This is a genomic window from Microcystis viridis FACHB-1342, from assembly GCF_014698335.1.
GTDB classification, from domain to species: Bacteria; Cyanobacteriota; Cyanobacteriia; order Cyanobacteriales; family Microcystaceae; genus Microcystis; species Microcystis ichthyoblabe_A.
Genome location: NZ_JACJSV010000016.1, coordinates 1 through 57671, shown reverse-complemented (window position 1 = coordinate 57671; position 57671 = coordinate 1). Strand labels below are relative to the sequence as shown.

Here is a 57671-nt window from a genome sequence, read left to right as displayed (position 1 = left end):
TTAAAGGAGAAATTGATTATGGACAAGTTGAGCAAGCTTCATTAGCTAGTTTTATGTTTGCATCGGCCCTGGGAGAATTAATTACAGAATTTGGTACTTCAGGACGTTTTTCTAGTTATGTAGAACGTTTAAATGAATTTTCTAATGCCTTAGAAACTGTGACTAAACAAGCCGAGAATGTCAGCACAATTACAACCATAGAAGAAAATCATTTTGCCTTTGAACACGTCACCCTAGAAACCCCTGACTATGAAAAGGTGATTGTTGAGGATTTATCTCTTACTGTTCAAAAAGGTGAAGGATTATTGATTGTCGGGCCCAGTGGTCGAGGTAAAAGTTCTTTATTAAGGGCGATCGCCGGTTTATGGAATGCTGGCACTGGGCGTTTAGTGCGTCCTCCCCTAGAAGAAATTCTCTTTTTGCCCCAACGTCCCTACATTATTTTGGGAACCTTACGCGAACAATTGCTATATCCTCTAACCAATAGTGAGATGAGCAATACCGAACTTCAAGCAGTATTACAACAAGTCAATTTGCAAAATGTGCTAAATCGGGTGGATGACTTTGACTCCGAAAAACCCTGGGAAAACATTCTCTCCCTCGGTGAACAACAACGCCTAGCCTTTGCTCGATTGTTAGTGAATTCTCCGAGTTTTACCATTTTAGATGAGGCGACCAGTGCCTTAGATTTAACAAATGAGGGGATTTTATACGAGCAATTACAAACTCGCAAGACAACCTTTATTAGTGTGGGTCATCGAGAAAGTTTGTTTAATTACCATCAATGGGTTTTAGAACTTTCTGCTGACTCTAGTTGGGAACTCTTAAGCGTTCAAGATTATCGCCTTAAAAAAGCGGGAGAAATGTTTACTAATGCTTCGAGTAACAATTCCATAACACCCGATATTACTATCGATAATGGATCAGAACCAGAAATAGTCTATTCTCTTGAAGGATTTTCCCATCAGGAAATGAAACTATTAACAGACCTATCACTCTCTAGCATTCGGAGTAAAGCCAGTCGAGGGAAGGTGATTACAGCCAAGGATGGTTTTACCTACCTTTATGACAAAAATCCTCAGATATTAAAGTGGCTCAGAACTTAACTTTAAATGACTCTAAAAAAGGGGCGATCGCGCCTCTTTGAACTGAATTTAGTTTTTCTTGTGTTAAGTAGCTGATTATAAATAGGGTTGGCTGAATAAATGTGAAATGTAGGCAAGGTAAGGTTTTTGTGGCTTTTCTCGCTCCCACAGGTGCAAGATTTTGAGAGAATTGTGCTTCCAAACCTTGCGTCTTCATCGGCCCGCGTCCTGTAGGGGCGAAGCATTCGGGCAATAACCTATCGGTGAAACCGTAGATTTTCTATCCGAATGCTTCGCCCGTACTTTTTCAGTAAACCCTAATTAGGGTTTGGTTAATTTTTTAGTATTTTTGCTTAGGGTAAGTCCAGATATTCTTGTTCTGTTAGGGCAAATTCTGGATCAATGATTTTTACTTCATTATAGGTGAGTTGATAGAGTTTGTAAACTAATTTGTCTATGGCATCTGTGATTTTGGAAATATCAGCTTTTTCGTCTGCATTTCTTATTGAAATAATCTCTTTGACAAGTCGGTTAAGTTCTTTGTTGTTGGTGTCACAAAGGGGCGAGTTTCGTAAATAGATTGGTTTTATTTCATAATCGAAATATCTCTTTGAATAAAGCCAATTAAAAAGCTTAGAATTTAATATACCCAAAAGACCTTCAAGTGAATTATTGCCTTTTAAAATTATGTTTGAAATTCTATTGAGGTTATATTTTTTGTTATAATCAATCGAAGCAATTATTCTTTCCTTTAGAGAAATATTTCTTGTCCGCACAATTAATATTTTTGGTTCTGTAAAAAACTTTTCATCTGGCAAAGTTCTACCCAACTTGCCTTTGCTTTTTACAAACTCTTTGTCATACATTATGTAGCCTTCTGTCTTGATATTACCATATTTTGATACTCCCGTTCCTGGAACCATTGGATGGTATCTTTTATCAAGTTTTGTTTCTGATGTTAACTCGTCTTTTATATAACCTGTATTTATACCGACCCCAAAGTCATAACCCGTTTCAATTTTTGGAAAATTTGAGAGTAGTTTATTTACAATATTATATTCTTCGTCATTTAGTAAATAGTCAAATACTAAAAACTCATTTGACAAAAATCTATCCTGTTTCAGAGTATATGCTGGAGTTGTAGCCACATCAATTGGTTTTTGCGGATTAATTACGCTTGTTTTTTCACCATTGTATTTTAACTTCTGAAGAATATATATCGCAGAGTCTACTGTAGCTTCTTCAAACACTGAACCACCAAGCGGAACAATATTTTTAAGTGTGGAATTTTCTAAAAGAAACTTTCTTGTTTTGTCGAATGATGTTTGAAGAAGGAAAGATGAGTTAGTAATTAAAGAATTAAAGCCATTCTGTTTAGTGATTTTAAGTGATTGCTCAATGAAGAACTTATACAATTCATAATTACCTGATGTATTATAAAAATTACTGTTAAAATATTCCTTAACATTCTCAATGTCAGCATTTCTATAAACATAAGGAGGATTCCCAATTACAACATCAAACCCGATAAAATCACCATCATCATTCAACACTTCGGGAAACTCAAACCGCCATTCTAAAGCATTATCATACAGCCTACCGCTTTCAATATCTGCAATTTCAGCAGTTAGCTTGTCAATCTCATTATTTAACTTAGTTACTTTTTTCTCCCGCGCTTTTTGCTCCGTCTTAGTCTCCTCAAACAATAAACCCTGATTTTCCAGATTATAAAGTTCCCCTTGTAATTGACGTAACTTCACCTTCTTAGGATTACCGATTAATAAATTGGAACTAAAACCAGCCTTAATCTTAGCAATCAACGTTTCCATCTGCCGCTTTTGTTCCTTATTTTCCGCATTGCGATAAGTCTGTACCGCATTGCGATATTGCTCAATACTAAACTTCTGCTTCTGTAAAACCTGTTTAACATCCACATCCAAAGCAAAGCGACTAATCAAAGAATTACCACACTTGATATTAATATCAATATTTGGCAAAGTTTCTAAATTGCCATCCTCTCGATAATAAGCATTTTTTAAAAGCTCAATCCATAACCGCAAGCGACAAATCGTCACGGAATTAGGATTAATATCCACCCCAAATAAACACCCCTCGATAATCGTCTGTTTCTCATGAAATAAGGCTTGCTGTACCCGTTGCTTTTCTTTATTATTCGGATGATAAGCAAATAAATTCCCCTCATCATCATAAACCAATAACTTATCGTTTCGCACCTCTACCCGATAATCTTTTAGCGACTTACCCGAAGTATCTAATAAAACCCGTAACTCACTCTTAATCGCGATTATCTCATTCAAAGCTGAAACTAAAAAATGTCCCGAACCCACCGCCGGATCGCAAATCTTCAGGCTATTAATAATAGTATTCGCCTCTCTTTTATCCTCAATTCGTTCATATAAATCATCTAAACTTTGACAATTCCAGCCTTTTACTTCATTAAACTTCTGCACGATCGCTCGTCGTATCGTTTCCCGACACATATACATGGTAATAAAACTCGGCGTATAAAAAGAACCATCCTTATAACCATTAATCTTTTCAAAAATTAACCCCAACACCGAAGCATTAATTAACTTTTCGCTATCTTCTTGAGGATTTTCTAACTCATCTCGATCGAATTTATAAGCATCCAAAAACTCAAACAAATAAGCCAACGCATTTAACTCACCTACTCGCTTATTACCCTGATTATCTTTTAGCACCGTCGCTGTAAAAATGGGTAAAGTTCGCTCCCGCAAATTGCCAATAAAAATCGTTTGCTGTTCCGTCTCCGTTGGCTCAAATAACGAACTATTTAAATAAGGTACATGAGCAAAAGTCGTTTTAACCTTAGCCTCGCGCTTATTTGTCTCCCTGGCTAACACATCAAAAAACAAACTATCGAGATCATCATAACTGGGAACTTTCGCCAAATTGAGAAAGGCAAAATCTCGATCGCCTTGATGATATTTAATTAACTGCGCTTCCAATAGTTTGAGAAACAAAACCCGATTAATCCAATTAATTGATAACCGCAACGCCACATTATAAAGCCGATCCTCATCCGTAGTTCCAAACTCTTCTGGATTTTTTAATTGTGCAATTTTATCTAAACTATCCAACCGACTAATCGCATTTTCAATCAGGGAACCATCACAGCGATCGCCTGCTTTCATTGGTTTGATTAATTTCTTCCCTTTTTCCTTAATTTCCGTCAAACCGATAATATACAAAAGCTCATTATAAAAAGGCTTATTTAAAGTATTGCTATCATTAACAAAAGGTAACTTAAGTAAATGTTCTGGCGAAAGAATCTTGTAAATATCAAGCAAATCTAAATTTTCCAGTTCTCGCAGATCAAAATGAGTAAATTTAATTTGCTCAATAACTTTAGTGATTGCTGGTTCGGCAATTTGTTGATAGAAAAAATCCGTTTTCGTACTACTCAGTCTCCCAGCTTCAAAATCGCAAAACTGGTTAACTAGAGCCTTATTAGCAAAAAACAACTCCTCAAAAATCTTCGCATCGAAAATAAACCACTCATAAATATTTGTTACGATCAAGTGTTTAATCTCAAGATTTTTATCCGTCACCCTTTCGCGGAGAAAATATAAAACTAACTGCTGAAAAGCCTTAGTATTGAGATGATCCAGTCTTGGCATTTCTGCATTTATTGTCCGAGTAGGTTTCTTCGTCTCAAAAATGACCCCCACTGGACTTTTAACATCCTGGTTATTATGAATCACCAGATCAATGCGCTCTTTTGTATTGATAAAATAGCGATCAGTATAATAGGTATTTTTTAAAAAATCTATCAGCAAATTTTTATTAAACTCTTCCGACTTTTTGCTGTCACATTGCTCCAACAAGCGCGTCAAATTAGCTTGAAAAACCTGAATTGTTTCAGTATCAGGCTTAATTTTCAAGTACACCCGATTTAAGGCTTGCTTGAGTTCTCGCTTATTGATGATCATAAAAGTTTACCTCTAGGGAAACTACCGATTAATTTTATTATAGCATTGCCAAATGATCGGTTAAAATAGAAGGATAAAAGTTGCAATCGAGGTCAATCTGTAGAAGCCAAGAATTTCTAACAGCAATGGGGAAATAATCCCCCGTTAAGTTACGCTGTGACGGGGGGAGTATGTCACTGTTGCAATGCTTTTAAGAAGCGTCCCATAGTGGCAAATAAACCCGACTTTTTGGCTTTGTTAGCAGGATTAGAACTATCATCGGGATTATTGCTAGAAGCTTTCAGAATCAGATTTTCTAAAGCTTCGCCCATGGGTTTAGTGGATTGTTCAGAAATTAACTCGTAACCGTCTTCTTTTTCTAGCCAAACTTGCCACAAGGAAGGATAGGAACGATAAACGATCGCTGATTCCAAGGGACGAAAATAATAACAACTTTCTAGGATACTTAAAAATCTTTCTCGCAATTGTCGGGCTGCGTAACCGATACCCACCACCGATACATCTTCTAATTGAGGAATCAGAAGAACTACGGGGCGATCTTCGGCCAAGTTACAGAGTTTTTCTACGGAATTAATCTCCACCGAGGAGGGACAAACAACTAAAAAAGCTTCATCTTCGGGCTTAATTTTGTTTTCGACGGGAATAAAACGACTACCTAAATCTCCCAGTTGAAAAACTGTTTCTCCCCAATCCCGTCGAGCTAACATGGCGGCTCCGGTATCGGGAAAAATTACCCTTAAACCAGAACCATAACTGTCAAAAATAGAGGTAAAATCAAGGGCTAAAGCTTGCGCTTGTAGAGCAATTTCTGGGATAACTAATTCCACTTGTATGCGTCTAGCTCCCGATTCTAGAGCCAGTTGAGTGGCGGCTTTCGCTTGCAGGATCGTTTCTTCTAGGGAATTGGGTAGGGTCATTTCAGTTATCAGTTATCAGTTATCAGTTATCAGTGACTACCACTGGTCGTCGGTGGCTTAAAATCAGAAAGATTTTAATTTTTATAAAAGGTAGGGTTGATTCATGAATGAACCCTACGTCCTGTAGGGGCGAAGCATTCGGGCAATAACCTATCGGTGAAACCGTAGATTTTCTATCCGAATGCTTCGCCCGTACTTTTTGCCGCAAACCCTACTTAAGTTTAGATGAAGTATGACGATATCTGGCATCATCTCCAGCATTAAGATAACTCCTATAAAATACCTTTAGTTTTTAAGAAGAAAGTCGGTAATCGGGGAAAAGGTGAGGAGAGAAAGCTTAGGAAAGTTGATAGGAGCCGTGACGTTGGGCATAATAACCGAGAATTGCCGTGACCAGAGGGCGATCGCTTTCCTGAAAAGTCTCGGTATAGTTAATTTCTAGACTGCCGATCTGACTTTGGTGATAATCGAATTGTTGGAACTGCTGGGGAGTGAGATGGGTTTCCACACCCTGAACCTGTTGTAAATGGCTGGCTAATTCTCGATAGATAGCCAAGGGCATTTGGGGATAAATAATGGTTTGTTTTTGTTGAATAGCAATCGATCGCACGGGTTTTATTCTCCTGATTCGGAAACATTATAGCTGATCGAGGCTTGCGGTGCGGCGGCGGGTTCGGGGACACCATCCCCTAGGCGACGGGTAATAGTTTGACCGTACTGTTCTAGGACAATAGAGGGGTTATCGGGATTAGTATTGATCGCTTTAACTAAAATTAAACCATTAGAGAGGGTAGAACCGGGGATAACTCGACGTTCCGTGGCTTCTCCGGGGGCTTTCACGATCGCCATAGGAGTGGTAGGCAACCGGAGAATGCCCGATACTTGCACTTCTTCCGCTTCCGTCGGTTGCGGTGGTGGTGGCGGCCCTTTCACTATCGGTGGTCTGGGGGTGGGAGGATTGCCCATTGGTGCGGGTGCGGTACCCACCGGAGTCCCAGCCGGGGGTTCTTCCGCCACTGTGATTGTAATATTTGGTTGTACGGGAAAGGGGGCAAAGGGATCCCTGCGACCGCGATTAATTTCTGCCCGTTTTTGGTCGGGATCGGTGGCGGGAATCAATCCAGGTATCCTGGGGGTGGCTGGTTCGGTAGCCGGTTGCCTAGGATTGCTAAAGGCGGGTGGTTGGGCAGCCGGGGGACTGGGAGAGGGGGCGGGGGTTTCTTGGGTAATCGGTGGGGATTGATTAGCTTGGTCAGAAGCTGGACATCCCACCAACAATAAAGCGACACTCCCCACCGATAGGATTAGCGGCAATTTTTTCATGGGGAAACAAAGACAAAATGGCCCGGTCGGACAGCCTTAGATAATAACATAACATTCGTTTCCCAGAAATCTAGGCTGATCACACGGGGAAAGTCAGGAACTTTGCCCCGTTAGTCCAGTTTTAATACTGACTACCAGATTTGCGATGACCGATGGCGGTGACACCGTTACCATCCAAAACTTGACCCCGCTCGACCGTGGCATAGACTAACCAGCGATCGCCGCAGAGTTGTCGCTCTTTGACCGTACACTCTAGATAGGCGAGACTTTCGCTTAAAATCAGACAGCCATTTTCCCCGACTTGGGTTTCTAATCGCGTAAAGACATCGCTGCCGGATTTGATGCAATTGGAAAAATGGCGGCGTAAATTGCGCCCTTCCTTGAGAATATTCAAGGTGAAGACGGTTCCGGAGTTAATTAGGCGATCGGCGGCTTGTTCGTCAGCAACGGCGATAATTAGCCCTGGGGGGTTAAAACTGGCTTGGGATACCCAAGAGGTCAAGAAACCAGCATGATCCTCGCCCTGACGAGTGGTGAGAACAGAAAGGGAACCGACGATCCGACCAACGGCCTGGGCAGTGCGATCGATTTGTGTTTCGGTCATTCCCTGTTGGGGAACCCGCAATTTTTTGGTTTTTTTCAAGGTCTGGGCGAAGGTTTCTCCGGCTGAATAACCTGCTTGTAAACTGCTTTCTGTGGGGTTAAAACGCACGCGCAAGGATTGAAAACCAAGGCGATAATTGGCATCTTTGAGTTTAGTTTCAATTAAATCTACAGCTTCCCCACTCCAACCGTAGGAACCAAAAACCCCAGCTAATTTAGTTTTTGCTGCCGTGGAAAGAACGATTCCTAAAGCGGTTTGAATCTGGGTAGGAGCGTGACCAGCTAAGGTGGGAGAACCGATAATAAATCCGTCACAATTTTCGATCGCTTGACTAATTTCGGCGGGGGTGGCAAACTCACAATTTATTGATTCTACGGCCAGATCATTTTCCAATAATCCTCGTTCGATCGAGCGGGCTAGGGTGGCAGTATTTCCGTAGGCAGAAGCATATAATAAAGCCACTTGTAGGGGTCGAGTTTTTTGTTCTTGACACCAATAGCGATAATCGTGGGCAAGACGACTAAGACTATAACGAATTATCGGACCGTGGGCAGGTGCATAATATTGGGCGGGAAATTCTTTAATTTTGTCGAGGGCTGTTTCTACTGTTTTAGATTGCACGGCATGGAGACAATCAAAATAATAACGACGATCTGCGTCTAATTCTTTCCAATTTTTATCCCAAATATCGTCACTGCACAGATGCACACTAAAGAATTTATCGCTGTATAAAATTTGGGTTTTTTGGTCAAAAGTGCAGATTCCATCAGGCCAGCGGGGGGTAGGGACATTAATAAAACTGAGTTGATGACCCTGCCCTAAATCAAGGATTTCATCGGTTCGTATGCCCAAAATTTGGGCATCAGGCAGGGCATTTTTCAGGGTATTGACGGCAGCTTTAGAACAGAGGATAGTGATTTGATGGGTTTCGGCTAATAATGCCTTTAAAGTGACGATACGGTTAGGATTAACGTGACTTAGAATTAGATAATCAAGACGATGTAAGGGGACATATTGACGAATTTCTTCTAAATAAATTTCGGTGAAGGATTCTCCAGGAGGATCGATTAAGGCGGTTTTATCGCCCCAGATAAGATAGGAATTAGCGGTGGTTCCCCGTTGACGAGCATATTCTATTTCAAATTTTAAGCTGTCCCAAGTACGCGAGCTAAAAACCCAAGTTTGATCGGCAATTTCGGCGGTTTGAACATCGCGGGAGCGATTATTAATAGCAGGATTGGGAATTAAGGTAGTAGTGGTCATAGTTGTTAATTTGGTTATTAGTTGTACTGATAACTGATAACTGATAACTTATAACTGATAACTTATAACTTATAACTGATAACTTATAACTTATAACTGATAACTGATTAAGTTTTGCTGTTTATTTCAGTTAAGTCTTTAACTAAATGTTGACGATAACGCTCAGAAACTTTTTGTTCGGGATCGATACCTTCAAAGGTGGGAGGAAGCCAAACTCTTAACACCATTAATGTGCCGAGAACTATTAGAAAAGCACAGGCGGCTAATACTTGTGTCCAATTAGTTTCTAGGACTCCTCTGACAATTAATTCTCGCAAAACCGAGACGATAGAAACTTCCACAGCAACACCGATAGAAACTCGTTTTTCTTGCAAATAAATAATTAACAATCGGAACAATTCTACTAGAATTAAGAGGAATAAAATATCGGCGGTAATAATCCGAAATTGAATCGGTGGCAGCAGAGACATAAACATTTCTCTGACTTCTAACACCATGAAGCTAAATAAACCAATACAGAGAGAAATGACAATTAAATCTTGAATCATTTCTAAGACTTGCACTACCCGCACCATCATTGGGGAAGGTTTTTTAATTGGTTCGTACATTTTATTCCTCCTAAGATTGATAGAATTGGATGTTTCAGTTATCAGTGAGCAGTAAACAGTAATCAGTGAAAATAAAGCGGCAACTTCCTACTTAACACTATCCACTGAAAACTTAAATCTGATAACTGATAACTGATAACTGATAACTGATAACTGATAACTGATAACTGTTAACTGTTAACTGTTAATAATGGTTGCCAACTTTGCGATGATGGACAGCAGTTAAGGTATCTAAACGGGCAACTCGTCCGCTATTAACGGTACAATAAACTACCCAATGATCGCCGCAATCTAAACGACTGGTGACTTGACATTCTATGTAAGCTAAGGCATCGGCTAAAATTGGTGATCCATTGTTAGCAGTGTAGGTTTTAATGCCTTCAAAACGATTAGCACCGGGAGAGAAACGCTTGAGGAAATGTTTCATTAATTTCTGGTAATTATCCTCAGCCAAAACATTTAAAACAAAGGTATCGCTAGGCTGTAAAAAGGATACCATTGCTCGATCTTTAGCCACTGCAATCGCCACACCTAAAGGATTTAAACTTGCTTGTGTCACCCAAGAGGCAATCATGGCACTAGATAAATCGGCTTTTTGGGAAGTAATTAGATACAATCCGGTACTAATACGGCCTAAAGCTCTTTCTAAGTCGTTGTTAATCGATTTAATTTGTTTAATCGTTTTTTCTCGGTTTAACCATTGGCCGAGGTCGGTTCCTGCTTCATCGGCAATTAAATCGAGGGATTGATTGGTATTGTCTTTAACTAAAAGAGGAGGAAAAGCTTCGATCGCCCCGATTTCCTGTAATTTATTTCTTAAGGGGAAAATTGGTTCATCTTCCCCACCTCCTGACTCAAATAATCCCACCGCTTGTTTGCCATTGATTGAAGCAATAATCGTGCTTAAAATCGTCTGGTTAATCGAGGAAGATTGGGGAGGCATTCCGATGATAACTCCCTTAGATTGATTGATCAATTCTCTGACTTCGTGGGGATCAGCATTATTCATATCGACTAATTCTGTCACCACATCATTTTTATTCAAACCCTGACTAATCATAGTAGCTAAATGTTCGCTTTGTCCGTAATCTTGGGTAAAGAATACAGTCACTAAAGTATCAGCAGAAGTTTGTTCTTGACTCCAAGTTTGATAGCGTCCCACCCAATCAGAAATATGGTGTTTTAATAGGGGTCCGTGACCGGTGGCAATGAGATTAATCTCAAATTTCTCGATCCTTTTAATTGCCCCTAAAACCGAACGAGCATTCGGTCGCATCAGACAGTCATAATAGGTTTGAAAATCGCCTTCTAGCAGGTCTTTTTCTCGATCATAGGTTTGATCGTCACAAAAGTGCATTCCGAAGGCATCACAGGTAAAAAGGGTGGCAGTTTTAGCATCAAAAGTGAAGATAGTATCAGGCCAATGAAGATTAGGGGCCGCAACAAATTCTAAAACATGGCCATTACCTAAATCTAAAGTATCACCACTTTTAACTATTAACTGTTTAAAGGGTCTGTGTACCATGTTTTCGAGGAATTGCATGGCAACTTTTGCCCCCACTACGGTAACTTCTGGGACTAATTCTAAAACTTCTTTGACTAAACCACTGTGGTCGGGTTCGGTGTGACTGATAATTAAATAATCAAGATGATTGATGTTGATTAGTTTAGTTAATTCCTCCAGATAAAGGCGATCGAATTTGCGGTGAGATGTATCAATGAGAGCGGTTTTTTCCCCTTGAATAACAAAAGAGTTATAAGTGGTACCGTTTTCTAAACCAAATTCGATATCAAAGCGATCGCGGTCCCAATCCAAACAGCGCAGGGTAAAGGTATTTTCGGCGATTTCTTGGATTTGTGTGGTTAAACGGCTGGTTTTAGCGGGTTTTGGGGTGATTAAAGCAACCATAATTTCTATCTCCCACAGGATTTGATGCGGAACTGCATTTGCTTAATTCCTATGGTGACTTGCTTTCAGGGATTTGTAAAATACCAATTACTCAAGTCAATGATTAGTTAGATTTATATAACCTTTTCTCTATGGTTGCGGATATTAATTTGAGTGCTGGCCCTACCGAATCAAGACCTGAATGCTGATTGTGCATTGTATCCACCGGTTAGCTTAGTCCTCGGTTTTACCCACTGCACTTTTGCCTATTTGTCAAGCTTTTTACACAATTCTTAATATTTCCCTCGTTTTTGCTCTCTCGCTCTCTTGGGGTGTTTTGTTTTCGATGTCAGTCTATGGGTGAACCTGTAACCCTTAACACAAGTCCAGAAAAAGGGTTTCTTCAAGAAACCCTTTTTCTCTGTGTGGCCAGGTTAATTTATCAGTGTGAAATCAGCCGCTATCAGGGTAGGAACAGTCAACAAATTGGCAAATTCAAAGCCACTTCCTAAACCAGCAGCACTACCATTTTGATTGTAGTAAATACTGCCACTGCTGTTACTGTAAACGATAAAAGCACTGCTAGTGGCGACTAAATCATCGTCAGCGACGCTGGCAAATTCAGCCGGTTGACTGAAGCCATTGCCAATGATACTTTGTAAGGCAGTAAAGATGGCTTTACTTAATACTATTTTATCACTGCCGGGGGTGAAATCGCTGATGGCATCGATGCCTAAATTACTACTATTGAAGATAAAATTATCGCTACCATTACCACCAGTAAGTAAATCATCACCAAAACCACCAATTAACCTATCGTTTCCGTTTTGACCGGTTAATTGATCGTTGCCACCACCACCAGTTAGAGTATTATTAAGGCTATTCCCGGTTAGTCGGTCATTACCGCTATCGCTAATAATATTTTCGATGGTGTTATTTGCCGAAAAAGTCAATCTTAGATTATTGGTAACGGCGGTTTGGACAGCAGTAGTCCCCAAGTTAACTCTTACTGCGGTATTTGTCCCAGTAAAGTCGAGGGTATCGATACCGCCGGTGGTAGTTTCTTGGATGGTATCGCTTCCTAATTGGGTTGAAGCATTGAAACAGTAAATATCGTTACCATTAGCACCAGCGAGGATATTGTTACCGCTATTTCCGGTAATTTTATTGTTAGCAGCGTTACCTGTACCATTAATATTATTACTGCCAATTAGTCTGAGGTTTTCCACATTATTGGGTAAGGTTCGAGTAATGCTGCTTTGTAGGGTGTCAGTAATAATTACCTGTCCAATTGCTTCGTCGGGATTGATGGTAGCATTAACCGCATTTGACAGGGTTACTGTAAAGGCTTCATCAGGTTCATTGAGGTTATCATTGAGGATGGGAATGCTAATAGTAGCGGTGACAGTATTAGGTGCAATGGTGATAGTTCCAGTTTTGCTAGTGTAATCTACATTGGCGGTAGCGTTAATGGGTGCAGTGGTATAGTTGACGCTAATTTGTTGTGTACTTGGATTATTTACAGTGACGGTGAGGATTGCATTACTATTTTGACCTTCCACCACGGTGATGTCGTTGATGGAGAGTTGCGAGGTGACAGTGCTATCGTCATCATTAATCGTACCTTGTCCTTGATTATCGGTTATCGTAACATTACGGCCATTGGCTTGTAAGTTACTCAGATTGACGAAGAAAGTCTCGTTATTTTCAACTTTAGTATCGCCATTGACAGCAACAGTAATCGTCTTAGAAGTCTCCCCAACATTGAAGGTTAAGGGAGTAGTAGCAATCGCTGTATAATCATTATCTGCTGTGGTAGCGGTTCCATTGGCTGTAGAGTAATTGAGGGTGACAGATGTATCAACTGGATTGGAAAGGGTGACGGTAAAGACTGCATTGGTAGTCCCGCTATTTCCTTCGCTAACAGTTACGTCATTGATTGAAATAGAGGCACTGTCATCATTATTAATTGTTCCCGTCACTGGGGTGGTCGTACCTATTGTATAACCTGTCCCCGCAGCGAGGGTTAAAATAACAGTTTCGTTACTTTCAACTGTAGTATCAGCAGTGGGGTCAACGATTACCGTCGCGGTCGCTGAACCAGCAGCAAAGGTGACACTGGTGGGAATAATAGAAGCGTAATCGGTTCCATTGGTTGCTGTCCCACTAACTGTATAGTTAACTGTTAAAGGATTAGTGGTGGAACCGCTACGAGTGAAGGTATAAATCAGATTTGTTGTCCCATCTTCTGTCACACTACTGGGAGAAACCGCAAGCGTAATACTGGGAAGAGTCGGACTAGAAACATAGCTAAAATAACTAGCAGTTAGACTTAATGCTGTTTGATCAGTGATAAGAGCAATCAGTTCATCTGGTTCGCTGCCTGGTTTGTTAATGTAGAGATTAGTAATGGAACTAGAAACTGTTAAGAGATAGTCACTGCTTGAACCCCGTAGCTGAATTGTGTCATCAGTGGGGTTAAAGTCATAGATTATCGCGTAGTCGCTAGTACCTTGAGTAGTTGAAAAACCGTCATCATAGAAGACCCTTGTCGTATCTCCAAGGATAAAGAGATCGTTTTCTGTTCCCCCTCTTAGCGCATCCGATTCTCCTATACCGCTATTTGTTCCTTGTAGGGTGTCATTCCCATTACCCCCTCTCAGATCATCATAACCAGCACCCCCATTGAGGACATCATTCCCATCATCTCCATAAATTTCGTCATTACCAGCATTACCTGAAATAGTATCATTACCCCTTCCACCAGAGAGTCTATCTCCTTCTATCCCGCCAAAGATAACATCATTATACTCAGTTCCCTTAAATGGAGAAGTCTGGCCAAAACTCTCAATCGAAGTAAAGGTATCAGTTTCCGTGCCGACAGTAATCGTCCCACTCGCGGTAGCGGTGTCGTAGGTCATGGTTAAACCACTACTAGCATAGCTGTAGTCAGCCTCATATATATCACTACCAGCACCACCATTGATCGTGTCATTACCTGCATCGACATTGAGGACATCATTCCCTAAATCACCATTGAGGAGATCATTCCCATTACCACCATAAAGCTGATCATTACCTACACCCCCATTGAGGACATCATTCCCATCTTCTCCATAAATTCTGTCATCACCAGCATTACCTGAAATAGTATCGTTACCACCTCCACCTGAGAGAGCGCCCCAATATTCACTTGCTGTACCGCCAAAAATGACATCATTATACTCAGTTCCCTTAAACCCGTTAAAATTCTCAATCGAAGTAAAGGTATCAGTTTCTGTACCAACAGTAATCGTCCCACTCCCGGTAGCGGTATTGTAGGTCATGGTTAAACCGCTACTAGCATAGCTGTAGTCAGCCTCATAGCGATCAATCCCACTACCACCATTTATCGTGTCATTACCGTCCTCATTGGTAAAGTAATCATCTCCTGCATCACCATTGAGGAGATCATTCCCACTACCACCATAAAGTGCATCATTATCAGCACCACCATTGAGGACATCATTTCCATCCTCTCCATAAATGTCGTCACTACCAGCATTACCTGAAATAGTATCGTTACCACTTCCACCATTGAGTCCACCATAATAATAATAAGATTCACTTTCTGTCCCGCCAAAAATGACATCATTATACTCAGTTCCCTTAAACCCGTTAAAACTCTCAATCGAAGTAAAGGTATCAGTTTCTGTACCGACAGTAATCGTCCCACTCCCGGTAGTGGTATTGTAGGTCATGGTTAAACCGCTACTAGCACTACTGTAGTCAACCTCATAGCGATCATCACCACTACCACCATTTATCGTGTCATTACCTGCATCGTTGGTAAAGTAATCATTTCCATCCCCACCGTTAAGAGAGTCATTACCATTACCTCCATAAATACTGTCCCATCCCCCCAAACCACTTAAAGTATCATTGCCATCTAACCCAGAAATATTATCATCCCCAGATGTACCCGTAATACTATCATTCCCATTAGTCCCCGTAAAATCCGCCTGTTCTACTTGAATAATTTCCCCATTTACTATAATTGTTGTCTGGTCATTCTCTGCTCGTAAAGCGTCTAAGGTTGCCACATCCAGACTATTTCCCCGCACCAACTCCGCAAAAATTGCCCCCTCATCTCCCGCGCTATCCACCGGATTAATTTGAGCATCCACATAATGCCCAATCTCTTCTAAAATTACATTAACTATCGCTGCTGACGAGGCCGTATTTAAAAAAGATGCTGATAGATAAATCTTATTGGTACTGCTGGAATATGCACCATTCGCCGTCCCCAAAACCTCATCACTGAGTACCTCAATTGGGGGAATTTGACTAAAATTTCGGCTTTTCCACTGTTGTCGTAATTGCGTCGCTTTAACCACATCATAACTTGTGCCAAAAGCGATAGCCAAATTCGCCCAAAAGTCATCAGATTGAGCGAAATTAAACAAAACATCGTCAACAACAGGAAGAATCGGCAAAAGAGAGGAAGTCATGACATTAACAGCAAAAGTTTATTGATAACAGTTTTAGCCTAACAATCCCCAATCTTTCAAGGGGGATATAACAAAAATTAACATTTATTACAAGAAAACGGGTTTCTCGAAGGAACCCGTTTTCTAGATATTGGGTTGTTCTAGGATTGGATTCTTGCCAAAGACTGCTTAAATTCTGCGAGAGAATTAGCGGTAGCTGCTAATTTAACAATCTCTTGTAATGTAGATAGTACCGAAACTTTATTCAGGTATTGTTCCACATCTAAAGGAACTTCACCTAAGCGAGCTTGCAAAACTGTTTTGACAAAATCACGAGCATTTTCTAACGCGCCAATTTCCTTACCAATTTCCTTGCCTATTTCCTTACCAATTTCCTTGCCTATTTCCTTACCACGTTCCATTCCTCGTAACTCCATATTACTTACTAAAGGCATGGTTTTTTACTCCTCAAATTGTTTGATTTTACTTTCTAAACTTGACTGCAATTCAGGGGATAAAGTCATCATATTGTCGATGATTTCAAACAGTTTAATTATCTGTTCCCTCTCGAACTCCTTTTCATATAATCCCCTGATTAACCTCCACTTCCACTGTTCCCGTTGTGGCAGCTTCCCAGTAGTCGCTTTTGTTTTCAGGTGTGCCATGACTATTATAGCAAAGGGATTGCTACTTGCTTCCAATTAGTCACTGATAACTGATAACTGATAACTGATAACTGGTAACTGATAACTGAATAGAGTTTGTCAGCGAAACGTTTTTTTGTCTTTGCTGAAGCGGTAATCCGTTTGAGTTCTTTTTCTAGGGATTCGGGAGTTTTTGTCCAATCAATTAATTGGTGAACTTCGGGAAAAAAGAAGCTTAAAAACGCTTCAAAATACTCGCTTAATGCTTCTTTCCAGGGTTCATCATAATTAGCGGTTGTTTGGTTCATTATGACAATTTTAGTGGGTTGTTGCGAAGTATGCGATCACTAACGTCAAAGCTAGGCAGTTAAAGTATTTAACCAATTGATTAAATCTTCAACCGTAGAGAAGTCGAATAAAGCTTCTCCTAATACTTCGACATCATCAATACTTAACTCCATAATTTGAGTTTCTAATAAAGGATTAATCTCCCCTAACTTTCGTTTAAGTTGACGAAGAATCAATGTCTTTTCCCGTTCGATACCGCGTTCAATACCGCGTTCAATACCTTGTTCGATACCTTGTTCGATACCTTGTTCGATACCTTGTTCGATACCTTGACGCATCCAACTGGTGGTAATTTGCATAACTCCCTCCTGTACGGGTTGACTAAATGTGCTAATCTCTTCTTGGAATTGTATCTCTTCGACCGGATTTAGATTGAGATAAGTATCAATAAATCCAGAAATTAATTGCATTCTCGCTGAATCTAACCTTAAAGTAATTAACAAGCGCAGACATTCCGCTTTTACCTTGGCTCGCTCTTTCTCGGCAATGTTCATCTTAGCCATCAAAGCTGAAGCAACCGGATTCGGTTGATTGAGAAAATCTCGCCAATTTAATCGATTTAACTGCACTACTTGATAGTTAAATTCTAAGACCTTAAAATCGGGAAAATCGACTACATATTGACTAATTGCTTCTCTTTTTGGCTTTGAATAAGAAAAAATTACAATCGGATAAATCGGTAAGACAAATTTCTCATGAAAGCGAGCAAAATAAGTAAACATTCGCCGATTAAACCATTTTCGAGAACTTTCCTGCGCCTCGACATGAATCAGAAAAAAAGATTCTTTTCCTCGAAACTTAACTTGTGCGACTAAATCGCTTTCATACCTTTCTCCTTCCGTGACATCGGTAAATACTTCTTTGTCTAAAAAAGTAATCGAGTCTCTATCTAAATAATCCATTACTTGAGGAAAAAATAACTCGATAAATTCGAGAAAAAAGGTGGAGATTAACTCCTTAAATAAGCGATCATGGTCAATATTATTAGTCATGTAATGTCATCTTAACTAATCTGAGCGATGAATGACTACTCTTATCTATTGTATTCTGAAAAGTCGCCTTTGGCAACATATTGTTATGACCTCATCCCTTTAACCTACGAGGAGAGGGGGATGCTTCCCGCAAAAAAACCATTGCTTCAGGGTGTTATAGTGTTGAGACAAGTGCAGCTTTTTACCCCATCTCCTAATCCCTGACTGATAACTGATTACTGGTCACTGATAACTGAATATCCCCCAATAACTAAAGGAAAGATAAAGTTATCGATCGCCCTCCGGAGCCAGTGTCAGAATAAAAGCAGGGAGATGACCAAGGAAAACCGACAACTCTCCATCTTTTTCCCGTCATCGCCCCTAAAATTTATTTGGTTAAGATTTATGCAAACTGCCAATCCTCCTCAAACGGAGAAAAAAGAGCATCCCAGTGGCGATAAACGCTTCAAAGTCCTCGACATCACCATGAAGCGAGCAGGATATAATCAATCAGCCCTGATTGAAGTCCTGCACAAAGCCCAAGAGGCCTTCGGATTCCTAGAAGAAGATGTTCTCCTCTACGTTGCCCGGGCGCTAAAACTGCCCCTCAGTCGCGTCTATGGGGTAGCAACCTTCTATCATCTCTTTTCCCTGAAACCGGCGGGAAAACACACCTGTATCGTCTGTATGGGGACTGCTTGTTATGTCAAAGGCAGCGGCAAAATCCTCGAAGACATCGAAAACAGCTTTGATGTCAAAGTGGGAGAAACCACCGCCGATGGAGAAATTTCCCTAGTGTCGGCCCGTTGTATCGGGGCCTGTGGGATTGCACCGGCCGTGGTCTTCGATGGAGTCGTGGCCCCGAAACAAGATTCGGAAACTGTCTTGGCGAAACTAAAGAGTTTCTCCCAGTAATTTTTCACTTTAGTGGATTGAGAAAAATATGGACTTACAAGAATTATTGGCAGTGGCCGCAAAAGAAAAAGCTAGACAAAAAAGCATCCGGGTGCATTGTTGCACTTCCACCGGTTGCCAAGCTGCTAACTCCCTCCAAATCGAAAAAAACCTCGCCACTGCCGTCAAAGAGGCACACCTAGAGGATACAGTCGAAGTGGTGGGGGTCGGTTGTATGGGTTTTTGTGGTCGCGGTCCGTTGGTGGAAGTGGATCCCCAGGATCTCCTATACGAAGAAGTCACCCCGGAAACTGCGGCCAGCATTATTGCGGCCTTAAACGGCGGCAAAACCGAGGTGCAATTAGGGGACTCAAAACATCCCTTTTTCTCCCATCAGGTCAAAATTGTCCGGGAAAATAGCGGTAAAATCGATCCCGATCGCATTGAGGAATATATCGCCGTCGGGGGTTATCAATCTCTCTACAAGGCCCTCTACGAGATGACTCCGGCCCAGGTGGTGGAGGAAATCACCCAAAGCGGTTTGCGCGGCCGGGGCGGTGCGGGTTATCCCACCGGTTTAAAATGGGCAACGGTGGCTAAACAACCGGGTAAACAAAAATACGTTATCTGTAATGCCGATGAGGGGGATCCCGGGGCGTTTATGGACCGTAGTGTTTTGGAAAGTGACCCCCATTTAGTCCTAGAAGGAATGGCGATCGCTGCCTATGCCGTGGGGGCCGATCATGGTTATATCTATGTTAGAGCCGAATATCCCCTAGCGATCGATCGTCTGCAAAAAGCGATTAATCAGGCCAAAAAATTCGGTTTAATGGGTTCCCAAGTCTTCGAGTCCACTTTCGATTTTAAGGTGGATATCCGCATCGGGGCGGGAGCTTTTGTCTGTGGAGAGGAAACCGCTCTCATCCATTCTATCGAAGGCGGCCGCGGCACTCCCCGCACCCGTCCCCCCTATCCGGCCCAATCGGGTCTCGATGGTTGTCCCACCCTGATTAATAACGTGGAGTCCTACGCTAATATCGCCGCTATTATCCGCGAGGGAGCCGCTTGGTATGCCAATATCGGTACTGCCAGCAGTAAAGGCACAAAAATCTTCGCTTTAACGGGAAAAATCCGCAATAATGGGCTGATTGAAGTGCCGATGGGTATTAGTCTCCGGGAAATTGTCGAGGAGATGGGGGGGGGTGTTCCCGATGGTCAGGTGAAAGCGGTACAAACTGGCGGCCCCTCTGGGGGTTGTATTCCCGCTAATTTACTCGATACTCCCGTGGATTACGAATCCTTAGCCAAACTCGGTTCGATGATGGGATCCGGGGGTATGGTGGTTATGGACGATACCACCAGCATGGTGGAAGTGGCGAAATTCTATATGGAATTCTGTCGCGAGGAGTCCTGTGGTAAATGTATCCCCTGTCGCACGGGAACAGTACAAATGTTTGAATTATTGGCCAAAATTATCGCTCGAAAGGCCGATATTCACGACCTCGAAAACCTAGAACATCTCTGTCAGATGGTCAAAGAAACCAGTCTTTGTGGTCTTGGTCAAAGCGCCCCCAATCCGATTTTAAGTACCCTAAAGTATTTTAAGGAGGAATATCTGGCTCTGTTACAGGAAATCAAGCACCCCGTCTCTGTTTGAGAATAACTCGATCGAGGTCCAAGAATCTTCGGCCTCGATCAATTTCTTCGGTTATGGGAAGTCTGGTGGGCTGCCGGGTTATCTTGGAGAGAGTTAGCAGTAGTCTCAGGAGACAATAGATTATGACTTGGCGCGGCTCAACCGATACAAAAGATCGCATTTTTGCAGCTTTAGTATATCTTTTACCCTTATATTCGGCCTTTGCCTTCGGTATCTTTATCTTCCAGCAAATTCCTTTTTTAGGAGCGGCCTTAGCAATAGTTTTAACTCCCTTAGCTTTTCTCTATAGTTCTCTGGGAAGCTTTGGCAGTTTAATTATCTTTTTCGTCCTCTTTTTCGCCGTGGTACGCAATCCCCGCATCAGTCATTTTATCCGGTTTAACACCATGCAGGCGATTTTAATCGCTATTTTGGTGTATTTATTGGGATCGGTCTTAAAGTTCTTCGATGAGCGTTTAGGGGCGAATTTTGTGCTAGAAACTCTTTTTAACGTCGTCTTTTTGGGAGCATTTGCCGCCTGTGTTTACAGCATTATACAGTCGGTTATCGGCAAATACGCCGATATTCCCACAATTTCTGAGGCAGCCTATTCCCAAGTGGGAGGTTAGGTCAGCTTGAGTTTGTCCCCTTTTTCGGCTACAGTCTCTCCAGAATCAATGCGTTCGCTGCCAGGCCACATCTATGAGTCCATTTAAACAGACGCTACGGGAACTCAACGCTCAGAAGGGGAAAATAGCCGCTTCTGTGGGCAGAAAAACGCCTAAACGGGTTAATCGTTGGTTTAAATGGCTTTCTCCCGGTCTTTTTGTCAAACGCTGGCTTTTAATCAGTTTAGCCGGCGTTTTTCTCACCTCCTTCGGTTTGGCTATTTGGGTAAAATTAACCCCAGTTAATCGCTTTTTAGAGTTTGTTTCCCAAGCATTAGAAACGACCGCACGTTTAGTCCCCAATTCTGTTTCCGGGCCGCTGGCGGTTTTGCTGGGTGTCTTTTTGTTATTCTGGGGTCAGAGTCGCACCGTCGAAACGATTACAGAAGCACTACAACCAGACGCATCGGAGGAATTAGTCGATCGCCTACGGGCCCATCGTCGTCTCCATCGCGGCCCAAAAATTGTGGCGATCGGTGGCGGTACGGGTTTATCGACGCTTTTACGCGGTTTAAAACAGTATAGTTCCAATATCACCGCTATTGTCACCGTAGCTGATGATGGCGGTTCTTCGGGCCGATTACGTCGGGAAATGGGCATTTTACCCCCGGGGGATATTCGCAATTGTATCGCCGCTTTAGCCGATGAGGAAAAGTTATTAACGGAATTGTTTCAATATCGCTTTCATACCGGGGATGGTTTATCGGGCCACAGTTTTGGTAATTTATTTATCAGCGCTATGACCGAGATTACCGGCGATCTGGAACAGGCGATCGATGCTAGTGCCAAAGTTTTGGCCATTCGCGGTAAAGTGCTACCTGCTACCCTTACCGATGTTAGTCTTTGGGCTAAGTTAGCCGATGGGCGCATTATTGAGGGAGAATCAAAGATAACCGAAGCTATGGGGCAAATTCGTCAGATTGGCTGTCATCCTGCCGATCCAGTCGCTTTACCGGCTGCTTTAGCGGCAATTAAGGAAGCAGATTATATTATCATCGGGCCGGGTAGTCTTTATACCAGTATTATCCCTAATTTGTTGGTTCCCGCAATTCGTCAGGCCCTGGCACAGGTGACAGTCCCCCGCGTCTATGTTTGTAATATTATGACCCAGCCGGGGGAAACGGATAATTATTCGGTGGCAGATCATTTGCGAGCGATCGAAGGAGTCTGCGAAGAACGCGTCTTTGATGCGGTTTTAGCCCAAAGAACTGCACCATCGCCCCAATCTCTACAATTATACGCCCAAGAGCATAGTCATCCTGTCTTTTTAGATCGCGAGGAGGTGGGAAAAATGGGTTATCGCATTGTTTTAGCGAATGTAATGGCAGAAGATGAAGTTACTGCCAAAGTTCGTCACGATCCCCAACGTTTAGCCCGAGTTTTATGGCGCTGGTATGCTAAAAAGTGAATAGCGAGATGACTAAATGTTTTTATCTAGCTTTGTCAAGTTATAAAATCATATTTTTTGCTTTAATTTGCCGACATTAGCCAAATTTGCTGATTAAAGCCCTAGGAAAAAATTAGCCTAAAAACCATTTCGCCTTATTCTGTGTTATACTCAGATTTTCAAGAGAGATGATCATGCACTACTCTACTAAATCTAATCAAGAGACAGGTGCGACAGTCTATTCCCCAAGCGATGGAAGTGAATTAATTCCTGCTGAGGTTAAACTAGATATAAACGGGCAAAACTATCAATCACTTAATATACCTCTCCCAGAGGGCTATACAGTAGATGATGAAGGAATCATCAATAACTATGGTAGCGAACCCAAGATTTATCTATCAAAATCCCCATCTTTAGAACAGCAAAAATGGTATATTTTGCAAGGAGTAGGGGCGGTTTTGTTGGTTGCTTTGGTGTTATTAATCACCTTTTCCGTTAGCTAGATAAAAACCGTAGGATTGACATTTAAGTTGAGCGAGACAGGAAAACTTTAATTTACACCATAGAGTCTGCATCCCAAGTATCGGGAGCATATATTGGAACCGACTCTATCTATCTGTCCAAATAGTAAATCTGACAGCTGAACTTTTTTACTTTGCTAAACTTGACAATTTTTTTCAGTTTTTTGTGGGTTGCTTCGTGATCAACAATAGAACCACCAATAGAGATAACTTCTCAAAGGAAATTCAACAGGTATGAAATTTAATCCTTCTCTTAGTCAAGAACCTCGCTATCAGGCAATTCCTGTTATGCAGATAACTTCCAAAGAAACCCTTCTCTATTGGTTAGAACGGACAGGAAGATTAAAATTACGTCAATCTGATGCTCATCCCGATTCGCAAATGTTAGAAGAATTAGACGATATTATCGATCCAGATAATTATGCTATAGAAGAAGAAGAAGAATAAATAGTCTTAAGTAGGTGGGTGGAATTAAATATAAGATGAACGTAGGTTGGGTTGAAGCATGAAAACCAACGCCCGCTCATGTTACGCTACCGCTAAACCATCCTACAAATAATTGTGCCTCCCTACTTACTGGGAGTTAGGAGTGAAATTTCAATTATCTAATATTCAGGAGATTAAGAAAGTGGTATCAACGAAAAAAACGGCTTTAATTTACTGTGAAAATCAGTTTGGACGTGTGGATGGAAAAACGGCAGCTGGCTTGATCAGACAATCAGAAATATATACAATTGTTGGTGTGCTGGATAGTTCCTTAGCGGGAAAAGATGCGGGAGAAGCATTAGGAGATAAAAAAAATCATATTCCCATTTTTGCCAATTTACAAACAGCCTTAGAAAAACTTAGAGATGTTCCCAATTGTTATATCTACGGCAAAGCACCCTTAGAAGCGTTTATTCCCCCCCTAGAAAGGCTGCTAATTTTAGAAGCAATGGCAGCAGGAATGGATATTATTAATGGTTTGCATCAATTCTTCTCCGAGGATTTAGAATTTAGGGAGCAAGCTAGTCAGTATGGTGTACAAATTACAGACATTCGTAAACCACCACAATTAGCTGATCTTCATGTATTTACCGGGCAAATTTCCCAAGTAAATATCCCCGTTATTGCCTTTTTAGGAACCGATTGTGCTTGCGGAAAAATGACCACTGCGGTGGCAGTTAATCAAACTCTCCAAGGCTTGGGTATTAAGTCTGTCTTAGTCGCTACTGGACAAACTAGCTTGATGCAGGGAGCAAGATATGGGGTTTCGATCGATGCTTTGGTTTCTCAATTTGTCATCGGTGAAATTGAAAATGCTGTGGTTCAAGCTTTTGAGCAAGAAAAACCCGATATTATTTTAGTGGAAGGACAAAGTTCTCTGAGTCATCCTGCTTTTATGAGTTCCCTGGGAATTTTGAAAGGAAGTAGGCCCGATGGGATTATTTTACAACATCCACCAGCCCGAAAATTTCGCTGTGATTTTCCTCATTTAGCCATGCCAAAATTACAGGAAGAAATTTCACTAATTGAGGCAATTTCTCCCACTAAAGTTATCGCTATTGCGATTAATCACGAAAATCTCACCGCAGCAGCCACTGAGCGTATTATTGCCAAATATGAGCGAGATTTTCAGTTACCGACTACTGATGTTTTGTTACACGGATGTGAGAAATTAGTCCAAGCTTTATGCGATCGCTTTCCGAAATTAAACCGGAAAATCAAAGGGGAAATTTTAGCTGCAATTCCGGCAATTGGGAGCAAATAGGCTGATGAAAGACCTTTTGCCCAGAATCGAGATTTCTCTCCCGAAAATACGCCATAATGCTCGTTTACTCTGCCAATTATACGGCAGCAAGGGACTTTCTGTGATGGGAGTTTCCAAAGCGATTTTGGGTGATCCCTCGATCGCCTTGGCGATGATTCAAGGTGGAGTCAACTTTATCGCTGACTCTCGAATCGAAAATATTCTCAAAATGAAACAAGCAGGAATAGTGACAACTTTTGTTCTGTTGCGTACTGCCTTGAGTCAAGCAGAATCAGTGGTTAACATTGCAGATATCAGCTTAAATACCGAATTAGCAACAATTCAGGAACTTTCCTATTATGCTCAGGAAAAGCAAAAAATACACCGCATTATTATCATGACGGAGTTAGGGGATTTACGCGAAGGTGTACTGCCGAAAGATCTCGTCAAGTTCATCAAAAAAACCCTCGCTTTTCCCTTTATCAAAATTGTCGGACTGGGTTGTAATTTGGCTTGTTATGGAGGGATTAAACCTGATAGCCATAATATGAGCAAATTATCTGTGTTAACAGATACAATTGAGCAGGAGTTTTTAATAAAATTACCGATTATTTCAGGAGGAAATTCTGCTAACTATCAATGGTATCAAAAAAGTAGCGAAGTTGGTCGGATTAATAATCTGCGTTTAGGAGAATCAATTTTATTAGGTTGTGAAACAGTTAATCGACAAGTGATACCTGGTTTATATACCGATGCTTTTCGGTTAATTGCTGAAGTAATCGAATCCAAAGATAAACCATCTCTACCCTCTGGAGAAATTGGTCGAGATGCTTTTGGTAATGTTCCCAGCTTTATCGACCAAGGCATTCACCGTCGAGTTATTATTGCATTAGGAAGACAGGATATTCTTATCTCTGGATTACAAACAAGTCAGGAGATAAAAATATTAGGTTCTAGTAGCGATCATCTAGTTGTTGATAGTCATAACAAGAGGTTAAAAGTAGGAAGCGAAGTCAGTTTTAATCTTGATTACGGAGGACTTTTAACAGCCATGACTTCTCCTTTTATTACTAAAAGTTATGCTCTCAATGCAGTAGCACAACTGTCTTGATCGATGAATAAATATACACAGATATATTTAGGGTCTGCTGGCTTATCACCTTGACATCAGCGCCGTAGAGATTTGTACTCAATTACTATCCTATCGCTAAATTCTGGGAAGAAATCAAAATCCCCCTCAATCCTTAACAAATTCCTAATCATCTCGTTTGGCACCATGATAAGCCGCCCCGAGGTATAATTCCCCTACTTTCGGGTTATTGAGTAAATCTTGACCCGATCCCTGAAAACGATCTTGACCACTTTCTAAAACATAACCTCGATCGGACATCATTAGGGCTTTTTTGGCATTCTGTTCCACTAAAATAATTGCAGTTCCCGTCTGATTAATCGCTTTTATCTGTTCAAAAACACTGGTTACTAAGATAGGAGATAAAGCTGCCGAAGGTTCATCGAGAATTAATAAATCCGGTTGCAACATCAGCGCTCTTCCCATGGCTAACATCTGTCTTTCTCCTCCGGATAAAGTGCCAGCTTTCTGACGACGGCGCTCGTCCAAACGAGGAAACATGGCATAAATGCGCTCTTTTAGGGGTTTAATCGCTTTTTTACTGGTAAAAGCCCCCATTTCTAGATTTTCCTCGATGCTCAGGGATGGAAAAACATTAGCAATTTGGGGAACATAACCCATACCGAGGGGAACGATTTGATTAGATTTCCAACCAGTGATATTTTTTCCCTTAAAAGTGATAGTTCCAGCACTGGGTTTTAATAAACCAAAAATTGCCTTAGCGAGGGTGGATTTTCCCGCACCATTGGGACCGATAACCGTGACTAATTCCCCCGGTGCAATGCGAAAGTTAACCCCTTGCAATATGTATAAATCCTGCACATAACCAGCATAAACTTGTTCAACTTCTAAAAGATAATCCATGGTAAGGTAAAAAGGAGATAGGAGAGAGTAATATGAATTATGAATGGGGAAGTGGGAAGCATTTTCAGTAAACAGTAAACTGAAAACTTACATCTGATAACTGATAACTGATAACTGATAAATTAGGGAGTTTTTTGTAAATCGGGACGTTCTTCTGGCAGAATTGCACCTTCGACGGGACATACTTGTAAACAGATACCACAGTCGATACAAGTGGCAAAATCAATCCAATACCAATCGGTTCCTTTAACATTTTTACCCGGTCCTGGATGGATACAAGCAACAGGACAAGCGGAAGCGCAATCAGCAACCCCTTCACAAATTCCAGTGACGATCGAATGTGGCACAGTGTTTTCTCCTCTAATTCTTAACATTACTTTACCACTTTTAGGCACTGCCGTGCCAGGATCGGAGCATTGTTAGGAAACTTTCTCTTAATTCCCTAAAATATTGGGAGTTTTTTCTTGATCTTAGCAAGAAGTAAAATAGAAGTTTTCGCTAGGGTTTTTACTATTCCCTTACGGGAGGAAAAATAGTTAATTTCTTCCTGTAATTTATGATTATTTGTTTGAAGATTATTATGATTATTTTCTAATTCTCTTAGTGATATTTCCATCTCTTGCATAGTATGATAATCTTGCTGTTGTTTCAGATACATTGTCTGTTGTGCTTCCTGTAATTTTCTTAACTCTAACCAGACTTGATTCTGACTTGATTCCTTAGTTTCACTGAGCGCATACTGGAAAAAATTACTAATTTCTGCCGCTATTTTTTGATTAACTTCAACAAGCTCGATAATACCAATTTTTTCGGGGGTAATTTTCGGGTATAACCTTCTTAAATTTTGGGCGATATCAGAGGAAAAAGCGATGATTCTAGAAGCGGACAAAATTGCATAGTGTTTTTCTAAATTTACTGTTAAATTGCCATTTTCTTCTGGGAAATCAAAAGCAAGCAAAAGTAGAGAAGGAGTGGTTAAGGGACTGGTATAAAAAGTGGAAATAAATAAATTAGCCTGTAGGCGATCGCAAATAGTTTGGATTTTTCTGGCATCCTTTCCCGTACAATTATAATCGTAGGATTCTGCGGGCCAATATTTAAATTTTTCCCATCGTGGTGCGGTGTTATTTCTATCTAAAATAACAATGTGTTGACTAAATTCTAATTGACTCCAATGCTCTAGAATTGAAGACCAAACCCTGGCTAATTTCCCTTGATCGATTTGAAAAATTACGCCATCAATAACAATAATTGGAGTTTTATTCTGGGAGATAGCTTGAATTGTTTGTAATTTTTCTCGCTCATCCTTATTTAAAATTTTCCCTAAATCTTCCATCTTAACTGGATTGGGTTTAATTTCTATATCCTTAATTTCTGGGTGAGGAATTTCATAGATTTTACACACTTGATAATGTTCCTCTAATGCTTGACCATTGCTGCCATGTTCTAAACCTTGGAGATTTAAATAATATAACCCTAAAATCTCAGGAATTAAAGCCATTTTTTCCCCTTGACTGCCGATTCTTAACCAAAATTCGTAATCACCAGCACAGTGAAAACTTTCCTGAAAATAACCATACTTATCGTGCAGCATTTTTCGCCACATTGGTTGAGAACCCACACAACAACCTTGACGCATCTGTTGATAGGAGTAATTTGGCCAATTCCAATGTTTTAAAGCTGGGGTGGTGGCAAAAGTATCATTTTTGATGGTGGTAATTAATTGATCGGCATAAACTAAACTAATCTCTCTATTATTATCTAGATAATTAGCCATAATTTCCAGAGCATTGAAACAGCGACGATCATCAGTATTTCCATTGGTGAGATAAAGACCCCTAGCTAGTTTAATAGCGCGATTCCAAGCGCAGTAGAGGGTTTCTCGTTCTTGAGTTCTCTGGTAAATAATATTAGGATAATTTTCTTGAAACTCTTGGATAATCTCCCCTTCATTCTCTGGAGAAGCACTATCGATAATAATAATTTCTACTTCTCCCTTTTCATAAAGAGTTTGAGTAACTAAATCCTCTAGACAACCCCAGATAAACTCCGCTGATTTATAGGTAGAGACAATTACGGAAACTTTGATCCTCTGCACGGGGATAGAGTTATTAAAACTAGGATTCATTGGCTTATCTGATCGCAATTCAAGACAGAAAAATTTTTGATAATTCTGAAAAAGAAGATTTTAAGACTCTATATTCGATCGGGAGAATTGTCAAGGTGTTATCGACTTTTACTGAAGATACCAGTTTATTTACCTTTTGCTTGTTACTTGACATAATAAAAAACTATAATGGGAAGGCTGTGGAAAATGAGCAACAATGACCGTATCTTCCTCCCTAGACTGGTTAACCCGTGGAACCAGTGATTTATTCCCCCATCAACCCGACTCCCCAGATCCTAGAGAAAATTTAACCCAACTACTGCAAACTACCGATCGCCCTTTAAGAATTAAACTAGGTATTGACCCCACCGGCAGCGATATTCACCTAGGTCATAGTATCCCTTTTCGGAAACTGCGTGCTTTCCAGGATGCCGGTCATGTAGCAGTGGTGATTATTGGTGATTTTACCGCTAGAATTGGCGATCCGACGGGAAAATCGGAAGTTAGAAAACAATTGACGAGCGAAGAAGTGAGAACTAATGCCGAGAATTATCTGGCACAATTACGCCCAATTTTAGATTTTAACACCCCTAATCGCCTAGAAATTCGCTATAACTCGGAATGGTTGGGGAAATTAGACCTCTCGCAAATTCTCGAACTTCTCTCCACCATGACTGTGGGGCAAATGTTGGCAAAAGAAGGCTTTTCCGAACGCTACGACAAGGAAAACCCGATTTTTCTCCATGAATTTCTCTATCCCTTAATGCAGGGTTATGATTCCGTAGCTGTTGAGGCCGATGTCGAATTGGGAGGAACCGATCAAAAATTTAATATTGCCGTCGGTCGCGATTTACAGAAATATTTCGGCAAAAAACCGCAATTCGGGCTACTTTTACCGATTTTAATCGGAACCGATGGCAGTCAAAAAATGTCCAAATCCCTGAATAATTATGTGGGATTGCGGGAATCGGCCCTGTCCATGTACTCGAAACTGGAAAAAACCCCCGACGCTTTGTTAAAAGATTATTACGAACTATTGACAAATTTGCCTTTAGATGCTATGGCGAGCAATCCGCGAGAGGCACAAAAACAACTGGCGATCGAGGTAGTTGCCCAGTTTCACGGGACAGAGGAGGCATTAAAGGCACAAAAAACGGCGCAGGAGATAGTTCTACAGGGAAATACGGCAGCTGCGGCCTCTGTCCCCGAATTTTCCCTAGCAGCGGTCACTTTTCCCCTAAAACTATTCTATCTTCTCTCGGCCACCGGCTTATGTAAAAGTAGCGGCGAAGGGAGAAGACAGATTCAGGGGGGTGCAGTCAGAATCGATAGCGAGAAAATCACCGATGTGGACAAAAGTTTTGAGACAGCCGAAGCTTTAGCCGGAAAAGTCCTACAGGTGGGCAAAAATAAATTTATTCGCTTTGTAGCTTAAATAAGCGAAAAAGTCCCTATTCGGCGGCTTTTTCCACGATTTCTAACTCAAAATCTCGAAAATGGGCTTTAAACTTTTTACTGAACTCGACGAGGACAGGTAGATTGGCGCTAACCGGTCTGCCACGCCATTCGGTGACAAAAGCTTTCACCCCTCCCTCTAATCCTTTCACGTCAAAAGGATCCGATTTGTGTTCAGGATGATGATAAACCACCACGGACTCAATTACACGAACTCGATCGCCAACTTTCATAAACTCTCTAGCAAAGACAAAGGCCTATTGTATCTTTGAAAACAATCTTATCATTGTACGCGATATCAGTGATCAGTAAACAGTGATCAATTATCAGGGAAATGGGGAGAAAAAAGCTGCCTGCTGCCTGCTCAAGCAAACAAGGTCATTAAACCTAAATAAAGCTTTGCGGGATCGAGGGTGACAACATATACAATGATTGGGGTTTATCGTCAAGCAACCCTAAGCCTATGCCACGCCGTGATGACTTAAAGAAAATCCTAATCTTGGGCGCTGGCCCGATTGTCATCGGACAAGCCTGTGAATTCGACTATTCGGGAACTCAAGCCTGTAAAGCCCTACGAGAAGAAGGTTATGAGGTAATTTTAGTCAATTCTAACCCCGCCTCGATCATGACCGATCCAGAAATGGCCGATCGCACCTATATTGAACCAATTCTGCCGGAAATTGTCGAGAAAATTATCGCTAAAGAACGCCCTGATGCGATTCTACCGACTATGGGGGGTCAAACTGCCCTGAATACCGCCGTCGCTTTGGCCAAAAGCGGCGTTTTAGAAAAATATAACGTGGAATTGATCGGGGCAAAACTTCCCGCTATTGAAAAAGCCGAAGATAGGGAACTATTCAAAAAAGCAATGGAGAAAATCGGTGTTCCCGTTTGTCCTTCGGGGATTGCCAACAATTTAGAGGAGGCAAAAGCGATCGGTCATCAGATCGGTTCCTATCCTCTCATTATCCGGCCGGCCTTCACTTTAGGCGGAACGGGGGGCGGTATTGCCTATAACCAAGAAGAATTTGAACCGATGGCCCAGTATGGGCTAGATTGTTCGCCTACATCGCAAATTCTCGTCGAAAAATCCCTAATTGGCTGGAAAGAATACGAATTAGAGGTTATGCGCGATCTAGCCGATAACGTGGTGATCATCTGTTCGATCGAAAACTTTGACGCTATGGGGGTCCATACCGGCGACTCGATTACGGTTGCGCCCGCCCAAACCCTAACCGATAAAGAATACCAACGCCTCCGGGACTATTCTAAGGCAATTATTCGGGAAATTGGCGTAGAAACCGGCGGATCAAACATCCAATTCTCCGTTAATCCCACTAACGGCGACGTAATCGTGATTGAGATGAATCCCCGGGTATCCCGTTCTTCGGCCCTGGCATCAAAAGCCACGGGATTCCCGATCGCTAAATTTGCCGCTAAACTAGCAGTAGGCTACACTTTAGACGAAATTCCCAACGATATCACCAAAAAAACCCCGGCTTCCTTTGAACCGACTATCGATTACGTCGTCACCAAAATTCCTCGCTTTGCCTTCGAGAAATTCCCCGGCTCCCAACCGATTCTAACCACCCAGATGAAATCCGTCGGGGAAGCTATGGCTATCGGTCGAACTTTCCAAGAATCCTTCCAAAAAGCTCTTCGCTCCCTAGAAACGGGACGTTTTGGCTTTGGTTGCGATAAAGTCGAAACTCTCCCCCCTCTCTCGGAAGTCCGGGCCGGTTTGCGAACACCTAACCCCGAACGAGTTTATAGTATCTATCATGCTTTTAAATTGGGCATGAATGGGGAGGAAATCCACGAACTAACCGGGATTGATCCCTGGTTCCTCGATAAATTGGCTGATTTGATGGAAACCGAGAAGTTTCTCAAACGAACTCCCCTGAAAAGTCTCAGCCAAGAGAACCTATTCGCTATTAAACAACAGGGTTTTAGCGATCGCCAAATCGCCTTCGCCACCAACACCAGCGAGGACGAAGTAAGAAGTTATCGCAAGGGTTTAGGTATTGTTCCAGTCTATAAAATGGTGGATACCTGCGCGGCAGAATTTGAAGCCCTAACACCCTACTATTATTCCACCTACGAACGGGTAGAATCGGAAGTTTTACCCTCCGATAAACGCAAAGTGATGATCCTCGGTGGTGGTCCCAATCGCATCGGCCAGGGGATAGAATTTGACTACTGTTGTTGTCATGCCGCTTTTTCTCTCAGTCAAGCCGGTTTTGAGACGATTATGGTCAACTCTAACCCGGAAACTGTCTCCACCGATTACGATACCAGCGATCGCCTTTACTTTGAACCCCTGACTAAAGAAGATGTCTTAAATATCATCGAAGCGGAACAACCAGAGGGTTTAATTATTCAATTCGGTGGGCAAACTCCCTTAAAACTGGCCGTTCCCCTGCAAAAATATTTAGAATCGCCTAATTGTCCCGTAAATACCAAAATTTGGGGAACTTCACCCGATTCGATCGATGCCGCCGAAGATCGGGAACGTTTTGAACAAATCCTCCGACAATTAGATATCCGACAACCCCTCAACGGTATTGCCCGCAATTTCCAAGAATCCCAAGCAGTGGCTCAACGCATCGGTTATCCTGTAGTAGTACGTCCGTCCTATGTTTTGGGCGGTCGGGCAATGGAAATCGTCTATTCCGATAGCGAATTGGAACGCTATATGAAGTATGCGGTACAGATAGAACCGGATCACCCGATTTTAATCGATAAATTCCTCGAAAATGCCATCGAAGTGGATGTGGATGCCCTCTCAGATGCCACGGGAACAGTCGTTATCGGGGGATTAATGGAACATATCGAACAAGCGGGCGTACATTCGGGCGATTCTGCCTGTTCTATCCCCCATACGTCCCTGAGCGCCTCGGTTTTAACCACAATTCGACAATGGACGGTGGAACTAGCGAAAGCGTTAAAAGTAATCGGTTTGATGAATATCCAGTATGCGGTACAGGGAGAGACAGTTTATATCTTAGAAGCGAATCCCCGCGCTAGTCGTACTGTTCCCTACGTTTCCAAAGCAACGGGAGTTCCTTTAGCAAAAGTTGCCTCCCTCGTCATGTCGGGCAAAACCCTGACGGAATTGGGTATCATCAGCGAAGCAATTCCCCGTCATATTGCCGTGAAAGAAGCGGTTTTACCCTTCCAGAAGTTCCCCGGTGCTGATACTCTCCTGGGACCAGAAATGCGTTCTACAGGCGAAGTAATGGGGATTGACAGCGATTTTGGCAAAGCTTTCGCTAAAGCAGAAATGGCCGCTGGCGTGATCTTAGCCACCAGTGGGACGGTTTTCGTCTCGATGAGCGATCGCGATAAAACCCCCATGGTTCCCGTGGTTAAGGATCTGCAATCCCTCGGTTTTCGCGTCGTCGCCACTTCCGGAACTCGTAAAGTTTTGTTAGAAAACGGTTGCGAAAATATCGATTTAGTGCTAAAGATTCACGAAGGCCGTCCCGACGTTGTCGATTGGATCAAAAATGACTGGATTCAGTTTATTGTCAATACTCCCAGTGGTGAAGAATCCCAAAACGATGGCCGAAAAATTCGCCGTACTGCCCTCGATTATAAGTTACCAATTATCACCACTATCGCCGGGGCAAAAGCGACGGTAGCGGCCTTAAAATCCCTGCAATCTCAACCTTTAGAGGTGAAAGCTTTACAGGATTATCTCGCCTAATTTCAGTTATCAGTAATCAGTTATCAGTTATCAGTAATCAGTTATCAGTGAGCAGTTATCAGTTCACTCTTTACTGTTTACTGTTTACTGATCACAGCAAAAAATCTCCCATCACCCCACACCCCACACCCCACTTCCTAATTCCCATGACCGATACTCTAAACGATTATAAAAACCTAATTAGTGAACTGATTAACCGTTATAAAAACCGCGTCGATTTCCTGACAATTCGTCTGGAAGAAGCGCGGGGGACTAATATTCTACTGCGTTCCGAACGAGTGGAAACCCTCAGCGAAGGTATTGCTATCGGTGGTCAGGTACGCGCTTGTTATAAAGGAGGTTGGGGATTTGCCAGCTTTAATCAATTATCCAGTTTACAGGAACGATTAGAAGATGCGATCGCTGCTGCCCGTTTAATTGGGGAAGAAGAAACCCTGATTGCTCCGGTAGAACCTGTAATTATTAGTTGTGAATTGCCTTTAACGGGAACGGATCCCCGTTTAGTGCCATTAGCCGATAAAAAAGCCCTCTGCGATCGCTATAATAACTTACTGCGTCAACATCATCCCAGTATTGCCACCACTTCCGTCCGTTACAGCGATAGCAGTCAACATATTCTTTTAGGCACTTCTGACGGGACTTTAATCGAACAAAAATGGTCGGACTTAGAAATGCGTTTTTCGGCCACCGCTAGGGATGGGGACAGCGTACAAACGGGCCGGGAAACCACAGGATCCCGAAAAGCTTTCGAGGATCTGGTCAATTTAGAAGAACAGGTGCAAGGGTCGGCTAAACGGGCCGTACAAGCCCTAGTTTTGCCCCCTGTCAAGGGCGATACCTACACCGTCGTCATCGATCCCATTTTAACCGGTCTGTTCGTCCATGAGGCTTTTGGCCACCTTTCCGAGGCAGATATGTTATACGAAAATCCTGACCTTTTGGAAGTGATGAGTATGGGCAAACGTTTCGGACCGGATAACCTGCAAATCTTTGACGGGGCCTATCCGGAAGGTCATCGAGGCAGTTATTTTTATGACGATGAGGGAACCCCTGCGACGACGACTCAGTTAATTAAAGATGGGGTTTTGGTGGGAAGACTGCATTCGCGGGAAACGGCGGGCAAATTAGGCGAAAAACCGACCGGTAACGCCCGTTGTCTCAATTATCATTATCCGCCCATTGTCCGCATGACCAACACTTGGATTGAACGGGGAACCACTCCCGTTCCAGAGTTATTTTCGGGGATAAAAACGGGAGTTTATGCCCAAAATTGGCAGGGAGGCATGACTAACGGCGAAATGTTCACTTTTAGCGCCGGGGAAGCTTGGATGATTCGCGACGGAGAAATTGCTGAACCCGTTAAAGATGTGACTCTCTCCGGTAATGTCTTTAAAACCCTAGCCAATATTGAGGCAATTGCTGATGATTTCTACTGGGACGAGTCGGGAGGCTGCGGAAAAGGGGGTCAAAGTGGTTTACCCGTCGGCTGCGGTGGCCCCAGTCTCCGTATCCGCGATGTGGTGGTGGGGGGAGAAGCCGATATTCAGTGAACAGTCAACAGTAAACAGTAAACAGCTTCTGAGGGCAAGAGGCTCCAAGAAAGAATCTGGCAATTCTCCTACCTAAAAAGAAGGTTAGAAACTAAGTACATCAAAACCTTTAGCTTAACAAATTAGGGGGGGCATCTCAATTTTTGGGCGCACGCGGTGCGCCCCTACCATTGGCGCAATAATATTATTGTAGGGGCGAATTGCATTCGCCCTGAGAGCCGAAATCTATCTCATTTTCTCGTCATTGTCTTCAATTTCTTGCTCATCTTGATTGATTTCTTCCTTAAATCCCCGTAAAGTTTTCCCCAAAGCTGCCCCAAATTCGGGTATTTTTTTCGGTCCAAATATCAGGACAATAACCACAGCAATAATTACTATTTCTGGCCAACCTAATCCAAACATAATCTTTAAAGTAAAAAGTAAAAAAAGAGAAAGGAGTCAGAATTCAGGAGTCGGAAACTTAACGGTGATAACTGATCACTGATAACTGATAACTGACTCTATGCTGCTACTTCTGCTCGTTTATAAGCTTCGTCGAGGACTTCTGAGAGAGTTGGATGGGTGTGGATGCGGAAAGCGAGTTCATGGACAGATTTACGTTCAGCGATCGCATTGGCCGCTTCTTGAATTAAATCCGATGCGTGGATACCGATAATATGAACACCGAGTAATTCCCCCGTATCCTGACGATAAACGACTTTAGCGATGCCTTCCGTTTCTCCTTCCGCTAAAGCTTTAGAATTTCCCTTAAAATAGGTCTTGACAGAAGCAACCTTATACCCTTCTTGCTGTGCCAAAACTTCTGCTTGCGGTTCCGTTAAACCCACATAACTAATTTCGGGGTGGGTAAAAGCGGCGGCGGGAATACTGCGATAATCGATGGTTTTTGGGCGATTACAGATATTTTCAATGGCTATTACCCCTTGACCCGAAGCAGCGTGAGCTAACATCATTTTACCCGTAGCATCGCCCACAGCCCAGAGATGGGGAATCGGTTCACCGTCCTGAATTACCTGCATTTTGTCATTAACCGCAATAAAACCGCGTTTATCCAGTTCTACCCCGACAAATTCCAGTCCGAGATTCTTGGTCGCTGGGATTCTCCCTGTAGCGACTAAACAAGCATCTACTTCTAAAATTTCGATCGCTTCTTTGCTTTTTGCGTCCACCAGTTCAATGGCCACAGGATTCCCCGGTTTAATACTTTTTGCCAAAACTCCCACATAAGTCTCGATGTCTCTAGGTTTAATCAGAACTCTTTCAGCGATTTTCGAGATTTCTGGGTCAAATCCAGGCATGAGACTGTCTAAAGCTTCGATCATCGTCACTTCACAACCCAAAGCGGTGTATATATCCGAAAATTCCAGACCGATATAACCACTACCGATAATTGCGATCCACTTGGGTAAAGTTTCTAATCTAACGGCCTCATCACTGGTAAAAACCGTTTTATGATCGATCTCGATCCCCGGTGGGACAAAGGGAACCGACCCCGGACAGAGCATAATATCCTTAGCGGTGTAGATTTTTTCGCCACTATCCCCGATGACGCTAACTTTTTGCGGGCCGGCGATTTTTCCCCAACCGTGGATAGTATCAACCTTGAGACGTTTAAGACTATTAGTGAGATCGCCTCTAATTTTACTGACAAGGTTGTTAGCATGATCGGCAATTGTCGGACGGTCAAAATTCACGCCACCGATGGCAATACCTAAACTTTTCAGATGGTCACTATCGGCCAATTCGCGCACTCGTCCCGAGGCTGCCAGTAAAGCTTTAGAGGGAATACAACCTCGATTAACACAGGTTCCTCCCATATCTTTGGCTTCGATAATAGCCGTTTTTAGCCCACATTTGACCGCGTGTAGGGCTGCTCCGTGGCCACCAACTCCAGCACCGATAATAATTAAATCGTAGTCGAATTCACTCATAGTCTCTCTGACTCTCAAAGTTAGCATTATCTCATTTTACGATCCACTGCGATCAAGCGGTGCTATCCCGGTCAAAAACTGGAGCCAGTTTTTAGCCATCAGACTCTTGTGCATTGAAACTGGCTATTGGCAATTTTAGGACAAGACGTTACTAGACCTCTGGTAAAAATCAAAAATTGTTGTTGGGGTTAGGAGCCGGTCGTCAGTAGTCAGGAGAATTTTAAATGCTCTATTCACAGATTTTAGGCAATTTAATCCTTATTTTTGCCGTTTTTGCATCCTCAAAAATTAATTATGCAAGGTGTTACTTAACCAAGATATGAATACTAATCGTGCATCGTATCCATAAGTTAGTTTAGTGCTAAGTTGGAAAAATTAAACCTGCTGCCAATACTTTGCCAGATGAAATACCCATCTTTCTCTTACCATAATTTAGGCTCGAAACCAGAATCATTAATAATTTCTACCGTTTCTCCCGATGGTTTAATCACAAATAAACCCTGTTTATAGGCATAACGATCTACTCCTTCGTCTATTTCTATTCCCGCCACTGCACCATAAGCCTGATAGTTCTTATAATGGGGAAATGCTTGTTTAAATCGACTTAATTTTTCTAAAAAATCGTTGACATCATCTTTCGATAAACGAGACTTACATTCTACTAAAACTACCTCGGTTTCATCGACGGCTAAAATGTCAATCTCCATGGCTATTCCTTGCCGTTTTACCCTGGCACGACTGTAGGTTTCTTTAACATCGATACCTTTGCTACGAAATAGGCCAATAACAGCAGGTTCGACTAATTCCTCGACAAATCTTCCCCAGCGAGTGGTTAAACTATCCACCGCACGACTGGTATTAGCCACTGTTTTCTCTAGCTCGGCCAAACGGCGATCTGCTTCGGCCTTAGCTTCAGCGGCCCGGCGATCGTATTCAGCGGCCCGGCGATCGGCCTCGTCCTTGGCTTCGGCAGCCCGGCGATCGTATTCAGCGGCCCGGCGATCGGCTTCGGCAGCCCGGCGATCGGCTTCGGCAGCCCGGCGATCGGCTTCGGCAGCCCGGCGATCGGCTTCGTCCTTGGCTTCGGCAGCCCGGCGATCGTATTCTTGGCGTGATTGTTCAAACTTTTCGTTAGTTTTCTCAAAAAGTTTATAGATATCTTCGATGGTAATCGGTTGAGACATGGTTATTTGTTTTAATCTTTCTTATTTTACTATAATTGTACTAGCAAAGTACAAGTCATTTTAGGGACGGGTGTTAATTGAGCAAGTCAATAGTTATACTAAATCCGTTGAGTAACGCACAGAAAACGGGTTTCTCCGAGAAACCCGTTTTCTACTCATGCACTCATGCAAAACGGAGAATAAATAATCAGTTTTTAATAACTGGATTTAGTATGAGGACGATATAGCGGTGACGGGAACCACAGTTTCTTCGTTGATCATGGTTTCTAACTGTTGAGCCTGGGATTTGGCTCAATAAATTGATCATTGTAAATAATTGTTACAAATACTTGACTTAAGATATTTCTATGGTGACAGAAACACAGATCAAAGAAAAAGCGCTAGAGTTAGGTTTCCATGGGGTCGGTATTGCTTCTGTGGATAGTCAAGACTCGGCGGTATCCCATCTAAAAAGCTGGTTAGAGCGGGGTTATCAAGCTGATATGGATTGGATGACTAACCCGAAACGACAGGATATCAAAACTCTTTGGCCAGAAGTGCGATCGCTAATATGTCTTGCCCTTAACTACTACACCCCCCAGCAACACAGTCAAGAACAAAACCATGGCAAAATTTCCCGTTATGCTTGGGGAAGGGATTATCACAAAGTATTAAGTAAAAAATTAAAGGCCCTCAGTCAATGGTTAGAAAGTCAGGGGGAGCAAATTCAAACCCGTTACTATGTGGATACCGGACCAGTACAGGATAAAGTTTGGGCGCAAAGAGCAGGGATCGGCTGGATTGCCAAGAATGGTAACTTAATTACTCGTAATTACGGCAGTTGGGTCTTTTTAGGGGAAATATTAACTAATTTACCTTTAGAACCCGATCGACCCCATAGCGCCCATTGTGGCACCTGTAGCCGTTGTTTAAGCGCCTGTCCCACCCAAGCAATAGTTAGTCCCTCTGTGGTGGATGCTAATCGCTGTATTGCATACCATACCATCGAAAATCGTGCTGTAACTTTGCCTACAGAAATTGCCAAGAATTTACAGGGTTGGGTCGCTGGCTGCGATATCTGTCAAGATGTCTGTCCTTGGAATCAACGTTTTGCCCAAGTTACCGACGTGGAGGATTTTCAACCTCGTCCGGAAAACCTCTCGCCAAAGTTGGAGGAATTAGCTAATCTAACTATAGAGGAGTGGGATCGTCGTTTTATCTCGTCAGCCCTACGTCGAATTAAACCCCAGCAGTGGCGACGTAATGCCCAAGCTAATTTAGCCCATTCCCCTCACCCCCCACAAGATGACAATTAAAGTAGTCGTGTTCGATTTTGATGGTACTATCGCCGATACCCACGATACTTTCGTGGAGATTGTCAATCGTTTGGCTAAAAATTTTGGTTATCAACCCGTCAATGAGGAAGATTTGGCCAGACTAAAAAACCTTAGTTCCCAAGAAATTATTAAACAATCCCAAGTTTCTCCCGTTAAAATCCCTTTTTTACTCTATCGAGTTAAACGGGAATTAAATAAACAAATTGACTGCCTGAAACCCTTTCATGGCTGGCATCCCTGCCTTGCTACTCTTAAAGAAAGAGGCTATAGATTAGGAATAATCACTTCTAATACCAAAGAAAATCTCACCATATTTTTAGGTAATAATCAACTCTTAAATTTATTTGATTTTATCTGTTCGGGAACGCCTTTATTCGGCAAACACAAAATTATCGATCGCCTGATCCGACAAAATAAATTCTGTCCCGATGAAATGATTTATGTCGGCGATGAAACCAGAGATATTACTGCTGCCCAAAAAAGTCGAGTGCAAGTGGTGGCCGTCGCTTGGGGCTTTAATTCCCCTCAAATTCTCACCCAATTTAACCCCGATCATCTCATTCACCATCCCCTAGAATTATTGGATATTTTAGATAGGGCTGGCTGAAAAAGTTTTTCCTGGGGGGTAGGGCATTTGTACTAAAATACCCAATACTCAGTTTAAATATAGACTTCGATCGATGGGGGCGGAGAGACTCGAACTCTCACGAGCTTATAAGGCTCAACGGATTTTAAGTCCGTAGCGTCTACCATTCCGCCACGCCCCCGTTATTTAACTGACAATTTTTTATCATATCATAAATAATTTAATTGGCAAGAGTATTTTCAGTAAATTATTTTAGCCCGCCAATTCGATCGCCGCAAAGGGGGAAAGACAGGGTAAAATAATCAGCAGGTGAATTGCAGTTCACCGACAGCCATTGATAAAAATCAATCCTTATGCAATCAATTCTGACGCAAGAAACCATTATCATCGCCCTGATCTACCTATCTCTCAGTGTCTTGTATTTGCTCGTCATTCCCGCCGTTATCTACTACTACCTCAATACGCGCTGGTATGTGGCATCTTCTTGGGAAAGAGGGTTTATGTACTTTCTGATGAGCTTTTTCTTTCCCGGGATGCTGTTGTTAAGTCCTTTCCTTAACTTCCGTCCCCAACGTCGTACCCTCAAAGCTTAAGTTATCAACCCAAAAAAACCCATGAGACGCATTGATGTCATCGGGATCGGTATAGGGATGTTTGCTGTGGGCGGCATCCTCTACATTATCCTGCAAAAAACCGGTTTAGATAGTGCTTCGGCGGGAATTTGGAGTCAAGCGGTGTTGGTGGGTGGTGTCATCGGTTGGATTTTTACCTATCTGTTTCGAGTCGCCACCGATAATATGACCTACGGCCAACAGCGCAAGGATTACGAAGATGCCGTCTTTAAAAAACGTCTGGAAGCGATGACTCCCGAAGAAATCGCCCAAATGCAGCGGGAGATTGAAGAAGAAAAAACTAAATAAAGCAGTTAAAACTGATTTATCTGGCATCTGGGCTTGATAATAGCCCAATTTATCTGATTTAGTCCTTAAAGTCTTTAAATAATCGGTGGGAAATAATTCCACTGCTGTGTAGTTCTGTGAAATTAAAACAATCCTATGATGAGGCGTTTGTCAAGAGAACTAATGTTAAGATTGTTTGAGAAGGTCATGAAAGAAGCAATAGAAAAAGTCGTTTTAGCAATTAGGGGATAAAATTTCCGTCAAGAATAAAAATATTTGTTCCCTATCAAGTTGCGTCGATCTATGATATGGATAATCTATTTTTGTAGAAGCGTTATTTATGAATCAAAATCAGAGCGAGAACTGGGGCGGAAACAGAGAGCTAGATTACGATCGATTCTACAATGCTTGTGACCCTCTCAAAACCGGTGGTGATTCGGTAGTAGTGATGGCGGCTTAATCCTTTGCTTTGCTGTGCATTGTAGTCATGGATAAAATACCAAAGGGTTCCCCAACGTGATTCTCCATTTTTTTAGAGAAAGATAGACTCTCTCTCACCAGCCGAGAAATCCTTTGTCGAAAGGTATTATTTAATCTTTCAATAGGATTAGTTTTACCAGTTTCTTTTCCGACTGGTCGATGACGTTTACTAGGAATTACTGTCTTATAGGACTTCCAAAAGTCTGTGTAAGCAACCGCACATTGTCGATAAACACCTGGTAAACTGTCCCCAAAGTTTTTTGGCTGATTGACGACTCCTATCTCCGCGCATAGCAACCAATAATTTCCCTTGTTTTTCTATCAATTAACCGCCAAATATAGACTTTTATCGTCTTAGAAAAAACAAAAGACCACATCTCATCACATTCTATAACCAATTTACCTTTTGGTTTGTCCGAAACCTTTATTTGACCGGGGACAGCCGCCAGTTTATTGTTGACATAATTTTGTAACCATGACCAACTTACCCCTGTTACTCTAGCAATTCCTCGCAAGGAAATTCGTTCGAGCAAGAGTTTATCAATTAATTGTTTGGTTTCGTCAGAGACGGTTTTATTAGTGGGATTGATCACAAACTGACGACCACATTCTTTACATTGACGTTTGGGTTTTCCATTATGAATAGAACCATTCTTAATCATATAATGAGAACCACAATTAGGACAAGGGAATAGAGGTGAAGGGGGGATTTTGTTCGGTGCTAGACTGATATTTCAGTAAGCCAGACAGAAGCCAGAAAAAGATATTTATCAGAAAAGTCATGATCAAGCTAGAGGTTTAAAGACTGATCGGGTTCCAATTATTTTTATTCATAAATATTTTACACAATTCATACCAGGTAAGCAAGAGAGCTACGCCACTACTACCGAATCATTACCCTAATATTTTAGACTAAATCCAGTTATTAAAAACTGATTATCTATCCCCACTTTTGCCTTTTGCCCTTTGCCTATTGCCTATCCTGATAGGTTACCTATACTCAACGGATTTAGTATTAGACGGTGTGGCGATGGAAGACTTGTGGCTCTTCTAGGTTCTGTGTGATCAGTTTAACTTACAATATGATCGATCGATCTTTGTGTCCTTTGTGTCTTTGTGGTTCGTTCCACCCCCTCGCTCTTGAGAAATGTATCTTAGAATACATTTTACCCACCAAACCTAGGAGAGCCGACTTGTTGGAGGAGTTGCTGCAAATTAAAACCAGTAAGGAACAATTAACTTTTTCTGTTTATAAATTAGTTAAAACCCTAAATCGTCCTGAAGTTTATGCGGGAGTAGCCACGGTTATTATTGAGCAAATCAGTAAATTATATAGTGATATTGCTGCCGCCTATGACACCCAATTATCATCATTAGAACCAGCAGTTAATCCTAGGTTTACCGCCGTTAATAATGCTGTCAACAACGAGGAAGATAATTCCTTAAGACGGGTGGTTAATAGCCTAGAAAATCATCTAGAGGCGGAGAGAATGCAAAAATTAATGTTTGCCGCCTATAAAAAATGTTGAGAAAATGATCGTATCGAGCTAATCTTAGTCAAGCTAATTTTCAAGCGGCAAGAATGAATCATGCTGACTTAAGAAAGGCTAATCTTTCAGGAGTTAATCTTAGGGAAGCGGATTTAATCGATGTTTTCTTTGCTAGAGCAAATCTCACCAGTGCTGATTTAAGTAATGCCAATCTAACTGGTGCCGAGTTAATGAGTGCTAATCTGATGGGAGTTAACTTCTGCGGTGCAATTGTGCCGGATGGCTGGATTAATAATTAAAATTACTAGACAGTTTTTTTGGCAGTTATTCTGGTATAATTTAGGGGTAGAATTGAGGGTAGTATTATGGTTGATCCAGCAATTATTACAGAAGATATGGGCAAAATCTACACCAGCATTACAGTTATCAATCGCGCCGATCAAATTTTAGCAGCAGCGGCTGTAATCTCTCCCGATCAAATTCGCTCTCTTACCCTAGAAAATGTCTTGGTGGATACGGGAGCAACCACTCTTTGTCTGGTGCCAGAAGTAATCTCCCGCTTGGGTTTACAGCTTTTAAAAGAAGTAGATGTGGCTACGGCTAAAGGCATAGGAAAAGCGAGAATTTTTCGCGATGCCACCTTGATTATCGCGGGACGGGAAGGGACTTTTGAATGTTTGGAATTACCCGGAGGTCAAAACAATTTATTAGGAGTAATTCCCTTAGAAGCTTTGGGATTAGAACCAGATCTTCTTAGCCAAAAATTGCGAGTTTTACCCACGGAATCCCACGAGACTTATTTAACAATTTTATCGAACCAAATAGCTCTATAAAATCACTTTTTGTCTGACTGTCCCGGCTCTTTCAGCTATAGCGATAATCTCGATTTCTTGACCAGAAACTCCCTTAATCACCCATTCCACCGTACAGCGATAATCTAAACCGTGAGCGAGGCTACTATATACTTTATTTGATCGCCCTTCTAAGTGACCGATTTCCTGCTCTAATTTTCCCACTATTAAACTCACCTCATCGGCCAAATTTAACTTGACTTGAATGGGACGAACGATCTTTCTTTCCAGTGCTTTTTTACTGGTATAAGTGGGTAAAAATCCCTGATTTTCTAACTGTAAAACCAGATGATAAATACCATTGCCCTCCGACTTCAGATCAAGACGAGAGATAGCTAAAAGAGGTGACATTAAAGCATGGGCAATAGTAAACTGACATTGTTTCTCACATAAATCCGGTAAATACTTTTCTGGGGCATTTTGCCAGACATTTTTAAAGTCCCAACCGCCAATTTCCACCTCTCCCAATTGGGGGTGATCAAAACTTTGCCAATTAATAAAACCCTTTCCCGCTAAATTCTCATCATTCCAATGCTGTAATTTCAATTCATCTTCAAAAGGATGCCAGCGAAACCATTGAATATAATCATCTTTTTTCACTCCCGCTTGGGTGGGTGCATCCCATAACTCCACCGTAAAACCATACCAACCAAAATGATCGTAGCCGTAATCATCCATGGCACCGTTAGTCACTTCTTTGGGATGATAACGAAAATCGTGATAGACAGAAACGCATTCATAACCAGTCATTGCTTTTCCCTTATCAGCAATATATTTATACATTTCTAAGTCTTCCACGGGGAAATATTCATCGGGATGGGTGCTATAGGGACGCAACATGACTGCTGAATAGGTATGATAGGTAACGAAGCCATTAATATTAGTGTTATTTGCCCAAAATTCGGCTTCTGCACGGGTTTCTGGCTCCGAAAAAGGAAAGTCTCCGGCCCCTTGTTGTTCCCCTTCAGGAACCCAATAAACGGGATAATTGCGGTTAAAATCCAGGCCCTCTAGGGTGGGGGCAGTGGTAAAATTATAGCCATCGTAATCGCGGATTAAACCTTCGGTGAGCAAAGTGTAAAAAGTTCCCTCAAATTCCTCCGGTTCGCGACGCACCATAATGCGAGGATCTTGTTCGGAAATTTTCCAAGCGCCACAGGTGTCTTTTTGGCGCATTTGTAAGATTAAACCATCGCCGTTAATATCTTCAGGATATAGCCCCGGTTTCTCATCCGTGTGGGGATAGGGGCGAATACTTGATCGTAACATATAGGGAGTGGTGAGATATTTTTCCGCTCCATCCACGGCTAATCGCGGCAAAATATAGACAGTGTAATGGTCAAGAAGTCTGGTAATTTGGGAATTATGACCGTATTGGCGCAAAAGATGAGCGATAGTGTAGAGAGCGACGGCAGAGCCTGTTACTTCCCCCGCATGGGTGTTAGCATCAATCCAATAGGCAGGTTTTTCTAAATAATGGCCTGTGGCTTGATTTGTTAGGGTAGTTAACCAGATATCTCGATTTTCGTAGCTTTTACCGATCGAGGTGAGGCTAATTAAATTAGGATAGGATGAAGCTAGGTTTTTCAGGAAAGAAACTAATTCGGTGTAGGGGTAATAGTGGCTAAAATCAAACATAATCTTCTGCAACTAAAAAAAGGAGTCTTGGGTTAATTTGACAAAATATAGGATAATAACAGTAAAAACTATGGATAGTCAGGATATTGCTCGCTATATTGAAGAAACTAACGGTATTTCTAAGCCTTGGCTGTTGGTGCAATTGCGTCTCAAAAAACTGCAAGAACGTCGCGCTAGTCTTTCCCAACAGGAATATATCCAAGAATTGGATGATATTCAGCAAGACTTAATGAAATTGGGCGAATGGTGGCGAGGAATCGAGTCAGAAGTCTTTAAACCCTAAGCGGTGGCGATAATCTGTAATACTCGCGGTAAATCCTCAAATTCGCCGATGATGCGTTTCACCGGTTGCGGCCAAACCCGGACTAAAGTGGGAATAGCAGAGACATGATTAGATTCTGCTTGTTCTGGATGTTTAGAGATATCGATCACTTTCAGGGTATAGGGATGGTGTAATTCTCGTTCTAGAAGCTGATGGATCGATTCTAGGGTGTGTTTAGTATTGGCATTATTACCGGAGACAAATAACCGCAAAACATAACCCTTGGGACTAGGATTACTATAGTCAGAGTCAGCATTAATCCCCGAAGTCGTTGGGTGGCGCTCCTGATAACGGAGAATCAGATCGTGGGATTGCCAAAGTTGGGGAAACTGCTGACGATAGGTTTCTAAGATAGTGGGATTAGAGGATTGTTCCTGCCAGGGTACAGTAAACCAAGCTCGATCGTCCGTGGCGAAAATAGCATTTAATAAAGGCTGATAGCGACGGACAAGGGGATAGACTTCGGCTCTAGTATGAATACGGTGACTGTAGGGATCTCGCCAGCGATCGATGGTAGCAGTAAAACTAGGAACTAAAAAATGGGGGGGTTCTGGCAACCCTAAAGCGGACTGGAGAGCAGCGCAGAGATTCAGATGCCAATGAGTTTGTTTATCAGGATCGATACAGTAAATTAGATCGCCCCCGGGGGTAAACAGGGCGATGCCTTTAAAAATATCGGGCAACACAATCGTGGAAGTGATCACTTGAGGGGTTCCCCTAGAGAATAAGTAGGAGCTTCTATTTTTCTAGCCTACTAAACTCTTGATCCCTCAAGGATTTCCTTCAGGGTTTTTCTAGATTCTACCCCGCAGCATCATGGCCATTTCATTGGGAACCGGGGACATTTCCAGGGCGACCTCATCGCTAATCCGTCCCTCTTGATAGAGGTTAAACAGAGATTGATTAGTGGTAATCATGCCGTGGTATTCGCCGTCTCTCATTAATTCGATAATTTCGTCATTTTTGCCGCTGCAAATGTAATCTTTGACGGTTTCTGTGTTGACGAGAATATCGTGAAAAGCCGTCCGTTTACTGTCGGTGGTGCGACATAAACCCTGGGAAATAATACAAACTAGGGATTCTGCGATCGCCACCCGCGTCGATTCCCGTTCCTCGGCGCTATAAAGAGTTAAAATCCGGTCAAGGGTTTTTACAGCGCTGTTGGTGTGCAGGGTTCCCAGGACTAAGTGACCGGTTTGGGCAGCTTTCAGGGCAGTATTAACGGTGGCTTTGTCCCGCATCTCCCCCACCAGAATAATATCTGGGTCTTCCCGCAAACAGGCTTTTAGGGCATTATCGAACTCATGGGTGTGTATTCCCACTTCCCGTTGTTTGATCAAACTGCGACGACTTTTATGGACAAATTCGAGCGGGTCTTCGATGGTGATAATATGTTTGGCGTGTTCTTTATTGATGTAATCGATCATGGCTGCTAGGGTGGTGGATTTCCCTGAACCCGTCGGACCGGTGATTAAAATCAATCCCTTCTGCACATCGCACACATCCCGAAACACTATCGGTAGGCCCAATTGTTCCATCGTGGGGATTTTCATGGGAATCAGACGCAAAACCATCCCCGGACCGCGCAGACTTTCAAAGATATTAATCCGCGCTCTAGCGAATTGGTACTGAGTCGCACCGTCAAATTCTAGGTCTTTTTTAAAGCGAAGGATTTCTTCTTCACCGAGGATTTCGCGTAACCAACTATAAAAAGTGTTGATGTCAATTTCAGGATAGTCGAGAATAATCATTTCGCCACGATCCCGCATCCGGGGTTGTTCTCCAACCCCGAGGTGAACGTCCGAATAACCCCGCTCAAAGGCAATCCGAACCAAATACTCTAAGGTGGGTTGATTGGAAGCGCGACTTTGGGGAGAACGTGGTGGCGATATTTGACCATTTTGTGGCATATTAGGCACTTTTTTGGACTGCATCGCCACCTTTTGGCTCATTTCTTGATTTATCTCTGGTTTGGTTCCCTTGATTAACTCCGAGGGAGGTATCGGGATGGAGGGAACCGGCAGCGGCTGCAGTGATCGCGAGGAAGAATTGGGATTTTGACTCATGGTAAATAGGGGTTTTTCCTTTACTATTCCCCGATTGTACTAACATCTCATCCTCAATTTCTCAATTCCCCACAGATGTTAGATTGAGGAGTCGGGAGTCAGTAGTCTCCGAGTCAGGGGAATTAAGAGTGAACGGTAATTAATCTATCTCCCTCAGAGGCTATAGTAACTATAATCACCCTTTCAGACCCCAAAATTGTTACAATGGAGGTTTAGGGCTGATAATTTTGACTACTCATTTCTGTTTGATCATCAGTCTTAGGGGAGGTAAATATGATGAATAGTCTGCAAACTTCAGTCGAACGGGAAAATTTAGGACAATTTTTGTTAGAAAACCTGCAAAATATTACAGATAAACTCGATCAAATTGTCACCGATTCTGATCGGATAATACTGGATAATTTACTACAAGAAACTAAGATTTTAGTTGAGCAAGTTAAGGATAACTCTAAAACTTATCAAGCAAGAGCCGATATATTTTGTCAAATTGATGAATTATGGTTTCAGGTATGGAAACAGTATAGAGATGAGGATTCAGCACTGGAGTTAATCCAATATATAGACCAATTTACTAATCAAATTACTGCCTATAATCAATTATTTATCAGCCTTGCTCAGATCAATGAGGGAAAGACTGGTGAGGAAAAAGCCGATTTAATCAGAGTGGTGGAAGGTTCACTCCTTCTCTCGGAAACGATAGATGTGTTTATTGATATGTTTGCCGATTCAGAATTAGAGCAAATTTACCAGGGAGCTAAAAATGCTCTATCGGTTTCTAATCGTACTATAACCGAATATTTCCAAGATACTGACAAATCTTTAGTCACCCAACTGAGAGCCTATTACAGTTTAATAATTTTCAGAATTCAAGAGCGATTTAATCCTAGTAATGTATCCTCAGAAACTACTTCTCATTCCCTAACAGATGACTTAAGCGATCTTGATCCTTGGACAAGAAACTTAGTGGGTGTTGTCGATTTAGGACCAGAAGACCCAAAAGAATCGTATATTGATTATTTAGTGGAGAAGTATCGGTGAAACGAGTCTTATTCGACAGTGATGTATTGCTAGATGTTTTGGGTAAGCGTGAACCACATTTTCCAGCATCTGTACAAGCATTCAATACAGTTAAGACAGGTAAAACTCAAGGATATATTTCTGGTCATGCCGTCACTAATATTTATTATATTTTGTCTAAACAAAACGGAAGGGAAAGCTCAAGAAAATTGGTGATAAGTCTTCTAGAGAATTTGCAAGTTGCTAGGGTGACAGATGCAATAATTAGGCAAGCATTGACAAGTCCTATGAAAGATTTTGAAGATGCCGTTACCAGTGCCGTTGCTGAATCAGAAAAGCTAGAAATAATCATAACGCGAAACCTAAGAGATTTTGCCGCTTCCCCTGTTCCCGCAATGGTACCAGCCGATTTTTTATCGATTCTTTAACTAATGCTTCGGTAAACGTAAACCATCCGATCGCATGGGGATTAAAATCTGAGTTAAACTGCGTAATTGTTCGGCCGTTCCCATACAAATTAATAAATCCCCGGCCATTAATTCCGTATCGCCAGTCGGTCCCCCGATTAGCGTACCATCAGCGCGACGTATTGCCAAAACTAAGGCCCCCGATCGAGATCTTAAATGTGCTTGACTAAGACTTAAACCCACACAGGGACAGGTCCTGGGATCGATTAAAAATTCCTCCATATAAAACGATCGATCGGTTCCAGTTAAAATACCATCGACAAAATCCATCACCTGCGGTCGTAGGGCTGCGGCTGCTAATCTTCTGCCGCCGGTAATATAGGGAGATACTACCGCATCGGCCCCGGCCCGTTGTAATTTTTGTACTGCTTCCTCGGTACTGGCCCTAGCAATAGCACGAATTTTCGGATTAAGAGTTTTAGCAGACAAAACTGTATATAAATTCTCCGCATCGGAAGTTAAAGCGGCCACAATACAAATAGCGCGTTCAATTCCTGCCATTTGTAAAGATTTATCTAAGGTGGCATCTCCTTGAACAACAATATAATTTAATTCTTTGGCCCGATTTACCTGTAGGGGGTCTGTATCAATAACTACAAAAGGAATATTTTCTGCGTAAAATTCGATCGCTACCTGTCTGCCTGTGCGACCCAAACCACAGATGATATAATGTTCCGATAGTCGATCAATCAAGCGTTTCTCCTGTCTCTGTTTGAGTCCCTCTTGAAAATAGCCTTGAATTAAAGCTTCGGTCAAGCGATTAACAATATAACCGATGCTGACTACTCCCATGATAATCAAAACCATCGTGAATAGTCGTCCCCGTTCACCTAGGGGATTAATTTCGCCAAAACCGACGGTAGCGAGGGTACTAATCGTCATATAGGCCGAATCTAGCAAACTCCAACCCTCGATCAGATGATACCAAAGCGTACCCAGCAAAAATACCACAATCAGGGCAAAAATTCCCCCGATTAATTCCTGACGCAGACGACGATATTTATCTTCACTGATAGACAAGCAAAATTCACCCCTAACACTGTCTAGTAACTTACAATGAAATCAGTTTTTAATCTAAATAACCCGTCCTTCTCAGACGGATTTGATTATAATTTCCCCTATGTCTAATCGCGCAGGAGTTCCCCAGTGAGTCCAGAAACCCTTTTAGAACCAACCCTAGCTGATCCCACTCCCAATTTAAACCCGAATCAACCCTTCGATCCAGATAGTTTTAACAGCTATGTGATGAATACTTATGGTCGTTTTCCCATTGCGATCGCCAAAGGGTTAGGCTGTCTCCTCTGGGATACTTCCGGGAAACAATACCTTGATTTTGTCGCGGGAATTGCCACCTGTACCCTCGGTCACGCGCACCCTGCTTTAATTGAAGTGGTTAGCCAGCAAATCCAAAAACTCCATCATGTCTCGAATTTATACTATATTCCCGAACAAGGAGAACTAGCTAAATGGATTGTCGATCATTCCTGCGCTGATAAAGTCTTTTTCTGTAATTCTGGTGCGGAAGCAAACGAAGCGGCGATTAAATTAGTACGAAAATATGCCCATACGGTGCTAGATTTCCTCGAACAGCCGGTTATTCTAACCGCTCACGCTAGTTTTCACGGCCGCACTTTAGCTACCATCACCGCAACCGGTCAACCGAAGTACCAAAAAGACTTTGAACCCCTGATGCCGGGGTTTGCCTATATTCCCTATAATGATATCGAAGCGGTGGAAAATGCGATCGCTGATCTCGATGAGGGTAATCGTCGGGTGGCTGCGATTATGTTGGAACCGCTGCAGGGTGAAGGGGGAGTTCGTCCGGGGGATATCGAATATTTCCAACGTTTACGGCAAATTTGCGACGAAAATAACATTTTGCTTGTCTTTGATGAAGTACAGGTGGGAGTCGGAAGAACCGGTAAACTCTGGGGTTATGAGAATTTAGGAGTGGAACCGGATATTTTCACTTCTGCTAAGGGTTTAGCGGGTGGTATTCCCATCGGTGCGATGATGTGCAGAAAATTCTGTGATGTGTTTGAACCGGGTAGTCATGCGAGTACCTTTGGAGGTAATCCTTTCGCTTGTGCCTCAGCTTTAACAGTATTACAAACCATTGAACGGGATCATCTTCTCGAAAATGTCCAGCAGCGAGGGGAACAATTACGCAGCCGTTTACGCGTGATTGCTTCTCAATATCCCCATCTATTTGTCGATGTGCGCGGTTGGGGTTTAATTAATGGTCTGGAAATTAATTCAGAAAGTGAGTTGGTTTCATCTACTATTGTTAATGCAGCCTTGCCCGAGGGTTTATTAATTGCTCCCGCAGGTCCGAAAGTCCTCCGTTTTGTACCGCCTTTAATTGTCTCGGAAACAGAAGTAGATGAGGCGATGGATAAGCTAGAAGCAGCCATCGCTAAAGTGGTTTAATTTCAGTTATCAGTTATCAGTTATCAGATGTAAGTTTTAAGTTGACAGTTTCCAGAACGTAGGTTAGGTTGAAGCATGAAACCCAACGCCTGCATAGTTTACGCTACCGCTAACCCATCCTACAAATAATTGTGCCTCCCTACTTATCAGTCAATTGTTTTTGAGCTTTATCCCCCCTAACTGTCACTTTTTCACTGGACTAGGGGAGGATAAATCTACTGTTGTTCGGGGCAAATAAAATGATCACTTCTGAACCTATTTATTCTCTCCCTAAAACCCCTCCTTTAGAAAATGGTGATCAACTAAGTCGCCAGGAATTTGAGCGTCGTTATCAGAACTTTTCTGAAGTAAAAAAAGCCGAATTAATTGAAGGGATAGTTTATATGTCCTCTCCTGTACGAGTGCAGAGTCATGGAGAACCTCATTCTGATATTTTAACTTGGTTAGGGGTCTATAAAGCTGCCACAATTGGGGTAATGTCTGCGGATAATACTACAGTGCGTCTGGACGCAGATAATGAGGTACAACCGGATGCTTTACTAAGAATTAAAATTGCTGGACAATCAACTATTAGTGACGATGATTATATCGAAGGTGCGCCGGAATTAATCCTAGAAATCGCCGCTTCTACTGCTTCCTATGATCTCCACAATAAATGGCGAGTTTATCGTCGTAATCAAGTGCAAGAATATCTTGTTTGGCGAGTTTATGAACGTCAATTAGATTGGTTCCGATTAAATGCTGGAGAATATATTAAACTTGAACCCGATAGTCGAGAGATAATTTACTCGCAGGGTTTCCCCGGTCTTTGGTTAGATGTTAATGCTTTATTAGCGGGTAACTTGGGACAGGTTTTGACTGTTTTACAGCAAGGTTTAGCCAGTCAAGAACATCAAGATTTTCTGAAAATATTATCTCAAAAAACTGATAACTGATTTATGTGGCATCCTGACGCTTATCAAGCTTTAATTGCCGAAGATTATCCTCAAGTTGCGGCAATCTACGAGGAACTAATCGATAACAATCCCGAAAATATTTCTGACTATTGGTACTTGGGAGTTGCCTATCTTCTGCAAAATTTAGAAGCAGAAGCGCAGGTAATGTGGCAAAATGTTTTAAGAGGAGGTAATCCAGAAAAAGTCAAGCAATAGCAAGCAGAATTAGAAGCGGTTTTAGACGCAGAAGCGCGACGACAACAAAGAAAAGGTGATCTGGCAGCTGTAGAATATTTTCGCTATCATCTACAGGAAATTGTTCCCAAGTCAATTAATAATTTATTAGCTTTATTCGACTTAGCTTTAGATTTAGAAATATTTGATCCTGAAGAACTACTTAATTATCCTATTCAAGACAATCTCAGATCTAATCCCGATCGAGAATTGCTTTTAAATGTAGTTCTCAAAAGTCTTTTATATCCCCATGAATTAACTTTAGATTTAGCTCAAGCAAGTTTACCCTACCTGGAGGAATTAGCCGATAGTTTTATCCCGCAAGCTTTTCAGATAGCAGCACGAGTCACCAACGAGCAACAAAGTCCCACTTTTGGAGTGGAAATTATTAAACTTTGTCTGCAATTAAGACCAAATGATCTGAGTCTTTTGGAACAATTGGTTAACCTCTATATTTTAGCAGAAGACTTTGATAATTCTTTGATAACTGCCTATCAATTCCGAGAAATTTGTCTAACCCCAACCCTAAAGTTATACAGTAATTATCTGATTTTGTTAATACTTTTGCGCTGGGTAGTTTGGCAAGAAATTGCTCATATTTATCAAGAATATCATGATTTATTACAGGAATTAACCCGTCAGAAAAATATCACTTTAGAACCGATTATTAAAACTAGCTTTCTCAATGTTTCTAGTCCCCTACCCTACCTAGGCGATCGAGCTTTAGCCAATCGACAATTAACTAATCGCGTCGTTGAGGAATGTTAGTGAAGATTCCCAATGTTTAGTTTAAAATATAGGGGCAAAAGTTGCAACTAGGTCAAGCCAATGATAGTGGGATCACCCCAGTACAGCAAAGAAGAATTTGCTCGACGTGGCAATGAGATTTATTAGACTCAGGTGCGCTCTCAAGTCGAGGAGGGCAATTATGGCAAAATACCAGTATATCCTTTTTCCTTTTTCCCTTGAAACTTACTCTCGAATTATATGAGCTAACGACTAAGGGTGATAATTTTCTGAAAATCCCTTTGAATAATAGCAAAATTTTTATCAGTTAAAAGCGGGACATGAACGAATAAAGCCCTTGGATGATATTTTAAGACTTGAAAATATAATTCTTCGCAGACAAACTGACCGGCATTATCGCTGATATAACTATAGTTAAGGTTTTTAATTAAATCTGGCAAGGGAATTGGTGTCAATAACTTTTTTGTACTACTCTTAGCCTGAGATTCTAAACTTAAACGATAACGACTTTCCGCCATGCCACAACAAATAACTAAATCGTTTTTTTTGTCTTGAATAGCTTTGATAACTCGTTCACTGGCTCGATGAGTATTAACGGGAAGTTGACGCAAAAATAAAAGATTTTTTGGACAATTATCTTGAATAGATACTAACAAATCATCGGAGGAATTACTCCGATGATGGCATAACCAAGGCGCAAAAGAAGTTAAGAGAATTGTCAAGTTATCTCCTGATAGTTAATTGGGATAATCAACAAAAAAGCGATCGAAGGGACAAAAATTGCTACACTAACTGACATGACCTCAATTAAAGACGAGATTGATATTCTATGCAACGCCGTAAATTTTTGCTTATTAGTGGCAGTTTAGGCGGTTTTAGCTTGGCAGCTTGCGCTCATCAGATTTTACAGCCTGTTACTTCCAAAAATCCCCCTGAGTCGGCTGTTAAACAAGCACAAAAGGCGAAAAAAGTCAAGATAATCGTGATTAGTGACCTTAATAGTCAATACGGTTCCACTACTTACGATCCCGAAATCGATCGAGCTATCCCTTTAATTATCAATCATAAACCCGATCTGGTTCTCTGTGGTGGCGACATGGTGGCAGGACAAAAAAGCAGCTTGACAGAGGCAGCAATTAACGCTATGTGGTCGGCCTTTGATCACCATATCGCCGCGCCCCTGCGAGCTGCTAAAATACCCTTTGGTTTTACCATCGGTAATCATGACGCTTCTGGAGCTTTATCCGCAGGAAAATTTATCTATGCTAAGGAGAGAAAACTAGCCCAAGATTATTGGCAAAACCCCCAACATAATACAAGTTTAAATTTTATCGATAAAACTGGCTTTCCTTTTTATTATACTTTCACTCAAAATGGTATATTCTATCTAGTTTGGGATGCCTCCACTCATTTAATCTCTCGGAAACAACTAAATTGGGCGGCAAAAAACTTGAGTAGTAGCGACGCTAAAAATGCTAGAATGCGGCTAGTAATCGGTCATTTACCCCTCTACGGTGTTGCCGTGGGCAGAAATCGACCGGGGGATTATTTAGCCGATGCCGAGCAATTAAGAGCGTTTTTAGAGGCTCATCAGGTGCATACTTATATTAGTGGCCATGCTCACGCTTACTATCCGGGTAAACGGGGGCAGTTACAATTATTACATGCAGGAGCTTTAGGCAGTGGACCGCGACGGTTATTGAAGAGTGAACAAGCACCCAGAAAAACCCTAACAATTGTCGATATTAATCCCCATCAACAGGAGACAGTTTACACTACCTACGACATGAAAACCCAAGAAGCGATCGATATTACCAGTTTACCTCCTCTGATTATGGCTCCCAATGGGCAAGTTTTACGTCGAGATATTCCATCGGTTAACTAGAAAGGAATTCCCATAATGGCCACTGTCATCAGCACCGTTAATATGAAAGGAGGAGTAGGAAAAACTACCCTTACCGTCAATCTTGCCACCTGTTTAGCTAAATTTCAGCAAAAACGAGTCCTTGTCCTCGATTTAGATGCTCAAATCAGTGCGACTCTTAGCTTAATGTCCCCCCATGAATTTGCTCAACTGCGTCGCAAAAAACGCACTTTAAGCTATTTATTAGAAGCAATTATCAAACCCAATCCCTACAATAAATTAACTATTGATGATATTATCGTCCCTTCAGTCTGTGAAATTCAAGGCTTAGATCTACTGCCAGGAGACATCGAGCTTTATGATGAATATGTCGTTTCAGAAACCCTGCACCATCAAGCAATTTTACAGGAAGATTTAGGCTTTGATCATGCTTGGAATAACCTAGAAAGAGTCTTAATTCAAAAAATCATTGACCCTATTCAAGACCGTTACGATTATATTATCATGGACTGCGCTCCGGGCTATAATCTTTTAACTCGTAGTGGTCTATGTAGCAGTCATTTTTATTTACTACCCGCCCGTCCCGAACCTTTATCAATTGTCGGCATTCAGCTATTAGAAAGAAGAATAGTTAAACTGAAAGCTAGTCATCAAGAAACCGAACCGATTAACCCCGGTTTACTCGGTATAGTTTTTATTCTTTCCGGTGGTGGTTTACTCAGTCGCTACTATAATCAAGTCATGCGCCGGGTACAACAGGATTTTCAAGCCCATCAAATTTTTGCTAATGCGATTCCTATGGATGTTAATGTAGCTAAAGCTGTGGATATGTTCGTGCCTGCGGTGGCAGCCATGCCCTCTTCTAGTGGTTCTAAAGCTTTTATGAAACTCACAGAAGAATTCTTGATCAAAACCAAAAAATAGGAGATAATTACTATGGTCATTGAGTGGTTAGAATTTCAAGTTAAACCCGAAGCACGAGAAAAATTTATCCAAAAAGATCAAGAAATTTGGACAAAGTTTTTAGCAAAACAACCTGGTTTTTTAGGTAAGGAAATTTGGATTAATCCCGCCATTGAGGAACAATTAATTATCGTTGTCCATTGGCAAACGAAAGAACAGTGGAAAGCTGTACCCCAAAATTTACTTGATGACACCGAAGCAAAATTTTCCCTAGCCATGGGAAAGGATAATTATCAATTAACCAAAGTCAAGGAATTTCAAGTCAGAAAATTTCGAGAAAATTGTCAGAACCATTTAGAATCTATGCAGCCTGGATAAAAAATAAATTCATCTTTTTGTCCCCTGTCAACCTAGCCAAACTTGTCCCCAGTGACTAAAGTGTGCTATAAGCAGTCAGACTCTTTATATGGTCTTTATTCTTTCCGATTAGGTAAATTACTGATGACTGAAGCTAAACGCGCCCTAATTACCGGCATCACCGGTCAAGATGGTTCCTATCTAAGCGAAT

The 57671-nt window shown here is 41.9% G+C and carries 52 protein-coding genes, 1 tRNA gene and 3 pseudogenes (1 of these 56 running past the window's edge); 30 read left to right on the top strand and 26 right to left on the bottom strand.

What is annotated here, in order from left to right; genetic code table 11:
- Positions 1 to 1106, top strand: the 3' portion of a protein-coding gene (locus H6G40_RS07790; RefSeq protein ID WP_123231126.1) for an ABC transporter ATP-binding protein/permease. The gene continues 898 nt to the left of window position 1, outside the view; 1106 of the gene's 2004 nt are visible here — the last part of the coding sequence; the start codon falls outside the window, past its left edge; its stop codon occupies positions 1104 to 1106.
- Positions 1107 to 1438: 332 nt separating this feature from the next.
- Here H6G40_RS07790 and H6G40_RS07785 read toward each other — a convergent pair whose 3' ends face one another.
- The 12 genes from H6G40_RS07785 to H6G40_RS07740 form a co-directional block, all read right to left on the bottom strand.
- Positions 1439 to 5059, bottom strand: a complete 3621-nt coding sequence (locus tag H6G40_RS07785) for a type IIG restriction enzyme/methyltransferase (RefSeq protein WP_190537493.1) — start codon at positions 5057 to 5059, stop codon at positions 1439 to 1441.
- A 173-nt stretch (positions 5060 to 5232) separates the two neighbouring features.
- Complete coding sequence (locus H6G40_RS07780) at positions 5233 to 5976, bottom strand: DUF1995 family protein (RefSeq protein ID WP_002734123.1); 744 nt, start codon at positions 5974 to 5976, stop codon at positions 5233 to 5235.
- Between the two features lie 337 nt (positions 5977 to 6313).
- Entirely contained in the window at positions 6314 to 6586 is a 273-nt protein-coding gene (locus H6G40_RS07775; RefSeq protein WP_002734486.1) for a hypothetical protein, read from the bottom strand.
- A gap of 5 nt (positions 6587 to 6591) precedes the next feature.
- Positions 6592 to 7299 (bottom strand): hypothetical protein, encoded by a 708-nt coding sequence (locus tag H6G40_RS07770; RefSeq protein ID WP_190537492.1) that lies wholly within the window; start codon positions 7297 to 7299, stop codon positions 6592 to 6594.
- Between the two features lie 121 nt (positions 7300 to 7420).
- The gene (locus H6G40_RS07765) at positions 7421 to 9166 is read right to left on the bottom strand and encodes a diflavin flavoprotein (RefSeq protein ID WP_002734043.1); all 1746 of its coding nucleotides are present in this window, start codon (positions 9164 to 9166) and stop codon (positions 7421 to 7423) included.
- A 107-nt stretch (positions 9167 to 9273) separates the two neighbouring features.
- Positions 9274 to 9774, bottom strand: coding sequence for a phosphate-starvation-inducible PsiE family protein (locus H6G40_RS07760; RefSeq protein WP_002734712.1), 501 nt, complete (start codon positions 9772 to 9774; stop codon positions 9274 to 9276).
- Between the two features lie 184 nt (positions 9775 to 9958).
- Positions 9959 to 11683, bottom strand: coding sequence for a diflavin flavoprotein (locus H6G40_RS07755; RefSeq protein WP_190537490.1), 1725 nt, complete (start codon positions 11681 to 11683; stop codon positions 9959 to 9961).
- 413 nt (positions 11684 to 12096) lie between these two features.
- Positions 12097 to 16152, bottom strand: coding sequence for a Calx-beta domain-containing protein (locus H6G40_RS07750; protein ID WP_190537488.1), 4056 nt, complete (start codon positions 16150 to 16152; stop codon positions 12097 to 12099).
- Positions 16153 to 16292: 140 nt separating this feature from the next.
- On the bottom strand, positions 16293 to 16586 hold the full coding sequence (locus H6G40_RS23925; protein ID WP_002734138.1) for a hypothetical protein: 294 nt from the start codon (positions 16584 to 16586) through the stop codon (positions 16293 to 16295).
- Positions 16587 to 16592: 6 nt separating this feature from the next.
- The gene (locus H6G40_RS23920) at positions 16593 to 16796 is read right to left on the bottom strand and encodes a hypothetical protein (protein ID WP_002732597.1); all 204 of its coding nucleotides are present in this window, start codon (positions 16794 to 16796) and stop codon (positions 16593 to 16595) included.
- A 5-nt stretch (positions 16797 to 16801) separates the two neighbouring features.
- On the bottom strand, positions 16802 to 17083 hold the full coding sequence (locus H6G40_RS23915) for a hypothetical protein (RefSeq protein WP_002734918.1): 282 nt from the start codon (positions 17081 to 17083) through the stop codon (positions 16802 to 16804).
- A gap of 51 nt (positions 17084 to 17134) precedes the next feature.
- Complete coding sequence (locus H6G40_RS07740; protein WP_002734887.1) at positions 17135 to 18115, bottom strand: DUF4351 domain-containing protein; 981 nt, start codon at positions 18113 to 18115, stop codon at positions 17135 to 17137.
- Positions 18116 to 18499: 384 nt separating this feature from the next.
- On the opposite strand from H6G40_RS07740, the gene hoxE reads away from it, so the two are divergent.
- From hoxE to H6G40_RS07700, 8 genes are all read left to right on the top strand, one after another.
- The gene (gene hoxE / locus H6G40_RS07735; protein ID WP_002744404.1) at positions 18500 to 19009 is read left to right on the top strand and encodes a bidirectional hydrogenase complex protein HoxE; all 510 of its coding nucleotides are present in this window, start codon (positions 18500 to 18502) and stop codon (positions 19007 to 19009) included.
- A 28-nt stretch (positions 19010 to 19037) separates the two neighbouring features.
- Positions 19038 to 20645: an NADH-quinone oxidoreductase subunit NuoF gene (gene nuoF / locus H6G40_RS07730; protein WP_190537486.1), complete on the top strand. Its 1608-nt coding sequence runs from the start codon at positions 19038 to 19040 to the stop codon at positions 20643 to 20645.
- 122 nt (positions 20646 to 20767) lie between these two features.
- Complete coding sequence (locus H6G40_RS07725; RefSeq protein ID WP_069475197.1) at positions 20768 to 21253, top strand: Tic20 family protein; 486 nt, start codon at positions 20768 to 20770, stop codon at positions 21251 to 21253.
- Between the two features lie 73 nt (positions 21254 to 21326).
- Positions 21327 to 22700, top strand: a complete 1374-nt coding sequence (locus tag H6G40_RS07720; protein ID WP_002734499.1) for a gluconeogenesis factor YvcK family protein — start codon at positions 21327 to 21329, stop codon at positions 22698 to 22700.
- A 173-nt stretch (positions 22701 to 22873) separates the two neighbouring features.
- A complete protein-coding gene (gene psb34, locus H6G40_RS07715) occupies positions 22874 to 23182 on the top strand; it encodes a photosystem II assembly protein Psb34 (protein WP_002734380.1) in 309 nt (102 codons plus the stop codon).
- A gap of 252 nt (positions 23183 to 23434) precedes the next feature.
- Entirely contained in the window at positions 23435 to 23647 is a 213-nt protein-coding gene (locus H6G40_RS07710) for a DUF3134 family protein (protein ID WP_190537484.1), read from the top strand.
- A gap of 142 nt (positions 23648 to 23789) precedes the next feature.
- Positions 23790 to 24950: an N-acetyltransferase DgcN family protein gene (locus H6G40_RS07705; RefSeq protein WP_069475199.1), complete on the top strand. Its 1161-nt coding sequence runs from the start codon at positions 23790 to 23792 to the stop codon at positions 24948 to 24950.
- Between the two features lie 4 nt (positions 24951 to 24954).
- The gene (locus H6G40_RS07700; RefSeq protein ID WP_002791507.1) at positions 24955 to 26040 is read left to right on the top strand and encodes an alanine/ornithine racemase family PLP-dependent enzyme; all 1086 of its coding nucleotides are present in this window, start codon (positions 24955 to 24957) and stop codon (positions 26038 to 26040) included.
- 144 nt (positions 26041 to 26184) lie between these two features.
- On the opposite strand, the gene H6G40_RS07695 is transcribed toward H6G40_RS07700, so the two are convergent.
- The 3 genes from H6G40_RS07695 to H6G40_RS07685 form a co-directional block, all read right to left on the bottom strand.
- Positions 26185 to 26922, bottom strand: a complete 738-nt coding sequence (locus tag H6G40_RS07695) for an ABC transporter ATP-binding protein (protein WP_069475200.1) — start codon at positions 26920 to 26922, stop codon at positions 26185 to 26187.
- Positions 26923 to 27044: 122 nt separating this feature from the next.
- A complete protein-coding gene (locus tag H6G40_RS07690) occupies positions 27045 to 27269 on the bottom strand; it encodes an indolepyruvate ferredoxin oxidoreductase subunit alpha (protein ID WP_002731774.1) in 225 nt (74 codons plus the stop codon).
- A 95-nt stretch (positions 27270 to 27364) separates the two neighbouring features.
- On the bottom strand, positions 27365 to 29050 hold the full coding sequence (locus H6G40_RS07685; RefSeq protein ID WP_123231320.1) for a glycosyltransferase: 1686 nt from the start codon (positions 29048 to 29050) through the stop codon (positions 27365 to 27367).
- 196 nt (positions 29051 to 29246) lie between these two features.
- Between H6G40_RS07685 and tyrS the strand changes: the two genes are divergently transcribed.
- Positions 29247 to 30464, top strand: a complete 1218-nt coding sequence (gene tyrS, locus H6G40_RS07680) for a tyrosine--tRNA ligase (RefSeq protein WP_002732578.1) — start codon at positions 29247 to 29249, stop codon at positions 30462 to 30464.
- A 16-nt stretch (positions 30465 to 30480) separates the two neighbouring features.
- Here the strand turns inward: tyrS and H6G40_RS07675 are convergent, their stop codons facing one another.
- Positions 30481 to 30717 (bottom strand): ferredoxin-thioredoxin reductase variable chain, encoded by a 237-nt coding sequence (locus tag H6G40_RS07675; RefSeq protein ID WP_002732972.1) that lies wholly within the window; start codon positions 30715 to 30717, stop codon positions 30481 to 30483.
- A gap of 230 nt (positions 30718 to 30947) precedes the next feature.
- On the opposite strand from H6G40_RS07675, the gene carB reads away from it, so the two are divergent.
- Positions 30948 to 34193 (top strand): carbamoyl-phosphate synthase large subunit, encoded by a 3246-nt coding sequence (gene carB / locus H6G40_RS07670; protein ID WP_042790337.1) that lies wholly within the window; start codon positions 30948 to 30950, stop codon positions 34191 to 34193.
- A gap of 146 nt (positions 34194 to 34339) precedes the next feature.
- The gene (locus tag H6G40_RS07665) at positions 34340 to 35743 is read left to right on the top strand and encodes a TldD/PmbA family protein (protein WP_069475207.1); all 1404 of its coding nucleotides are present in this window, start codon (positions 34340 to 34342) and stop codon (positions 35741 to 35743) included.
- Positions 35744 to 35968: 225 nt separating this feature from the next.
- On the opposite strand, the gene tatA is transcribed toward H6G40_RS07665, so the two are convergent.
- The 3 genes from tatA to H6G40_RS07650 all read right to left on the bottom strand — a co-directional run bounded on the left by tatA (position 35969) and on the right by H6G40_RS07650 (position 38858).
- Positions 35969 to 36145: a twin-arginine translocase TatA/TatE family subunit gene (gene tatA / locus H6G40_RS07660; protein WP_016516725.1), complete on the bottom strand. Its 177-nt coding sequence runs from the start codon at positions 36143 to 36145 to the stop codon at positions 35969 to 35971.
- A gap of 98 nt (positions 36146 to 36243) precedes the next feature.
- On the bottom strand, positions 36244 to 37674 hold the full coding sequence (lpdA, locus tag H6G40_RS07655; RefSeq protein WP_002744419.1) for a dihydrolipoyl dehydrogenase: 1431 nt from the start codon (positions 37672 to 37674) through the stop codon (positions 36244 to 36246).
- Between the two features lie 422 nt (positions 37675 to 38096).
- A complete protein-coding gene (locus H6G40_RS07650) occupies positions 38097 to 38858 on the bottom strand; it encodes a DUF3782 domain-containing protein (RefSeq protein ID WP_190537482.1) in 762 nt (253 codons plus the stop codon).
- Between the two features lie 347 nt (positions 38859 to 39205).
- Here H6G40_RS07650 and queG point away from each other — a divergent pair, with 347 nt between their 5' ends.
- Positions 39206 to 40153 (top strand): tRNA epoxyqueuosine(34) reductase QueG, encoded by a 948-nt coding sequence (gene queG / locus H6G40_RS07645; RefSeq protein WP_069475208.1) that lies wholly within the window; start codon positions 39206 to 39208, stop codon positions 40151 to 40153.
- Entirely contained in the window at positions 40143 to 40781 is a 639-nt protein-coding gene (locus tag H6G40_RS07640) for an HAD-IA family hydrolase (protein WP_002731644.1), read from the top strand. Before queG ends, H6G40_RS07640 begins: the two co-directional genes overlap by 11 nt.
- A gap of 74 nt (positions 40782 to 40855) precedes the next feature.
- Here the strand turns inward: H6G40_RS07640 and H6G40_RS07635 are convergent.
- Positions 40856 to 40941, bottom strand: a tRNA-Leu gene (locus H6G40_RS07635).
- 172 nt (positions 40942 to 41113) lie between these two features.
- On the opposite strand from H6G40_RS07635, the gene ndhL reads away from it, so the two are divergent.
- Together ndhL and H6G40_RS07625 are read left to right on the top strand one after the other, a co-directional pair.
- A complete protein-coding gene (gene ndhL / locus H6G40_RS07630; protein WP_002732218.1) occupies positions 41114 to 41353 on the top strand; it encodes an NAD(P)H-quinone oxidoreductase subunit L in 240 nt (79 codons plus the stop codon).
- A gap of 21 nt (positions 41354 to 41374) precedes the next feature.
- Positions 41375 to 41680 carry a DUF3007 family protein gene (locus H6G40_RS07625; protein ID WP_002733819.1) on the top strand — a complete coding sequence of 102 codons (306 nt, stop codon included), beginning with the start codon at positions 41375 to 41377 and terminating at the stop codon, positions 41678 to 41680.
- Positions 41681 to 42134: 454 nt separating this feature from the next.
- Here H6G40_RS07625 and H6G40_RS07620 read toward each other — a convergent pair.
- Positions 42135 to 42801 (bottom strand): annotated as a pseudogene (locus H6G40_RS07620) (IS1 family transposase); the annotation flags it as partial.
- Positions 42802 to 43221: 420 nt separating this feature from the next.
- Here H6G40_RS07620 and H6G40_RS07615 point away from each other — a divergent pair.
- The 3 genes and pseudogenes from H6G40_RS07615 to H6G40_RS07605 all read left to right on the top strand — a co-directional run bounded on the left by H6G40_RS07615 (position 43222) and on the right by H6G40_RS07605 (position 44462).
- Positions 43222 to 43668 (top strand): hypothetical protein, encoded by a 447-nt coding sequence (locus tag H6G40_RS07615; RefSeq protein ID WP_238560383.1) that lies wholly within the window; start codon positions 43222 to 43224, stop codon positions 43666 to 43668.
- 14 nt (positions 43669 to 43682) lie between these two features.
- Positions 43683 to 43928: pseudogene (locus tag H6G40_RS07610) on the top strand (pentapeptide repeat-containing protein); the annotation flags it as partial.
- A gap of 66 nt (positions 43929 to 43994) precedes the next feature.
- Positions 43995 to 44462, top strand: coding sequence for a retroviral-like aspartic protease family protein (locus tag H6G40_RS07605; protein ID WP_069475210.1), 468 nt, complete (start codon positions 43995 to 43997; stop codon positions 44460 to 44462).
- Here the strand turns inward: H6G40_RS07605 and H6G40_RS07600 are convergent.
- Positions 44457 to 46118 (bottom strand): M14 family metallopeptidase, encoded by a 1662-nt coding sequence (locus H6G40_RS07600; protein WP_069475211.1) that lies wholly within the window; start codon positions 46116 to 46118, stop codon positions 44457 to 44459. The genes H6G40_RS07605 and H6G40_RS07600 overlap by 6 nt on opposite strands.
- Before the next feature lie 70 nt (positions 46119 to 46188).
- On the opposite strand from H6G40_RS07600, the gene H6G40_RS07595 reads away from it, so the two are divergent.
- Entirely contained in the window at positions 46189 to 46401 is a 213-nt protein-coding gene (locus H6G40_RS07595; protein WP_002751038.1) for a hypothetical protein, read from the top strand.
- Here the strand turns inward: H6G40_RS07595 and H6G40_RS07590 are convergent.
- Positions 46398 to 47144, bottom strand: a complete 747-nt coding sequence (locus H6G40_RS07590; protein WP_123231316.1) for a circadian clock KaiB family protein — start codon at positions 47142 to 47144, stop codon at positions 46398 to 46400. The two genes, H6G40_RS07595 and H6G40_RS07590, sit on opposite strands and share 4 nt — an antisense overlap.
- A 90-nt stretch (positions 47145 to 47234) precedes the next feature.
- Entirely contained in the window at positions 47235 to 48506 is a 1272-nt protein-coding gene (locus H6G40_RS07585) for a type IV pilus twitching motility protein PilT (protein WP_042790341.1), read from the bottom strand.
- A 273-nt stretch (positions 48507 to 48779) separates the two neighbouring features.
- On the opposite strand from H6G40_RS07585, the gene H6G40_RS07580 reads away from it, so the two are divergent.
- Together H6G40_RS07580 and H6G40_RS07575 are read left to right on the top strand one after the other, a co-directional pair.
- A complete protein-coding gene (locus H6G40_RS07580) occupies positions 48780 to 49544 on the top strand; it encodes a hypothetical protein (protein WP_123231314.1) in 765 nt (254 codons plus the stop codon).
- Positions 49541 to 49951, top strand: coding sequence for a PIN domain-containing protein (locus H6G40_RS07575; RefSeq protein WP_123231313.1), 411 nt, complete (start codon positions 49541 to 49543; stop codon positions 49949 to 49951). The genes H6G40_RS07580 and H6G40_RS07575 overlap by 4 nt, the downstream gene beginning before the upstream one ends.
- Here the strand turns inward: H6G40_RS07575 and H6G40_RS07570 are convergent, their stop codons facing one another.
- Entirely contained in the window at positions 49952 to 51010 is a 1059-nt protein-coding gene (locus H6G40_RS07570) for a potassium channel family protein (RefSeq protein WP_002733229.1), read from the bottom strand.
- Between the two features lie 126 nt (positions 51011 to 51136).
- Here H6G40_RS07570 and H6G40_RS07565 point away from each other — a divergent pair, with 126 nt between their 5' ends.
- From H6G40_RS07565 to H6G40_RS07550, 4 genes are all read left to right on the top strand, one after another.
- Entirely contained in the window at positions 51137 to 52420 is a 1284-nt protein-coding gene (locus tag H6G40_RS07565; protein WP_002733849.1) for an aspartate aminotransferase family protein, read from the top strand.
- A gap of 239 nt (positions 52421 to 52659) precedes the next feature.
- Complete coding sequence (locus H6G40_RS07560; RefSeq protein ID WP_069475214.1) at positions 52660 to 53355, top strand: Uma2 family endonuclease; 696 nt, start codon at positions 52660 to 52662, stop codon at positions 53353 to 53355.
- A gap of 3 nt (positions 53356 to 53358) precedes the next feature.
- Positions 53359 to 53571: a tetratricopeptide repeat protein gene (locus H6G40_RS07555; protein WP_002751022.1), complete on the top strand. Its 213-nt coding sequence runs from the start codon at positions 53359 to 53361 to the stop codon at positions 53569 to 53571.
- A 228-nt stretch (positions 53572 to 53799) separates the two neighbouring features.
- Entirely contained in the window at positions 53800 to 54357 is a 558-nt protein-coding gene (locus H6G40_RS07550; protein WP_002734659.1) for a hypothetical protein, read from the top strand.
- 224 nt (positions 54358 to 54581) lie between these two features.
- Here the strand turns inward: H6G40_RS07550 and H6G40_RS07545 are convergent, their stop codons facing one another.
- Positions 54582 to 55058, bottom strand: coding sequence for a pyroglutamyl-peptidase I family protein (locus H6G40_RS07545; protein WP_002732607.1), 477 nt, complete (start codon positions 55056 to 55058; stop codon positions 54582 to 54584).
- Positions 55059 to 55165: 107 nt separating this feature from the next.
- Here H6G40_RS07545 and H6G40_RS07540 point away from each other — a divergent pair, with 107 nt between their 5' ends.
- The 4 genes and pseudogenes from H6G40_RS07540 to H6G40_RS07525 form a co-directional block, all read left to right on the top strand.
- Positions 55166 to 56221: a metallophosphoesterase family protein gene (locus H6G40_RS07540; protein ID WP_002731607.1), complete on the top strand. Its 1056-nt coding sequence runs from the start codon at positions 55166 to 55168 to the stop codon at positions 56219 to 56221.
- 15 nt (positions 56222 to 56236) lie between these two features.
- The gene (locus H6G40_RS07535) at positions 56237 to 57124 is read left to right on the top strand and encodes a ParA family protein (protein ID WP_069475216.1); all 888 of its coding nucleotides are present in this window, start codon (positions 56237 to 56239) and stop codon (positions 57122 to 57124) included.
- A 12-nt stretch (positions 57125 to 57136) separates the two neighbouring features.
- The gene (locus H6G40_RS07530; RefSeq protein WP_069475217.1) at positions 57137 to 57481 is read left to right on the top strand and encodes a TIGR03792 family protein; all 345 of its coding nucleotides are present in this window, start codon (positions 57137 to 57139) and stop codon (positions 57479 to 57481) included.
- A 123-nt stretch (positions 57482 to 57604) separates the two neighbouring features.
- Positions 57605 to 57671 (top strand): annotated as a pseudogene (locus tag H6G40_RS07525) (GDP-mannose 4,6-dehydratase); the annotation flags it as partial.

Excerpts from the sequence above, each read along its gene's own strand:
- H6G40_RS07595 (WP_002751038.1), top strand. The coding sequence starts at position 46,189 with ATGGATAGTCAGGATATTGCTCGCTATATTGAAGAAACTAACGGTATT.
- H6G40_RS07650 (WP_190537482.1), bottom strand. The coding sequence starts at position 38,858 with ATGTCTCAACCGATTACCATCGAAGATATCTATAAACTTTTTGAGAAA.
- psb34 (WP_002734380.1), top strand. The coding sequence starts at position 22,874 with ATGCACTACTCTACTAAATCTAATCAAGAGACAGGTGCGACAGTCTAT.
- H6G40_RS07725 (WP_069475197.1), top strand. The coding sequence starts at position 20,768 with ATGACTTGGCGCGGCTCAACCGATACAAAAGATCGCATTTTTGCAGCT.
- H6G40_RS07760 (WP_002734712.1), bottom strand. The coding sequence starts at position 9,774 with ATGTACGAACCAATTAAAAAACCTTCCCCAATGATGGTGCGGGTAGTG.
- tatA (WP_016516725.1), bottom strand. The coding sequence starts at position 36,145 with ATGTTTGGATTAGGTTGGCCAGAAATAGTAATTATTGCTGTGGTTATT.
- ndhL (WP_002732218.1), top strand. The coding sequence starts at position 41,114 with ATGCAATCAATTCTGACGCAAGAAACCATTATCATCGCCCTGATCTAC.
- H6G40_RS07665 (WP_069475207.1), top strand. The coding sequence starts at position 34,340 with ATGACCGATACTCTAAACGATTATAAAAACCTAATTAGTGAACTGATT.
- H6G40_RS07740 (WP_002734887.1), bottom strand. The coding sequence starts at position 18,115 with ATGACTAATAATATTGACCATGATCGCTTATTTAAGGAGTTAATCTCC.
- H6G40_RS07615 (WP_238560383.1), top strand. The coding sequence starts at position 43,222 with ATGATCGATCGATCTTTGTGTCCTTTGTGTCTTTGTGGTTCGTTCCAC.
- H6G40_RS07685 (WP_123231320.1), bottom strand. The coding sequence starts at position 29,050 with ATGAATCCTAGTTTTAATAACTCTATCCCCGTGCAGAGGATCAAAGTT.
- H6G40_RS07785 (WP_190537493.1), bottom strand. The coding sequence starts at position 5,059 with ATGATCATCAATAAGCGAGAACTCAAGCAAGCCTTAAATCGGGTGTAC.
- H6G40_RS07640 (WP_002731644.1), top strand. The coding sequence starts at position 40,143 with ATGACAATTAAAGTAGTCGTGTTCGATTTTGATGGTACTATCGCCGAT.
- H6G40_RS07585 (WP_042790341.1), bottom strand. The coding sequence starts at position 48,506 with ATGAGTCAAAATCCCAATTCTTCCTCGCGATCACTGCAGCCGCTGCCG.
- nuoF (WP_190537486.1), top strand. The coding sequence starts at position 19,038 with ATGGACTTACAAGAATTATTGGCAGTGGCCGCAAAAGAAAAAGCTAGA.
- H6G40_RS07780 (WP_002734123.1), bottom strand. The coding sequence starts at position 5,976 with ATGACCCTACCCAATTCCCTAGAAGAAACGATCCTGCAAGCGAAAGCC.
- H6G40_RS07720 (WP_002734499.1), top strand. The coding sequence starts at position 21,327 with ATGAGTCCATTTAAACAGACGCTACGGGAACTCAACGCTCAGAAGGGG.
- tyrS (WP_002732578.1), top strand. The coding sequence starts at position 29,247 with ATGACCGTATCTTCCTCCCTAGACTGGTTAACCCGTGGAACCAGTGAT.
- queG (WP_069475208.1), top strand. The coding sequence starts at position 39,206 with ATGGTGACAGAAACACAGATCAAAGAAAAAGCGCTAGAGTTAGGTTTC.
- H6G40_RS07605 (WP_069475210.1), top strand. The coding sequence starts at position 43,995 with ATGGTTGATCCAGCAATTATTACAGAAGATATGGGCAAAATCTACACC.
- H6G40_RS23915 (WP_002734918.1), bottom strand. The coding sequence starts at position 17,083 with ATGAACCAAACAACCGCTAATTATGATGAACCCTGGAAAGAAGCATTA.
- H6G40_RS07770 (WP_190537492.1), bottom strand. The coding sequence starts at position 7,299 with ATGAAAAAATTGCCGCTAATCCTATCGGTGGGGAGTGTCGCTTTATTG.
- H6G40_RS07600 (WP_069475211.1), bottom strand. The coding sequence starts at position 46,118 with ATGTTTGATTTTAGCCACTATTACCCCTACACCGAATTAGTTTCTTTC.
- H6G40_RS07530 (WP_069475217.1), top strand. The coding sequence starts at position 57,137 with ATGGTCATTGAGTGGTTAGAATTTCAAGTTAAACCCGAAGCACGAGAA.
- H6G40_RS07580 (WP_123231314.1), top strand. The coding sequence starts at position 48,780 with ATGATGAATAGTCTGCAAACTTCAGTCGAACGGGAAAATTTAGGACAA.
- H6G40_RS23925 (WP_002734138.1), bottom strand. The coding sequence starts at position 16,586 with ATGCCTTTAGTAAGTAATATGGAGTTACGAGGAATGGAACGTGGTAAG.
- carB (WP_042790337.1), top strand. The coding sequence starts at position 30,948 with ATGCCACGCCGTGATGACTTAAAGAAAATCCTAATCTTGGGCGCTGGC.
- H6G40_RS07560 (WP_069475214.1), top strand. The coding sequence starts at position 52,660 with ATGATCACTTCTGAACCTATTTATTCTCTCCCTAAAACCCCTCCTTTA.
- lpdA (WP_002744419.1), bottom strand. The coding sequence starts at position 37,674 with ATGAGTGAATTCGACTACGATTTAATTATTATCGGTGCTGGAGTTGGT.
- H6G40_RS07555 (WP_002751022.1), top strand. The coding sequence starts at position 53,359 with ATGTGGCATCCTGACGCTTATCAAGCTTTAATTGCCGAAGATTATCCT.
- H6G40_RS07695 (WP_069475200.1), bottom strand. The coding sequence starts at position 26,922 with ATGGATTATCTTTTAGAAGTTGAACAAGTTTATGCTGGTTATGTGCAG.
- H6G40_RS07625 (WP_002733819.1), top strand. The coding sequence starts at position 41,375 with ATGAGACGCATTGATGTCATCGGGATCGGTATAGGGATGTTTGCTGTG.
- H6G40_RS07750 (WP_190537488.1), bottom strand. The coding sequence starts at position 16,152 with ATGACTTCCTCTCTTTTGCCGATTCTTCCTGTTGTTGACGATGTTTTG.
- H6G40_RS07755 (WP_190537490.1), bottom strand. The coding sequence starts at position 11,683 with ATGGTTGCTTTAATCACCCCAAAACCCGCTAAAACCAGCCGTTTAACC.
- H6G40_RS07675 (WP_002732972.1), bottom strand. The coding sequence starts at position 30,717 with ATGAAAGTTGGCGATCGAGTTCGTGTAATTGAGTCCGTGGTGGTTTAT.
- H6G40_RS07700 (WP_002791507.1), top strand. The coding sequence starts at position 24,955 with ATGAAAGACCTTTTGCCCAGAATCGAGATTTCTCTCCCGAAAATACGC.
- H6G40_RS07535 (WP_069475216.1), top strand. The coding sequence starts at position 56,237 with ATGGCCACTGTCATCAGCACCGTTAATATGAAAGGAGGAGTAGGAAAA.
- H6G40_RS07710 (WP_190537484.1), top strand. The coding sequence starts at position 23,435 with ATGAAATTTAATCCTTCTCTTAGTCAAGAACCTCGCTATCAGGCAATT.
- H6G40_RS07540 (WP_002731607.1), top strand. The coding sequence starts at position 55,166 with ATGCAACGCCGTAAATTTTTGCTTATTAGTGGCAGTTTAGGCGGTTTT.
- H6G40_RS07765 (WP_002734043.1), bottom strand. The coding sequence starts at position 9,166 with ATGACCACTACTACCTTAATTCCCAATCCTGCTATTAATAATCGCTCC.
- hoxE (WP_002744404.1), top strand. The coding sequence starts at position 18,500 with ATGCAAACTGCCAATCCTCCTCAAACGGAGAAAAAAGAGCATCCCAGT.
- H6G40_RS23920 (WP_002732597.1), bottom strand. The coding sequence starts at position 16,796 with ATGGCACACCTGAAAACAAAAGCGACTACTGGGAAGCTGCCACAACGG.